General features: G+C 67.8%; 51 protein-coding genes and 1 pseudogene (2 of these 52 cut by a window edge). 30 read left to right on the top strand and 22 right to left on the bottom strand.

Annotated elements, in window-relative coordinates; translation table 11 throughout:
* From AAYO93_RS01060 to AAYO93_RS01090, 7 genes are all read left to right on the top strand, one after another.
* A protein-coding gene (locus AAYO93_RS01060) for a potassium-transporting ATPase subunit F (RefSeq protein WP_345763179.1) crosses the window boundary here: on the top strand, positions 1 to 48 show its 3' portion. 42 nt of this gene lie to the left of the window's left edge; only the last 48 of its 90 coding nucleotides appear in the window; its start codon lies off the left edge, out of view; it ends in the stop codon at positions 46 to 48.
* Positions 49 to 1,722, top strand: coding sequence for a potassium-transporting ATPase subunit KdpA (gene kdpA / locus AAYO93_RS01065; protein WP_345763180.1), 1,674 nt, complete (start codon positions 49 to 51; stop codon positions 1,720 to 1,722).
* Positions 1,723 to 1,727: 5 nt separating this feature from the next.
* Positions 1,728 to 3,878 carry a potassium-transporting ATPase subunit KdpB gene (gene kdpB / locus AAYO93_RS01070; RefSeq protein WP_345763181.1) on the top strand — a complete coding sequence of 717 codons (2,151 nt, stop codon included), beginning with the start codon at positions 1,728 to 1,730 and terminating at the stop codon, positions 3,876 to 3,878.
* Between the two features lie 23 nt (positions 3,879 to 3,901).
* Positions 3,902 to 4,525 (top strand): K(+)-transporting ATPase subunit C, encoded by a 624-nt coding sequence (gene kdpC / locus AAYO93_RS01075; protein ID WP_345763182.1) that lies wholly within the window; start codon positions 3,902 to 3,904, stop codon positions 4,523 to 4,525.
* Positions 4,526 to 4,593: 68 nt separating this feature from the next.
* The gene (locus AAYO93_RS01080) at positions 4,594 to 7,032 is read left to right on the top strand and encodes an ATP-binding protein (RefSeq protein ID WP_345764932.1); all 2,439 of its coding nucleotides are present in this window, start codon (positions 4,594 to 4,596) and stop codon (positions 7,030 to 7,032) included.
* 1 nt (position 7,033) lies between these two features.
* Positions 7,034 to 7,741 (top strand): response regulator transcription factor, encoded by a 708-nt coding sequence (locus AAYO93_RS01085; protein WP_345764933.1) that lies wholly within the window; start codon positions 7,034 to 7,036, stop codon positions 7,739 to 7,741.
* 148 nt (positions 7,742 to 7,889) lie between these two features.
* Positions 7,890 to 9,869 (top strand): DUF6777 domain-containing protein, encoded by a 1,980-nt coding sequence (locus AAYO93_RS01090; protein WP_345763183.1) that lies wholly within the window; start codon positions 7,890 to 7,892, stop codon positions 9,867 to 9,869.
* A gap of 89 nt (positions 9,870 to 9,958) precedes the next feature.
* On the opposite strand, the gene AAYO93_RS01095 is transcribed toward AAYO93_RS01090, so the two are convergent.
* Positions 9,959 to 12,310, bottom strand: a complete 2,352-nt coding sequence (locus AAYO93_RS01095) for an excinuclease ABC subunit UvrA (RefSeq protein ID WP_345763184.1) — start codon at positions 12,308 to 12,310, stop codon at positions 9,959 to 9,961.
* A 137-nt stretch (positions 12,311 to 12,447) separates the two neighbouring features.
* Here AAYO93_RS01095 and AAYO93_RS01100 point away from each other — a divergent pair, with 137 nt between their 5' ends.
* Positions 12,448 to 13,551, top strand: a complete 1,104-nt coding sequence (locus AAYO93_RS01100; protein WP_345763185.1) for a winged helix-turn-helix domain-containing protein — start codon at positions 12,448 to 12,450, stop codon at positions 13,549 to 13,551.
* A gap of 158 nt (positions 13,552 to 13,709) precedes the next feature.
* Here the strand turns inward: AAYO93_RS01100 and AAYO93_RS01105 are convergent, their stop codons facing one another.
* Together AAYO93_RS01105 and AAYO93_RS01110 are read right to left on the bottom strand one after the other, a co-directional pair.
* Positions 13,710 to 15,377: an FAD-dependent oxidoreductase gene (locus AAYO93_RS01105; protein WP_345763186.1), complete on the bottom strand. Its 1,668-nt coding sequence runs from the start codon at positions 15,375 to 15,377 to the stop codon at positions 13,710 to 13,712.
* A gap of 39 nt (positions 15,378 to 15,416) precedes the next feature.
* Positions 15,417 to 15,905 (bottom strand): DNA alkylation repair protein, encoded by a 489-nt coding sequence (locus AAYO93_RS01110; protein ID WP_345763187.1) that lies wholly within the window; start codon positions 15,903 to 15,905, stop codon positions 15,417 to 15,419.
* A 166-nt stretch (positions 15,906 to 16,071) separates the two neighbouring features.
* Between AAYO93_RS01110 and AAYO93_RS01115 the strand changes: the two genes are divergently transcribed.
* A complete protein-coding gene (locus tag AAYO93_RS01115) occupies positions 16,072 to 16,965 on the top strand; it encodes a hypothetical protein (protein WP_345763188.1) in 894 nt (297 codons plus the stop codon).
* Between the two features lie 11 nt (positions 16,966 to 16,976).
* Here the strand turns inward: AAYO93_RS01115 and AAYO93_RS01120 are convergent, their stop codons facing one another.
* Entirely contained in the window at positions 16,977 to 18,446 is a 1,470-nt protein-coding gene (locus AAYO93_RS01120) for a PQQ-binding-like beta-propeller repeat protein (RefSeq protein ID WP_345763189.1), read from the bottom strand.
* On the bottom strand, positions 18,443 to 19,024 hold the full coding sequence (locus tag AAYO93_RS01125; protein WP_345763190.1) for a TetR/AcrR family transcriptional regulator: 582 nt from the start codon (positions 19,022 to 19,024) through the stop codon (positions 18,443 to 18,445). Before AAYO93_RS01125 ends, AAYO93_RS01120 begins: the two co-directional genes overlap by 4 nt.
* A 72-nt stretch (positions 19,025 to 19,096) precedes the next feature.
* Here AAYO93_RS01125 and AAYO93_RS01130 point away from each other — a divergent pair, with 72 nt between their 5' ends.
* A complete protein-coding gene (locus AAYO93_RS01130) occupies positions 19,097 to 21,424 on the top strand; it encodes an MMPL family transporter (protein ID WP_345763191.1) in 2,328 nt (775 codons plus the stop codon).
* A 90-nt stretch (positions 21,425 to 21,514) separates the two neighbouring features.
* On the opposite strand, the gene AAYO93_RS01135 is transcribed toward AAYO93_RS01130, so the two are convergent.
* Positions 21,515 to 21,832 carry a hypothetical protein gene (locus AAYO93_RS01135; protein WP_345763192.1) on the bottom strand — a complete coding sequence of 106 codons (318 nt, stop codon included), beginning with the start codon at positions 21,830 to 21,832 and terminating at the stop codon, positions 21,515 to 21,517.
* A gap of 81 nt (positions 21,833 to 21,913) precedes the next feature.
* On the opposite strand from AAYO93_RS01135, the gene AAYO93_RS01140 reads away from it, so the two are divergent.
* Entirely contained in the window at positions 21,914 to 22,219 is a 306-nt protein-coding gene (locus AAYO93_RS01140; protein WP_345763193.1) for a DUF1905 domain-containing protein, read from the top strand.
* Positions 22,220 to 22,278: 59 nt separating this feature from the next.
* Here AAYO93_RS01140 and AAYO93_RS01145 read toward each other — a convergent pair whose 3' ends face one another.
* Positions 22,279 to 23,310 (bottom strand): LacI family DNA-binding transcriptional regulator, encoded by a 1,032-nt coding sequence (locus AAYO93_RS01145; protein WP_345763194.1) that lies wholly within the window; start codon positions 23,308 to 23,310, stop codon positions 22,279 to 22,281.
* Positions 23,311 to 23,483: 173 nt separating this feature from the next.
* Between AAYO93_RS01145 and AAYO93_RS01150 the strand changes: the two genes are divergently transcribed.
* The 4 genes from AAYO93_RS01150 (at position 23,484) to AAYO93_RS01165 (ending at position 28,634) form a co-directional block, all read left to right on the top strand.
* The gene (locus tag AAYO93_RS01150; protein ID WP_345763195.1) at positions 23,484 to 24,776 is read left to right on the top strand and encodes an ABC transporter substrate-binding protein; all 1,293 of its coding nucleotides are present in this window, start codon (positions 23,484 to 23,486) and stop codon (positions 24,774 to 24,776) included.
* Between the two features lie 71 nt (positions 24,777 to 24,847).
* The gene (locus AAYO93_RS01155; RefSeq protein ID WP_345763196.1) at positions 24,848 to 25,768 is read left to right on the top strand and encodes a carbohydrate ABC transporter permease; all 921 of its coding nucleotides are present in this window, start codon (positions 24,848 to 24,850) and stop codon (positions 25,766 to 25,768) included.
* Complete coding sequence (locus AAYO93_RS01160; protein WP_434056661.1) at positions 25,765 to 26,673, top strand: carbohydrate ABC transporter permease; 909 nt, start codon at positions 25,765 to 25,767, stop codon at positions 26,671 to 26,673. The genes AAYO93_RS01155 and AAYO93_RS01160 overlap by 4 nt, the downstream gene beginning before the upstream one ends.
* 2 nt (positions 26,674 to 26,675) lie before the next feature.
* Positions 26,676 to 28,634 carry a glycoside hydrolase family 127 protein gene (locus AAYO93_RS01165; protein WP_345763197.1) on the top strand — a complete coding sequence of 653 codons (1,959 nt, stop codon included), beginning with the start codon at positions 26,676 to 26,678 and terminating at the stop codon, positions 28,632 to 28,634.
* A gap of 3 nt (positions 28,635 to 28,637) precedes the next feature.
* On the opposite strand, the gene AAYO93_RS01170 is transcribed toward AAYO93_RS01165, so the two are convergent.
* Positions 28,638 to 29,672, bottom strand: coding sequence for a LacI family DNA-binding transcriptional regulator (locus AAYO93_RS01170; protein WP_345763198.1), 1,035 nt, complete (start codon positions 29,670 to 29,672; stop codon positions 28,638 to 28,640).
* A 99-nt stretch (positions 29,673 to 29,771) separates the two neighbouring features.
* Between AAYO93_RS01170 and AAYO93_RS01175 the strand changes: the two genes are divergently transcribed.
* The 3 genes and pseudogenes from AAYO93_RS01175 (at position 29,772) to AAYO93_RS01185 (ending at position 31,442) form a co-directional block, all read left to right on the top strand.
* Positions 29,772 to 30,350 (top strand): GIY-YIG nuclease family protein, encoded by a 579-nt coding sequence (locus AAYO93_RS01175; protein WP_345763199.1) that lies wholly within the window; start codon positions 29,772 to 29,774, stop codon positions 30,348 to 30,350.
* 50 nt (positions 30,351 to 30,400) lie between these two features.
* Positions 30,401 to 30,835, top strand: coding sequence for a hypothetical protein (locus tag AAYO93_RS01180; RefSeq protein ID WP_345763200.1), 435 nt, complete (start codon positions 30,401 to 30,403; stop codon positions 30,833 to 30,835).
* A gap of 26 nt (positions 30,836 to 30,861) precedes the next feature.
* Positions 30,862 to 31,442: pseudogene (locus tag AAYO93_RS01185) on the top strand (mismatch-specific DNA-glycosylase).
* Between the two features lie 4 nt (positions 31,443 to 31,446).
* On the opposite strand, the gene AAYO93_RS01190 reads toward AAYO93_RS01185, so the two are convergent.
* Positions 31,447 to 31,788 carry a DUF4234 domain-containing protein gene (locus AAYO93_RS01190; protein WP_345763202.1) on the bottom strand — a complete coding sequence of 114 codons (342 nt, stop codon included), beginning with the start codon at positions 31,786 to 31,788 and terminating at the stop codon, positions 31,447 to 31,449.
* 155 nt (positions 31,789 to 31,943) lie between these two features.
* On the opposite strand from AAYO93_RS01190, the gene AAYO93_RS01195 reads away from it, so the two are divergent.
* On the top strand, positions 31,944 to 32,633 hold the full coding sequence (locus AAYO93_RS01195; RefSeq protein WP_345763203.1) for a hypothetical protein: 690 nt from the start codon (positions 31,944 to 31,946) through the stop codon (positions 32,631 to 32,633).
* Positions 32,634 to 32,717: 84 nt separating this feature from the next.
* On the opposite strand, the gene AAYO93_RS01200 is transcribed toward AAYO93_RS01195, so the two are convergent.
* Positions 32,718 to 33,542 (bottom strand): COG4705 family protein, encoded by an 825-nt coding sequence (locus tag AAYO93_RS01200; RefSeq protein WP_345763204.1) that lies wholly within the window; start codon positions 33,540 to 33,542, stop codon positions 32,718 to 32,720.
* Positions 33,543 to 33,654: 112 nt separating this feature from the next.
* Positions 33,655 to 34,203, bottom strand: a complete 549-nt coding sequence (locus AAYO93_RS01205; RefSeq protein ID WP_345763205.1) for a DUF1003 domain-containing protein — start codon at positions 34,201 to 34,203, stop codon at positions 33,655 to 33,657.
* 192 nt (positions 34,204 to 34,395) lie between these two features.
* Here AAYO93_RS01205 and AAYO93_RS01210 point away from each other — a divergent pair, with 192 nt between their 5' ends.
* Both AAYO93_RS01210 and AAYO93_RS01215 read left to right on the top strand, forming a co-directional pair.
* Complete coding sequence (locus AAYO93_RS01210; protein WP_345763206.1) at positions 34,396 to 35,403, top strand: endonuclease/exonuclease/phosphatase family protein; 1,008 nt, start codon at positions 34,396 to 34,398, stop codon at positions 35,401 to 35,403.
* A 40-nt stretch (positions 35,404 to 35,443) separates the two neighbouring features.
* Entirely contained in the window at positions 35,444 to 36,358 is a 915-nt protein-coding gene (locus AAYO93_RS01215) for a hypothetical protein (protein ID WP_345763207.1), read from the top strand.
* A 167-nt stretch (positions 36,359 to 36,525) separates the two neighbouring features.
* On the opposite strand, the gene AAYO93_RS01220 is transcribed toward AAYO93_RS01215, so the two are convergent.
* Together AAYO93_RS01220 and AAYO93_RS01225 are read right to left on the bottom strand one after the other, a co-directional pair.
* Positions 36,526 to 37,314 (bottom strand): DedA family protein, encoded by a 789-nt coding sequence (locus tag AAYO93_RS01220; protein WP_345763208.1) that lies wholly within the window; start codon positions 37,312 to 37,314, stop codon positions 36,526 to 36,528.
* Between the two features lie 52 nt (positions 37,315 to 37,366).
* Positions 37,367 to 38,911 (bottom strand): glycosyltransferase family 39 protein, encoded by a 1,545-nt coding sequence (locus AAYO93_RS01225; protein ID WP_345763209.1) that lies wholly within the window; start codon positions 38,909 to 38,911, stop codon positions 37,367 to 37,369.
* Positions 38,912 to 39,073: 162 nt separating this feature from the next.
* On the opposite strand from AAYO93_RS01225, the gene AAYO93_RS01230 reads away from it, so the two are divergent.
* Complete coding sequence (locus AAYO93_RS01230; RefSeq protein WP_345763210.1) at positions 39,074 to 39,244, top strand: hypothetical protein; 171 nt, start codon at positions 39,074 to 39,076, stop codon at positions 39,242 to 39,244.
* 22 nt (positions 39,245 to 39,266) lie between these two features.
* On the opposite strand, the gene AAYO93_RS01235 is transcribed toward AAYO93_RS01230, so the two are convergent.
* Positions 39,267 to 40,277 (bottom strand): sensor histidine kinase, encoded by a 1,011-nt coding sequence (locus AAYO93_RS01235; RefSeq protein WP_345763211.1) that lies wholly within the window; start codon positions 40,275 to 40,277, stop codon positions 39,267 to 39,269.
* Positions 40,274 to 40,939, bottom strand: a complete 666-nt coding sequence (locus AAYO93_RS01240) for a response regulator transcription factor (protein ID WP_345763212.1) — start codon at positions 40,937 to 40,939, stop codon at positions 40,274 to 40,276. Before AAYO93_RS01240 ends, AAYO93_RS01235 begins: the two co-directional genes overlap by 4 nt.
* Before the next feature lie 56 nt (positions 40,940 to 40,995).
* Between AAYO93_RS01240 and AAYO93_RS01245 the strand changes: the two genes are divergently transcribed.
* Both AAYO93_RS01245 and AAYO93_RS01250 read left to right on the top strand, forming a co-directional pair.
* Positions 40,996 to 41,760 (top strand): COG4705 family protein, encoded by a 765-nt coding sequence (locus AAYO93_RS01245; protein ID WP_345763213.1) that lies wholly within the window; start codon positions 40,996 to 40,998, stop codon positions 41,758 to 41,760.
* Positions 41,761 to 42,022: 262 nt separating this feature from the next.
* Complete coding sequence (locus AAYO93_RS01250) at positions 42,023 to 42,145, top strand: hypothetical protein (protein WP_345763214.1); 123 nt, start codon at positions 42,023 to 42,025, stop codon at positions 42,143 to 42,145.
* Positions 42,146 to 42,494: 349 nt separating this feature from the next.
* On the opposite strand, the gene AAYO93_RS01255 is transcribed toward AAYO93_RS01250, so the two are convergent.
* Positions 42,495 to 43,328 (bottom strand): ZIP family metal transporter, encoded by an 834-nt coding sequence (locus tag AAYO93_RS01255; protein WP_345763215.1) that lies wholly within the window; start codon positions 43,326 to 43,328, stop codon positions 42,495 to 42,497.
* A 400-nt stretch (positions 43,329 to 43,728) separates the two neighbouring features.
* Here AAYO93_RS01255 and AAYO93_RS01260 point away from each other — a divergent pair, with 400 nt between their 5' ends.
* On the top strand, positions 43,729 to 44,268 hold the full coding sequence (locus AAYO93_RS01260) for an HNH endonuclease family protein (RefSeq protein WP_345763216.1): 540 nt from the start codon (positions 43,729 to 43,731) through the stop codon (positions 44,266 to 44,268).
* A 115-nt stretch (positions 44,269 to 44,383) separates the two neighbouring features.
* Here AAYO93_RS01260 and AAYO93_RS01265 read toward each other — a convergent pair whose 3' ends face one another.
* Entirely contained in the window at positions 44,384 to 45,145 is a 762-nt protein-coding gene (locus AAYO93_RS01265) for an SDR family NAD(P)-dependent oxidoreductase (RefSeq protein ID WP_345763217.1), read from the bottom strand.
* Between the two features lie 64 nt (positions 45,146 to 45,209).
* Between AAYO93_RS01265 and AAYO93_RS01270 the strand changes: the two genes are divergently transcribed.
* Entirely contained in the window at positions 45,210 to 45,821 is a 612-nt protein-coding gene (locus AAYO93_RS01270; protein ID WP_345763218.1) for a hypothetical protein, read from the top strand.
* 121 nt (positions 45,822 to 45,942) lie between these two features.
* Here AAYO93_RS01270 and AAYO93_RS01275 read toward each other — a convergent pair whose 3' ends face one another.
* Entirely contained in the window at positions 45,943 to 46,398 is a 456-nt protein-coding gene (locus AAYO93_RS01275; protein WP_345763219.1) for a VOC family protein, read from the bottom strand.
* A gap of 174 nt (positions 46,399 to 46,572) precedes the next feature.
* Between AAYO93_RS01275 and AAYO93_RS01280 the strand changes: the two genes are divergently transcribed.
* A complete protein-coding gene (locus AAYO93_RS01280) occupies positions 46,573 to 47,733 on the top strand; it encodes a DUF998 domain-containing protein (RefSeq protein WP_345763220.1) in 1,161 nt (386 codons plus the stop codon).
* 84 nt (positions 47,734 to 47,817) lie between these two features.
* On the opposite strand, the gene AAYO93_RS01285 is transcribed toward AAYO93_RS01280, so the two are convergent.
* Together AAYO93_RS01285 and AAYO93_RS01290 are read right to left on the bottom strand one after the other, a co-directional pair.
* Positions 47,818 to 49,158: a serine/threonine-protein kinase gene (locus tag AAYO93_RS01285; protein WP_345763221.1), complete on the bottom strand. Its 1,341-nt coding sequence runs from the start codon at positions 49,156 to 49,158 to the stop codon at positions 47,818 to 47,820.
* 100 nt (positions 49,159 to 49,258) lie between these two features.
* Positions 49,259 to 50,236, bottom strand: a complete 978-nt coding sequence (locus tag AAYO93_RS01290) for an EamA family transporter (RefSeq protein WP_345763222.1) — start codon at positions 50,234 to 50,236, stop codon at positions 49,259 to 49,261.
* A gap of 71 nt (positions 50,237 to 50,307) precedes the next feature.
* Between AAYO93_RS01290 and AAYO93_RS01295 the strand changes: the two genes are divergently transcribed.
* The 3 genes from AAYO93_RS01295 to AAYO93_RS01305 all read left to right on the top strand — a co-directional run bounded on the left by AAYO93_RS01295 (position 50,308) and on the right by AAYO93_RS01305 (position 53,515).
* A complete protein-coding gene (locus AAYO93_RS01295; protein ID WP_345763223.1) occupies positions 50,308 to 50,901 on the top strand; it encodes a CGNR zinc finger domain-containing protein in 594 nt (197 codons plus the stop codon).
* A gap of 171 nt (positions 50,902 to 51,072) precedes the next feature.
* Positions 51,073 to 52,083 (top strand): M24 family metallopeptidase, encoded by a 1,011-nt coding sequence (locus AAYO93_RS01300; protein WP_345763224.1) that lies wholly within the window; start codon positions 51,073 to 51,075, stop codon positions 52,081 to 52,083.
* 31 nt (positions 52,084 to 52,114) lie between these two features.
* Positions 52,115 to 53,515, top strand: coding sequence for a glycoside hydrolase family 5 protein (locus tag AAYO93_RS01305; RefSeq protein ID WP_345763225.1), 1,401 nt, complete (start codon positions 52,115 to 52,117; stop codon positions 53,513 to 53,515).
* A 28-nt stretch (positions 53,516 to 53,543) separates the two neighbouring features.
* Here AAYO93_RS01305 and AAYO93_RS01310 read toward each other — a convergent pair whose 3' ends face one another.
* Both AAYO93_RS01310 and AAYO93_RS01315 read right to left on the bottom strand, forming a co-directional pair.
* Positions 53,544 to 55,619: a hypothetical protein gene (locus AAYO93_RS01310; protein ID WP_345763226.1), complete on the bottom strand. Its 2,076-nt coding sequence runs from the start codon at positions 55,617 to 55,619 to the stop codon at positions 53,544 to 53,546.
* Between the two features lie 67 nt (positions 55,620 to 55,686).
* Positions 55,687 to 56,566: the 3' portion of an ABC transporter substrate-binding protein gene (locus AAYO93_RS01315; RefSeq protein WP_345763227.1), read on the bottom strand. It continues 443 nt past the right edge of the window; 880 of the gene's 1,323 nt are visible here — the last part of the coding sequence; the start codon falls outside the window, past its right edge; it ends in the stop codon at positions 55,687 to 55,689.

A 56,566-nucleotide genomic window follows, 5' to 3' on the forward strand; every position in this document is an offset into this window, starting at 1 on the left:
TCGCTCGCGTACCTCGTGTACGCCCTGCTGAAGCCGGAGAAGTTCTAGATGCCCTTCTGGCTTTTCGTGGCCCAGCTGGCCACGCTCGTCCTGCTGCTCGGGCTGAGTTATCGCCCGCTCGGCGACTACATGGCAGCGACCTTCACCTCGAAGAAGGACCTGAAGATCGAGCGCGGGTTCTACCGGCTCATCGGCGTGGACTCCCGCGTCGAGCAGAGCTGGCCCGTCTACCTCCGCAGCGTCCTCATCTTCTCGGTGCTCGGCGTGCTGTTCCTCTACGCCCTGCAGCGCGCCCAGGCGATCCTGCCTTACTCACTCGGGCTCCCTGCGATTCCTGAGGGGCTCTCGTTCAACACGGCGATCTCGTTCGTGACCAACACCAACTGGCAGTCCTACTCGCCTGAAGTGACGATGGGCTACACGGTGCAGATCGCCGGCCTCGCGGTGCAGAACTTCCTTTCTGCAGCAGTCGGCATCGCTGTGGCGATGACCCTGGTGCGCGGTTTTGCTTCGCACCGCTCGGGCACCATCGGCAACCTGTGGGTGGATGTGACCCGCGCGACCCTGCGCATCTTGCTGCCGCTCTCGGTGGTCTTTGCGATCATCCTGGTCATCGGCGGCGCCGTGCAGAACTTCAACGGCTTCGAGCATGTGACGAGCGTGACCGGTGCGACCGCCACGATCCCGGGCGGGCCCGTTGCTTCGCAGGAGGCGATCAAGGAACTCGGAACGAACGGTGGTGGCTTCTTCAACGTCAACTCTGCGCATCCGTTCGAGAACCCGACGGCGTGGACCAACCTCGTCGAGATCTTCCTGCTCCTGCTGATCCCGTTCTCGCTTCCGCGCACGTTCGGCAGGATGGTCCGCGACAACCGACAGGGATACGCCATCCTCGGCGCGATGTCGACCATCTTCCTGATCACGCTGATCTCGATCACGCTGTTCGAGTTGCAGGCGGGCGGAAGCGCGACGCAGGCTGCCGGTGCAGCGATGGAAGGCAAGGAGCAGCGATTCGGAATCCTCGGATCCACGCTGTTCGCAAATGCCACGACACTGACCTCGACCGGTGCAGTCGACTCGATGCACGACAGCTTCACACCGCTCGGCGGCATGATCACCATGCTGAACATGATGACCGGTGAGCTGGCGCCCGGTGGTGTCGGGTCCGGTCTCTACGGCATCCTGATCATCGCCGTCATCGCGGTGTTCCTCGCCGGCCTCATGGTCGGACGCACCCCGGAGTACCTCGGCAAGAAGATCGGGTCTCGCGAGATCAAGCTGGCGAGCCTGTACATCCTGATGACACCCACCCTTGTTCTTCTGGGCACGGGCCTCAGCTTCGCGATTCCTGCCGTCGAGCAGAGCATCACAAAGGTCTCGATCTGGAATCCCGGACCGCACGGCTTCTCGGAAGTGCTGTACGCGTTCACGTCGGCCGCGAACAACAACGGTTCGGCATTCGCAGGACTCACGGCGAACACTCCGTGGCTGAACGCAGCACTCGGCGCCGTCATGTTCCTCGGGCGCTTCATCCCGATCGTCTTCGTGGTCGCGCTGGCCGGTTCGCTGGCCGCACAGGACAAGGTGCCCGCCACGGCCGGCACGTTGCCGACGCATCGTCCACTGTTCGTCACGTTCGTGGTGGGCACGGTCGTCATCGTCGCAGCACTCACGTACTTCCCCGTTCTCGCGCTGGGTCCCCTGGCAGAAGGGCTTCACTAACCACAATGTCCACACTCACTGACACCTCTTCACCGACGGGTCGCTCGTCGGGACAGAAGGCGCCGCAGGGCGCATTCAATGCCCGGCAGCTGATCGCCGGCCTCCCGGGAGCGTTCCGCAAGCTCAACCCGAAGGACATGTGGCACAACCCCGTCATGTTCATCGTGGAGATCGGCGCGGCGCTCACGACGATCCTTGCGATCGCCCAGCCGTTCCTCGGCCCGCAGACCTCGGGCGGATCGCCGGTCACGCTCGCCTTCACCTGGGCGATCGCGATCTGGCTGTGGCTGACCGTGCTCTTCGCCACCCTCGCCGAGTCGGTCGCCGAAGGCCGCGGCAAGGCCCAGGCGGCCAGCCTGCGCAAGACGCGCACGACCACGGTCGCCAACCGAGTCGCCGACTACGACGAGAAGACGGATGCGTCGGCGACCGGCGCGCAGGTCGCCCAGGTCGCGTCCGCTGATCTCCGCCTGAACGATGTCGTCATCGTGACGGCAGGGGAACTCATCCCGGGCGACGGCGACATCATCTGGGGCATCGCCTCGGTCGACGAGTCGGCGATCACCGGCGAGTCTGCTCCGGTCGTCCGCGAGTCCGGCGGTGACCGCAGCGCCGTCACCGGAGGCACCCGCGTGCTCTCCGACCGCATCGTCGTGCGGATCACGAGCAAGCCCGGCGAGACCTTCGTCGACCGCATGATCAAGCTGGTCGAGGGGGCGTCGCGCCAGAAGACGCCGAACGAGATCGCACTGAACATCCTGCTGGCCGCGCTCACGATCATCTTCGTGGTCGTCGTGCTCGTGCTCGGTCCGACTGCCGGCTTCGCTAATGCGGCACCGGGCGTGACCGTGCTCGTCGCCCTGCTGGTCTGCCTCATCCCGACCACCATCGGCGCGCTCCTCTCGGCGATCGGCATCGCGGGAATGGATCGGCTCGTTCAGCACAACGTGCTCGCGATGTCGGGCCGTGCGGTCGAAGCGGCAGGCGACGTGACCACGCTCCTCCTCGACAAGACGGGCACGATCACCTACGGCAACCGTCAGGCAGCCGAGTTCACGCCGGTCTACGGTGTCGAGCAGCTCGACCTCGTCAAGGCGGCCGCGCAGGCCTCGCTCAGCGACCCGACACCCGAGGGCTCCTCGGTCGTCGCGCTCGCCGAGAAGCAGGGCTTCGTGCAGGTCGGCGAGCTGGACGGCGAGGTCGTGCCGTTCACGGCCCAGACGCGGATGAGCGGAGTCGACTTCGCCGACGGCAGCCAGGTGCGCAAAGGCGCTGCGTCGATGCTCATCGCGTGGGCGCAGGAATCGGGGCCGATCGCCTCGTCCATCCTCAGCGACCTCGACGAGAAGGTGGACGCGATCTCGCGAGCCGGTGGCACACCGCTGGCCGTCGCGACGAAGTCCCCGACCGGTGCCGCGACCATCCTCGGGGTCATCTACCTCAAGGACATCGTCAAGACCGGACTCGCCGACCGCTTCGCGGACATGCGCAGGATGGGCATCCGCACCGTCATGATCACCGGTGACAACCCGATCACGGCCCAGGCGATCGCCGCCGAGGCCGGCGTCGACGACTTCCTCGCCGAGGCCACCCCCGAAGACAAGCTGGCTCTGATCCGCAAAGAACAGGAGGGCGGAAACCTGGTCGCGATGACCGGTGACGGCACGAACGACGCTCCGGCGCTCGCTCAGGCCGACGTCGGCGTCGCGATGAACACGGGGACGTCGGCGGCGAAAGAGGCCGGCAACATGGTCGACCTCGACTCCGACCCGACCAAGCTGATCGACATCGTCAGCATCGGCAAGCAGCTGCTGATCACCCGCGGGGCGCTCACCACGTTCTCGATCGCCAACGACGTCGCGAAGTACTTCGCGATCATCCCGGCGATGTTCGTCGGAGTGTTCCCCGGGCTTCACGCGATCAACATCATGCAGCTGCACTCGCCGTCGTCGGCCATCCTGTCGGCGATCATCTTCAACGCACTCATCATCGTGATTCTGATCCCGCTCGCCCTCCGCGGCGTGCGCTACCGGCCGTCATCCGCATCCCTGCTGCTGCGCAGCAACCTGCTGATCTACGGACTCGGCGGAATCATCGCCCCCTTCATCGGAATCAAGCTGATCGACCTCATCGTCAGCCTGATCCCCGGATTCTAGAAAATCGGAAACGGACACACATCATGAACGCGTCAGTACGCGGAACGGGTCGTCAATTCTGGGTCGCGGTGCGGGCCTTGGCTCTCTTCACCGTCGTGCTCGGAGTCGTCTACCCGCTCGTCATCACCGGCATCGGGCAGCTCGCGATTCCGGCACAGGCGAACGGGTCCGCGATCAGCTACCAGGGCACGGTCGTGGGCTCCAGCCTCATCGGCCAGTCGTTCACCGACAAGAAGGGCGACCCACTGCCGCAGTGGTTCCAGTCCCGACCGTCGGCGGCGGGCACGGGTTACGACGCCGGCGCCTCCAGCGGAAGCAACTGGGGACCGGACAACCCTGACCTGCTGAAAGCCATCAATCAGCGCAAGTCGCTGATCGAGAAGACGGATGGCGTCGTCGCGAGCCAGATCCCGGCGGATGCGGTCACCGCATCCGGTTCGGGGCTCGACCCGCACATCTCGCCGGCGTACGCCCTCCTCCAGGTCGACGCCGTCGCGCAGGCGCGCGGCATCAGCGCAGACAGTGTGAAGAAGCTCGTCGAGTCGCACACCCAGCAGCGCGACCTCGGCTATCTCGGCGAGCCCACGGTCAACGTGCTGCAGCTCAACCTCGCGCTGGCCCAGCTGGACCCGGCCGGAAACGAGTAGGGCTCGTGGGGACTCGCGGACGACTCCGGGTGCTTCTCGGCGCAGCACCCGGCGTCGGCAAGACGTACATGATGCTCGAAGAGGGACACCGGCTGCGGGACACGGGCAAGGATGTCGCCGTCGCGGTCGTGGAAACCCACGACCGCGCGGCGACGGCCGCCATTCTGGACGGGCTCGAGCTCATCCCCAGGAAGACCGTCGAGCATCGCGGCATCACCCTCACCGAGATGGACCTGGATGCGGTGATCGCGCGCCACCCCGACATCGCGCTGGTCGACGAGCTCGCCCACACGAACGCGCCGGGCTCGCTGAACGAGAAGCGCTGGCAGGACGTCGAGACGATCCTGGCCGCAGGAATCGACGTGATCTCGACCGTCAACGTGCAGCACATCGAATCGCTGAACGATGTGGTCGAACAGATCACGGGGGTTCCGCAGCGGGAGACCATCCCCGATTCGATCGTGCGGAGCGCCACCCAGATCGAGGTCGTCGATCTCACCCCGCAGTCCCTGCGCGACCGCCTGGCGGAAGGTCAGGTGTACCCAGCCAGCCGCATCGACGCCGCGCTCTCGAACTACTTCCGCCTGGGCAACCTGACGGCGCTGCGCGAACTCACCCTGCTGTGGCTCGCCGACGAGGTCGACAGCTCACTCCAGCGCTATCGCGCCGAGCACGGCATCGAAGAGAAATGGGAGGCGCGGGAACGCGTCGTCGTGGCGCTCACCGGAGGCCCGGAGGGGGAGACCCTCCTGCGTCGAGGCGCACGCGTGGCCGCGCGGTCGGGCAGCGGGGAGCTCCTCGCCGTGCACGTCGCGAGCCAGGACGGACTGCGGGTGACGGATCCGGCAGCCCTGGCCGTGCAGCGCAAACTGGTCGAAGAGCTCGGCGGGACATTCCATCAGGTGGTCGGGACGGACATCCCGGAGGCGCTGGTCGCCTTCGCCCGGGCCAGCAACGCCACCCAGCTGGTCATCGGCGTCTCCCGGCGCAGCCGCCTGACCGCGCTCCTCACCGGGTCGGGAGTCGGGGCCACGGTCGTCCGCGAGTCCGGCGACATCGACGTCCACATCGTCACGCACGGGGCGGCGGGCGGACGGAACCTGCCGAAGTTCAGGCGAAGCGGTGCCCTGAGCGTGCGGCGCCGTGTCTACGGGTTCGCTCTCGCGCTCATCGCGGGACCGCTCCTGACCCTCCTGCTGCTGCCGATCCGCAGCCCCGACTCGCTCACCGCCGCGGCCCTCGCCTACCAGCTGCTGGTCGTCGTCGTGGCCCTCGTCGGCGGCATCTGGCCCGCCCTCTTCGCGGCGATCCTGTCGGGGCTCACGCTCGACTACGTCTTCGTCGCACCGTATTACACGCTGACGATCGGCCGGCCGACCCACCTTCTCGCGCTCGCCCTCTATGTCGTCATCGCCGTGCTCGTCAGCGTGGTCGTCGACCAGGCCGCGAGGCGCACCCGCTCGGCCGCGCGAGCATCCGCCGAGTCCGAGCTGCTGGCCACCATCGCAGGCGGCGTGATCCGCGGAGGCGACGCGGTGCAAGCGCTGGTGTCCCGCACCCGCGAGGCGTTCGGGCTCACGGGGGTGCGGCTGATCGCCGCCGACACTGTGACCACCGATGGAACGGTCGACGAGAACGAGCATCCGACCATGGTTCCGGTTGGATCGCGAGGCACCCTGGAACTGTTCGGCGAGGACCTCCGTGCCGAGGACCGGCGGCTCCTCACTGTCATCGTCACGCAACTGGATGCCGCGCTCGAGCATCTCGACCTCAGTACGGCCGCGAAAGAGGTCGGACCCCTCGAAGCGACCGACCGGGTGCGGACGGCGCTCCTCGCGGCGGTCGGACACGACCTCCGACGTCCGCTCGCGGCTGCGACCGCCGCGGTGACCAGCCTGCGATCGGCAGACGGCAGGCTCTCGGAACGGGACAAAGAGGAACTGCTCGAAACCGCCGAGCAGAGTCTCCAGGGCTTGTCGGACCTCCTCACCAACCTGCTCGATGTCAGCCGGGTGCAGGCGGGCGTGCTGGCGATCTCCCTCGGCGCGGTGGACCTCGAAGACATCCTCCCTCCCGTTCTGGACGAACTCTTCGTCAGACCGGGCGACGTCGTCGTCGACGTTCCGTCCGACCTCCCCGAGGTGCGGGCCGACGCGATCCTGCTGCAGCGGGCGATCGTCAACCTGCTCACCAATGCATTGCGCTACTCGCCGAAGGGCGAGCCGCCGCGTATCAGCGCCAGCGCGTTCAGCGGCATGGTGGAGATCCGTGTGGCCGACTCCGGGCCGGGCGTGCCCGACGAGCGCAAGGAGGAGATCTTCCACCCGTTCCAGCGGATGGGCGACACCGACAACACGGCGGGAATCGGGCTCGGGCTGGCGCTCACGAAAGGGTTCGTTGAAGGCATGGGCGGCGTCCTCGAACCGGAGGACACGCCGGGCGGAGGACTCACCATGGTGCTGTCGCTGCCCATCGAGCAGGGTTCGGACGCGGATGGGGATGCGTGACGTGAAGATCGTGGTCGCGGACGACGACCCCCAGATGCTGAGCGCTCTGCGCATCATCCTGAGCGCGCACGGCTACGACGTGACTCTCGCGCGCAACGGGAAGGCCGCGCTCGCCGCGGTGGTCGACACCCGGCCCGACCTGGTCGTCCTCGACCTGGGCATGCCGCAGCTCAGCGGGCGGGAGGTGATCGAGGCGATCCGCGGGTGGAACGCTGTGCCGATCCTCGTCGTCTCGGGCCGCACCGACTCGGCCGACAAGGTGGGCGCGCTGGATGCCGGCGCCGACGACTACGTCATCAAGCCGTTTGCGGCGGACGAACTGCTCGCCCGTATCCGCGCCCTCACCCGCAGGGGAGGCGGGACGGGTGAGGATGCACCGATCGTGCGCTTCGGCGAGGTTTCGGTCGATCTCAGCGCGAAGATCGTCTCGATCGGGAGCGGTGACACGGCTAAATCGGTCAGGCTGACGCCCACCGAATGGCAGATCCTCGAGGTGCTGCTGCGCAATCCGCGAAAGCTGGTCACGCAGCGCAGCATCCTGACCGACATCCGCGGCCCGCAGCACGTCGGCGACAGCGGGTATCTCCGTCTCTATATCGCCCAGTTGCGCAAGAAGCTCGAGCCCGATCCGGCGCGGCCGCGGTACATCCTCACGGAGCCGGGCATGGGGTACCGGTTCCAGCCCGACGCGGAGGAGTCCGGCGACTGATGCCACCGCACTCGCTCTGTCCGAGCGCACGTCGAGGTACGAGTGCGCGCGCGCTCACCAAGTGCGAATCGCCCGCCGACACCTAAAGTGAGCTATTATCAGTTTGTGCTGATCGGGTGGATGCCACCGGAACGGCCGCGACGCTGAGATGTCAGAGCCGACGGCTCCATCGAAGCGACGCGTGTGGTGGTGGATCGCAGGCGCGATCGTCGCCGTGATCGTGATCGCCGCGCTGTCCGTCACTGCGATCGCCGTCGGCAACAGCTCGGCCGGCACGGCGGTGACGCTGGTTCCGTCGTCGACCCCGGGCGCGAATCCGTTCACCGACACTGTCGCCGGTGCCTCTCTCCCGTCGGCATCCGACTCGGTCGTGAAGAAGAGCGCCGAGCTCCGCACCACCCTGCCGACGGCGAAGAGCACGAAGATACCCGTCGCGACCGGCACCGCACCCGGACTCTACGGAGGAAGTGGCAACGCCACGATCTGCGATCCGCAGAAGCTGGTCGACTTCCTCGCTGCGAACCCGAAGAAGGCGGCCGCCTGGGCTCACGTCCTCGGGATCTCGGTCGCGAGCATCCCGAAATACGTCGCGTCCCTGACGCCTGTGCTGCTGAACAGCGACACGCTGGTCGGCAACCACGGCTACCGGAACGGTGTTGCGACGTCACTCCTTTCGGTGCTTCAGGCCGGCACCGCGGTCATGGTCGACGCGACCGGAACGCCGCGGGTGAAATGCAACTGCGGCAACCCGCTCACACCGCCGCAGCTCATCGCCCTGCCCTCTGCTCACCTGATCGGACCCACGTGGAAGGGCTACGCGCCCTCCTCGGTGATCGCGGTCCAGCCGGGCAAGAGGGTCGACTCGCTCTCGCTGGTGGATGTGGGCACCGGCACCGTCTATGCGCAGCCCGTCGGGTCGGGTGCGAACGCGTGGGTCGCCGCATCCTGGGCGTCCAGCGACGGAACGGGCATCGTGGGCCAGACGAAGATCCAGACGAGCGCAGACGGAGTGACCTGGAATGCCGTCGGGCTGATCCCTCAGCAGATCGTGACCGGGCTCGCGTGGGGCGGCGGGCTGTGGGTCGCCGTCGGGCTCCCGCCGTCCATCCAGTCACCGCAGTCGACCATCCTCACCAGCCGGGACCTCCGAACCTGGACGACGGTGGCCAGCGTGCCCGGCCGCCTGACCGGCGTCGCCTACGGTGACGGACAGTGGGTGGCCGTGGGCACCCCGACCCCGCATCTAGGCGACGCCGGCTTCGTCTATGACAGCGCCGGCCTCGTGTACTCGAGCGCGGACGGGAGCCAGTGGCATCCGATGACGACGATCACCGGTGCCATCCAGACTGCCGGGCTCGACGGGTTCGAGTCGGTCGGCTTCGGGGGCGGAAAATGGATTGCGGTCGCCGGTGGCATGCAGAAGGCGGGACTTCTCACCTACGAGAGTGCTGACGGTTCTGCGTGGACGGTGCAGAACGACGACCCGCTCGGCACCCAGACGAATCCGCACGTCGCATACAGCCCGGCCGACTGGCTGATCACGGCCAGTCCCGTGGGGCCCCAATTCGGGGGAGCGCCGACGGATGGCGTGATCGCCGTCAGCACGGACAGCACGCACTGGCAGGTCGCGCCCGCAACCGGGCTCACCCAGAAGTCGGTCGAGTCCGTCGGGTTCGGGGCGGGGCGCTGGCTGGCGACCACGGAGGAGTCGGACCTGCCGAACCCTTCGCACGCGCTCGTCGTGTCGCAGGTGCTGACGAGCACCGACGGGACCGCATGGACGCGGATCGGCAGCATCGGCGGCCCGATGGGAGCGATCGCCTACGGCGGCACGCCGTCCGGTACGCCTGCTCCCACCCCGACGCCGGTGCCGACGGCAGGAGCCGCGCCGGACTGCAGCGCGGCTGCGCTTCAGGCAGCGCTCACGGCGGCCGGGCGGGACGGGAAGGTCGGCGAACACGACTGCTCCGGTGTGTGGGGGGTGGCCGGCGTCGGCCTGACAGACGCCGAGATCACCCAGCTCTTCAAGTGGGTGGATGGCACATGGGTTCTGCAGGACCGCTCGGTCATCTGCGCGCAGAACATCCTGCCTGCCGAGCTGGCGAATCCCGTCTGCCACAGCAACTGAGGCCGCGCGGCCACCATCGCACTAGTTCTGTCTCACCGCACTACGTAGACCTGGTGCGGTGAGACAGAACTAGTGCGAAACGCGGGCGGTCACGCCCCGACGTACGCCGCGAGGTGCTGGCCGGTCAGCGTCGATCGCGCAGCCACCAGGTCCGCGGGCGTCCCCTCGAAGACGATGCGCCCGCCGTCGTGCCCGGCACCCGGCCCGAGGTCGATGATCCAGTCGGCGTGCGCCATCACCGCCTGGTGATGCTCGACCACGATGACCGACTTGCCCGAATCCACGAGACGGTCGAGCAGCCCGAGAAGCTGTTCGACGTCGGCGAGGTGGAGCCCGGTGGTCGGCTCGTCGAGGATGTAGACGCCGCCCTTCTCCGACAGGTGCGTCGCGAGCTTGAGCCGCTGCCGCTCGCCGCCGGACAGCGTGGTGAGCGGCTGGCCGAGGCTGACGTAGCCGAGGCCGACGTCGGCGAGCCGGTTCAGGATGGTGTGGGCGGCCGGAGTGCGCGCGTCGCCCGAGCCGAAGAACTCCGCGGCTTCGGTCACCGGCATCGCGAGCACCTCGCTGATGTCGCGGCCGCCGAGGTGATATTCGAGCACCGACGAATCGAAGCGCTTGCCCTCGCAGACCTCGCAGGTGGTCTCGACGCCGGCCATGATTCCGAGGTCGGTGTAGATGACACCCGCACCGTTGCAATTGGGGCACGCGCCTTCGGAGTTCGAACTGAACAGCGCCGGCTTCACGCCGTTCGCCTTCGCGAATGCGGTGCGGATGGGGTCGAGCAGCCCCGTGTAGGTCGCCGGGTTGCTCCGCCTCGACCCGCGGATCGCAGCCTGATCGATCGACACCACGCCTTCGTCTTCGCGGATCGACCCGTGCACGAGTGAACTCTTGCCCGAGCCGGCGACTCCCGTCACGACGACGAGCACGCCGAGCGGGATGTCGACGTCGACGTTCTGGAGGTTGTGGGCCGTCGCGCCGCGGATCGGCATGGTTCCCTTCGGCGCGCGCACCGCATCCTTGAGCGCGGCCCGGTCGTCGAGATGGTGACCGGTGAGGGTGCCGCTCGACCGCAGCCCGTCGAGTGTCCCCTCGAAGCAGATGGTGCCGCCGGCCGAACCCGCGCCCGGGCCGAGGTCGACAACGTGGTCGGCGATCGCGATCATCTCCGGCTTGTGCTCCACGACGAGCACCGTGTTGCCTTTGTCGCGCAGCCGCAGCAGGAGTTCGTTCATCCGCTGGATGTCGTGCGGATGCAGTCCGATGGACGGTTCGTCGAACACATAGGTGACGTCGGTGAGCGACGACCCGAGGTGGCGGATGATCTTGGTGCGCTGCGCCTCGCCGCCCGAGAGCGTGCCTGCCGGACGGTCGAGGGAGAGATAGCCGAGCCCGATCTCGACGAACGAGTCCAGTGCCTGCTGGAGGCCCGCGAGCAGGGGTGCGACAGACGGCTCGTCGAGGCCGCGCACCCATTCGGCCAGGTCGCTGATCTGCATCGCGCACGCGTCCGCGATGTTGAGACCGGCGATGCGCGACGACCGTGCGCCCTCGTTGAGCCGGGTGCCGCCGCAGTCCGGGCAGGCGCTGAAGGTGACCGCGCGATCCACGAAGGCCCGGATGTGCGGCTGCATCGACTCCTTGTCTTTGGCGAGCATCGACTTCTGGATGCGCGGGACGAGCCCTTCGTACGTCATGTTGATGCCCGCGATCTTCATCCGGATCGGCTCGTGATAGAGGAAGTCGTGCAGCTCGGTCTCCGTGTAGTCGTGGATCGGCTTGCTCGGGTCGACGAAGCCCGACTCCTTGTAGAGCCTGCTGTTCCAGCCGGCCGCGGTGTACCCGGGCACGGTGATCGCGCCTTCGTCGAGCGACTTGCTGCCGTCGAAGAGCTCGGCCAGGTCGATGTCGTTGACCACGCCCATCCCTTCGCAACGCGGGCACATGCCGCCGAGGAGGGTGAAATCGCGCCGCTCCTTGGTCGTCCCCGCACCCTTCTCGATGGTGATCGCGCCCGATCCGGTCGCCGAGGCGACGTTGAACGAGAACGCCTGTGGAGAGCCGATGTGCGGCTGGCCGAGCCGGCTGAAGAGGATGCGCAGCATCGCGTTGGCATCGGTCGCGGTGCCGACCGTGGAGCGCACGTTGGCGCCCATCCGCTCCTGGTCGACGATGATCGCGGTCGTGAGCCCGGCGAGCACGTCCACATCCGGCCGCCCCAGCGTCGGCATGAAACCCTGCACGAACGCGCTGTACGTCTCGTTGATCATGCGCTGCGATTCCGCGGCGATCGTGCCGAACACGAGGGAGCTCTTGCCCGAACCGGAGACGCCGGTGAACACGGTCAGGCGGCGCTTCGGCAGCTCCACACTGATGTCTTTGAGGTTGTTGACGCGGGCGCCCTGCACGCGGATTCGGTCGTGGCTGTCGGCGATTTCCATGGCGTTCAGCCTATTGCGGGCCTCCGACGGGACGCTTCTCGAATCCTGACCCGTATGGCCTGTCGCCTTCGGCCGAGGGGTCGCCGATCTGGCGCCGGGCCCTGTCGCTTTGCTGCCGGACCGGGAAATATGGTGACGTGACCGAACCGCACCGGCTGACCAGGCAGGAGGCGCGTCGCATCGCTGTGCGTGCCCAGCTCCTCGACGCGGCGCGTCCGGTCGACCTCCTCGACACCGTGCGCCGGCTCACGCTCCTGCAGTACGAACCGACCGCGGCCGTCGCGCCGAGTGCCGATCTGGTGCTCTGGAGCCGCCTCGGCCGGCTCTACCGTCCCGAGCAGCTCCAGCGGGCGCTCGGGGAGCACGTCGTGGTCGAGCTCCAGAGCATGATCCGCGCGGCGCACGACATCGCGCTCTACCGGGCAGGGATGCAGGCGTGGCCCGGGTCGGATGCGCGACCGTGGAAGCAGCATCGCGGCGCGTGGCTGCGTGCGAACGACGGATGTCGCCGTGACATCCTTGGGCGGCTCCGCCACGGCGGCCCGATGCTGTCGCGCGACCTGCCGGACACCTGCGTCGAGCCGTGGGAGTCGACGGGCTGGAACGACGGCCGCAATGTCGCGATGATGCTCGAGCTCATGGAGGCAGCAGGGGATGTCGCCGTGGCCGGTCGGCTCGGCCGGGAACGCCAGTGGGATCTCGCCGAGCGGATCTACCCCCACGATCCGGCGGTTCCGGAATCGGACGCGACCCGCGAGCGTGATGCGCGCCGGCTGCGGTCGCTCGGCATCGCCCGCGGTCGCGGCCCTGATGCGCAGGTCGAACCGCTGGTCGTCGCGGAAGCGGGGGAGCCGGCCGTGATCGAGGGTGTCCGTGGTGTGTGGCGGGTCGATCCGGCGCAGCTCGATCGCGATTTCGAAGGTCGGGTCGCGATCCTGTCCCCGTTCGACCGTCTTCTGTTCGAGCGCAAGCGCATGGTCGACCTGTTCGCGTTCGACTACCAGCTGGGTATGTACAAGCCGGCTCCGCAGCGCCGGTTCGGCTTCTACGCGCTGCCCATCCTCGACGGGGACCGGCTCGTCGGAAAAGTGGACGCGACGACCGACCTGCCGGCGACCCTGCTGCGGGTGCACCGCATCCACGAGGACGAGCCGTTCGCGCCTGCGCTCCGCGACGGCGTGCGGGCGGAGCTCGAAAGCCTCGCCGGGATGCTGCGCGTGCAGCTCGAGTTCGAGGCGTGAGCGCCCTCTCGCCGCACTACTTCGGTCTCGCCGCACTAAGTAGACGTAGTGCGGCGGGACAGAAGACGTGCGGCGACATACCCGCCGGCTTCGTGCACGGGTTTTGAACGTGTGCCCACGTTGCACCGCGTGCACCCGTTCCGAACGCCTGCGCGACGTCAGCCGGGCGCGAGCGCTCGATGCACCGACGCCACCGCGCTCGCGCCCTCGCCGACCGCCGCGGCGATCCGCTTCATGGAGCCGTGACGCACATCCCCTGCCGCGAACACGCGCGGGATGCTCGTCTCGAACGCCAGTGGTCGACGACCCAGCGCTGCCCAGGCCGCGTCGTCCCCGTGCACGGGCAGGTCGACATCGGTGAGCAGGAATCCGCTCGCATCGAGTTGGATGCCGCTCAGCCACGACGTGCCGGGCACGGCTCCGACGAAGCAGAACAGCGCGACCGCTTCGACGTCCGTGCTCTCACCTGTCGCCGACGAGGTGACAGTGATCGACGCGAGGTGGCTGTCGCCGTGGAGCGCAGTCACGTCGCTCGCGGAGTGGACGCGGATGCGCGGATGCGCCGTCACGCGGTCCGCGAGGTACGAGGACATCTTCGAGCCGATGGAGGGTCCACGCACGATCAGGCTGACCGAACAGCCGAGGTCGGCCAGGTAGATGGCGGCTTGCCCGGCCGAGTTCGCCCCGCCGACCACTGCGACGGGTCTTCCGGCGCAGGTGCGCGCCTCGAGCTCGGTGGCGGCGAAGAAGATGCTCCCGCCCTCGAAATCGTTCCAGCGGTCGAGGGGAAGCCTGCGATAGCGGGCTCCGGTGGCCACGATGATCGCCCGCGTGGTGATGCTTTCGCCATCGGCCATCGTGATCTCCGTGTGGTCGGAGTGGGAGACGAGGTCGGCCACCTCCGACGGCGCGGAGAGCCGCACGCCGAACTTGAGAGCCTGGACGATGCCGAGCTCGGTGATCTCGGCGCCGGAGACACCCGATGGAAAGCCGAGATAGTTCTCGATCCGTGAGCTTGCGGCCGCCTGGCCGCCCGGGGCGATCGCGTCGAGGAGCAGCGTCGAGAGCCCCTCGGATGCTCCGTAGATGCCGGCGGCCAGGCCGGCGGGACCTGCGCCGACGACCACCAGGTCGAAATGGTCGCCGGTCGTGCTGCGGTAGGACAGCCCGACTGCTTCTGACAGCAGGCGTGGCGTCGCGTTGGTGAGCACCCCTCCGCGGGTGACGACGACGGGCAGATCGGATACCGACTTTCCGGATGCCTCGAGCGACGCCCGGCCCGCCTCCGTCGAAACGTCACGCCAGCGATGCGGCAGCTCCATCCGCGACGCATATGTGCGCAGCGCCATGGCCTGTGCCGATCCTTCGAAGCCGAGGATCTCGGTCGTCTTGTCGGCTGCCGCCATGAGCAGGGCGCGCCGCGCACGGAAGGTTGCGAGGAGCAGCGCCGAGAGGGAGCCGTCGCTCGACATGAGCTGCTTGAAGGTGGCGTTGGTGATGCGGCAGACGCGCCCGGATTCGACGACGAGCGCGGTCAGCAGCGACGACTGGCCGGTCAGCATGGCCAGTTCGCCGAGGAATTCGCCCGCCTGCCATTGGGCCATCACGCGCGCGGGCGAGGAGACGGTGGCCTCGCGGATGATGTTGACCCGGCCCGACTCGACGACGAACATGTCCGGGTTGGAGTCGCCGACGCTGAAGAGGTGGGTTCCCTGCTCGACGTCCTCGGCGACGCCCAGTGCGACCAGCCGCTCGAAGGTCTCGTGGTCGAGCACCGGGTTCGCTGCCGTCCCGACGGGCACGCGGAAGGCGGGCTTGTCGCTCACCGAAGGCCTCGCACTGTGGCAGTGGACACAGGACTGATCCTACTGAATGTGAGGAATAATCGTTTCGGCGGCGCGACGCAGCCAGGGGTTCTCGTCGTGCGACCAGCGGGCGATGACGGCGAGCGCCCGCTGTCGGGCGACCCCATCGAGGCGGTCGAGCAGGGGGCGGATGACATCCTGGGTGAGCGGGTCGGCGAGCGCGGTGAGCGGGGCATCGCGCACGAATCCCTCGATGCGTGTGAGGTCGGAATTGTCGAGCAGGGAGACGTTCGACTGCAACAGGACGACGGCTGCGAGACGGCGCTCGAACACCGGCTCGGCCCACAGTTCGGAACTGAGGGCGGTGACCTCGTCGTGAGTCAGGTGGCGATACCGCTGACGCATGTCCCGAATCGTGCCACGCACCGCGCCGACCGATGCGCCATAGAAGCGGAGCTCGCTGCCCAGTCTTGTCTTCGCATCCTCGGCCCGGTACCCGTCGCCCTCGCGCTGAAGGGCTGCGTCGACGAATTCTGCGGCAGCACTCACCCCTCCATTCTCGCTGTCGGGACCGGACCCCCAGTGCGGGGGCGACCGCCGGGATTCCGTACAGGCACGGATCAGCGCAGCCGACGCGGCTCGATACGATCACGACACGCGGTTGGCCGCGGATCCATGCACGAAACGGCATATACGTCTTTCGAAAGGACGAATGATGACAACCGAGACCGCGCCTCGCGAGTACGCCTGGGTGCGCCACCTGCTTCCCCGCATCGTCGTCGGTGCGCTCATCGCGGGCGCGCTCGTCGCGGTGTATGCGGTCATCATCGGCCGCTTCGACGAAACGTGCTGGCGGCTCATCGGCACGATCTGCCTGTTCGTCTTCTTCTCGCTGGTGTCCTGGTACGACGCGGACGTCTCCGCGCGCCGCGCACCCTGGTTCGGCGCGGTCAGCGTCGTGACCTCCGCATATCTGCTACTCGTCGGGCTCGCCAAGATCTGGATCCCCACGACCTATGATCAGACCGCCCCGGTGTGGGCGCCGGTCGCGTGGTTCCTGCTCGTCGCCGTCACGCGGCTGGGCCTCCTGCACATCCATCTGGTGCTCAACACGCAGCGGCGTTTCACCGGGCCGATCATGTCGAAGGTCACTGTCAGCACCCTCGTCCTCGTCGGGCTCCTCACGGTCGGCCTGTCGCTGCCGCTCATCTTCACGCGCACCGACTTCGGCGAGGCCTACTGGCGTCTCATGGGCGTCATCGCGATTCTCGACGCGCTCGGCACCATCCTCATCCCGCTCACCTACTCGCTGTTCGGACCGAAGGGCGCCAAGCCTGTGCCGACCGCGACCGCCTCGCGTCAGGTCGCCAACCCGCTCTACGCTCCTCCCGAGCAGTGGAGCGGATCGGTGGCAGCCCCCGCCGCTCCCGCATCCACCCCGTCCGCGCCCACGACGACCCACCGTCGCGTGCCGGTGGCCGCCTATCCCACATTGTTCCCGGAGGCGGGCCTCCGCCTCGAGTGGCCGCGCTACATCAACGGCGCCCCACTTCCTGCGAAGCCGGACGGCACTCCTGACTTCACGGGCGTCGTCGGTTTCGGCGCCTGAGCAGGCGGCTCTCAGCGATACGCCACGACGCCTGACGACGTCCCGAGGAACAGCAGCCCGAGGCCGGTGCTCGGGGTCGCGAAGTTCGGTACGGATGTTCCGACCCCGATCGTCTGGATGAGGGCTCCGGTCCGCGCGTCGTACTCGCTGAGCGTCCCGTCCGGATACTGGGCCGCCCACAGAGTGGACCCGACCAGTGTCGGCGAGCTGTTCGCCCCGCTCATGAGCGGACCCACCGTGCTGTTCGCGAGGTCGACGGGCTGGATGCCACCGCCCCGGCACGGCACGAAGATCCGGTTGGTGGCGGCGTCGTAGGCCGGCCCGCCGTCGGGGTCGCTTCCGCAGATGCCGTGGATGGCCGCGACCGGCGCGAGGGTTGACTGCGTGAGGACGAACCCGATGTCGGTCTTGCCGACCGAGAAGACCGTCCCGCCGCGCAGCAGCACCGGATTGCTGGTCCCCAGGTCTTCGTCGCCGCCCGCCGTCTGGTCTTTGTACGCGGCCAGCGGCTGCAGCGTGGGTGACAGCTTCACCACGCTCTCGGCGAACCGGATGGGGTCAGGGCCTCCCTGGGGCGGGTCCGGATTCGCGTTCCCGGTTCCGACATAGAGGTTCCCGCTCGCGTCGATCGCGGGCGCGCCGCCGCCCTGCCAGATCGCGCCGCCCTCGCCATCCGGTGCAACCTCGAATGAGACGAGGTTCGGCGGGCCCGACTCGTTCACGCCCACCACCCAGCCGTGGTAGTGGCCGCAGTCCCCGTAGTTGCCGCCGTAGCTGATGTAGACGCGGCCGTTGGCGAGCGCGAGGGATGCGCGCTGCAGCAGGTTGACGGGGCTCTCGCCGGGTGGGAGGGGCGGGTCGACGGGCTCCGAGAGCACGACCTTCCCGGTGGCGACGCTGAAGCCTTCGAGCTGGTGGTGCACGGTTCCGCCGGCGCTCACCTCGCCGACGACGAACACCGTGCCGGTGGTCGCATCCACGACCGGCGTGCTCGTGATTCCGAGGGGGTCGATGTTGCCGCAGCCCGCGACCGCCCCGACGTTGGTCAGCGGGCTGCCCAGCGAGGCCGACCAGGCGAGCTGCCCGTTCGCCGGGTTCAGGGCGACGACCTGGTTCGTCTCGGTCGCCGCGATCACCCGTCCGGCTGCGACGACCGGCTGGCCGTAGACCGCGCCTCCAAGGTTCGCGCGCCACGCGAGGGTCGCGGGGGAGTGCGGCGCGGGCGCTGACACCGCCCCGGTCCGTGACTGGTCGGCGTGGTAACCCAGCCAGCTGTTGACTCCCGGTATCGCGACGGTCACCGGAGGCTGGATGCTCGTCGCACCGGGCGTGGGACGGGACGTCGCCGAGTGGCCGGTGGTGTGCGGACCGACGGGTGCGGTCGGCGCGCATCCCGCCAGCAGGAGAGCCGCGAGCACGCCCGCGCCGGTGCCGAGCGCGAGCCATCCCCGCTGTCCGAGCGTGTCCCGCCCGCTGATCATGGCGTCAGCGTAGACCCGAGCACAGCCTCGACCACGCGCGCCGCGTCGCCCGGTTCGAACGGTACCCGGCTGATCACGCGGAGGATCACCACACCCACGAGGGCTTCGCCGATCTCCCGCAGGGGAGCGTCGGGGCCGAGCTGCGCATCGTCGACGGCGGCCTGGAGGCGGATGAGCAGCGTGGAGCTCGCACCGAGGCTTTCGTTCAACAGCCGCCCGGTGTCGGCGTTCTCTGCCGCCGCGGAGACGAGCGAGCGCATGAGCGCGTCGCCACTCGGGTGATCCCGGAGCGCGAAGATGCGGCCGAGCCAGGTTGCGAGGTCGGCGCGGATGTCGCCCGTGTTCGGCGTGTTCAGGTCGTCGGGTAGCAGGAGGCCTTCGATCAGGCAGTCTGCGACGAGCGCACCCTTGGACGACCACCACCGGTAGATCGTCTGCTTGCCGACTTTCGCATCCGCCGCAATGCCTTCCATCGTGAGGTGGTCGTAGCCGCGTTCGGCGAACTGGCGGGCCGTCGCCTCGAGGATGGCCATCCGCGCCAGCTCGCTTCTCGCGGGCCCGCGTCGATGCTCAGTCATGCTCTCATCGTATCCGCAGAATACGAGACGATCCGTATCGTATTATCTATCGAGTGATCGAGAGGACCCTCCATGGCTGAACTGCTCTACCGTCTCGGCGCCTTCGCTGCGAAGCGCGCCTGGGTGGTTATCACCGCCTGGTTGCTGATCCTGGCGGTCGCTGTCGGTGGCTTCCTCCTCGGCTCCAAGGCGCTCACGAACAGCTTCGACATCCCGGGCACCGCCTCCGGCGCGGTGACGGATGCTCTGGCCAGGAAACTCCCGGACTTCAGCGGTGCGGCCGGCACCGTGGTGTTCACCACGAAAGACGGTTCGCCGCTGACGGCCGCACAGAAGCAGGGCATCAGCGCGCTCGTCGCCGACGCGTCGAACCTGCCCGACGTCTCGCAGGTGACCGACCCCTTCGCGACCGAGCAGCAGCGTGCCGCCCAGGCGAAGCAGGTGACCGACGGCACGGCGAAGATCGCCGCCGCGCGGGCGCAGCTCGACGCCGGCAGCAAGAAGCTCGACGCGCAGGCCCACAAACTCGCGCTCGGTGCCCAGCTGCTGACGCTCGCGTCGGACATCCGCTTCGTCTCGACCGACGGTTCGACCGCCAGCGTGAATGTCGCGTTCACCCAGCCGCGTCTCGAACTGTCGGAGAGCTCGAAGCAGGCGGTCGTCGACCACTTCGAGTCGAAGAAGATCGACGGGGTCGAGGTTGGATTCTCCACCGAGATCTCGCAGGGCGTTCCTGCACTCTTCGGTGTCGGTGAACTCGCCGGTGTCGTCTTCGCGGCCGTCGTGCTCCTCGTCATGCTCGGCAGTATCCTCGCCGCCGCGATGCCGATCGTCACGGCGCTCGTCGGGGTCGCCATCGGTGTGACCGGGTCGCTCGCGTTCTCGGGCATGATCCAGATGGCGTCGGTCACGCCCGTCCTCGGCGTGATGCTGGGGCTGGCGGTCGGCATCGACTACTCGCTCTTCATCATCAACCGGCATCGCAAACAGCTTCTGCAGGGGGCCGAGGTGCGCGAGTCCGTCGGCCTGGCGAACGGCACGGCCGGCAACGCGGTCGTCTTCGCGGGCTCGACGGTCATCGTCGCGCTCCTCGCGCTCAACGTCACAGGCGTCCCCTTCCTGGGCCTGATGGGAACGGTCGGCGCGATCTGCGTCGCCGTCGCGGTGCTGATCGCGATCAGCCTCACCCCGGCGCTCCTCGGACTGTTCGGGATGCGCATCCTCAGCCGTCGTGCCCGGGCTCGCGTCCGGCGCCACGAGCCCGGCTCCGAGATCCTGGACCAGGCGACCGCGAAGCCGGCGCGCCCGATGTCTACGCTGCGCGCGATCGTGACCGTCGTGGTCGGCGTCGTGGCGCTGCTCACGCTCGCGATCCCCGCGCTCTCGATGCGTGTCGGGCTGCCCGACGGCTCGACCGAGCCGGTCGGCTCGGCGTCATACCGCGCGTTCACGGTGACGGCGGACAAGTTCGGTCCCGGCGCGAACAGCACTCTCCTCGTCACGGCGGACCTGCCCGCCGGGCTGACCGACGACCAGGTGCTCGAGAAGCAGGTCCTGGTCGCCCAGAAGCTCGCAGACCAGAAGGATGTCGTCGCCGTCGCTCCGATCGCGGTGTCCGACGACCACAAGCTCGCCGCCTTCCAGGTCGTCCCGAAGGACGGACCGAACAGCGTCTCGACCGAGAAGCTCGTGCGCGACCTGCGGGGACTCGGCGACATCGACGGCGACATCTCACTGGGCGTCGCGGGTCAGGCCGCGATCAACATCGACATCTCGGAGAGCCTGGCGGCGGTCCTGCCCCTCTATCTGACGGTGGTCGTCGGCCTCTCGCTGATCATCATGATCATGGTGTTCCGCTCGCTGCTCGTGCCGCTGATCGCGACCGGAGGCTTCATCCTCTCGCTCTTCGCCACCTACGGCGCGATCGTCGCCGTGTTCCAGTGGGGATGGATGGGCGGAGCGTTCGGCGTCACCAGTACGGGCCCGATCCTCAGCTTCCTTCCCGTCATCCTGATCGGGATCCTCTTCGGCCTGGCGATGGACTACCAGCTGTTCCTGGCGTCCGGGATGCGCGAAGCCTACGTTCACGGGGCGGATGCGCGACTGGCGGTCATGAAGGGCTTCCGCGCCGGCAGATCGGTCGTGATCGCCGCTGGTCTCATCATGGTGTCGGTCTTCGGAGGGTTCATCTTCTCCGAGTCCACGATGATCCGCTCCATCGGGTTCGGGCTGGCCTTCGGTGTGCTCATCGACGCCTTCCTCGTGCGCATGCTCCTCATGCCGGCGCTCATGCACCTGCTCGGCCGTGGCGCGTGGTGGCTGCCGCGCTGGCTGGACCGCATCATCCCGAACGTCGACATCGAGGGCGCGGCCCTCGAGCGCCGCCACCACGTGATCTAGTCGCCCGCGCGATCGTCCTTCGCGAGCACAGGGTTGTTCCCGTTATCGGGCTCACATAACGGGAACAACCCTGTGCTCGGCGCTCGCCCCTCAGCGATGCGCGAACCGAAACGCCTCGTGCGCGAGGTCCGACCAGGACGCCTCGCTGTCGGGGCCTAGGGAAAGCCACTCCTTCAGGGGGCGACCCTTGCCGGCGTCGAAGCGCACGCCCTCGCCGTCGTCGACGAGAGATGTTACCCGCGCGGCCGGGAGTTTGACGACCAGGCGGTCGTGGGCGAGCATCGCGAAGATCCGACCCTGGAACCGCAGCGCCGACGACCCGAAACCGGCGGTCGCGCCGGGCGGAATCACCCCGTCGAGCGACGCGAACTCCTCGACGAGCAGCGCGAACCGGTCGGACGGATTCATGGGCCAATCCTTTCGCCTGCGGTCCCGCCGCACAACGGTCGAGCCCTGTCGACGCGGCCCCCGGCCCGTTATCCTCGACACATGGACCTGCGATTCCAGGGCGAAGTCTGGTACTGGCGCGGCCCTGCCCCGTTTCATTTCGTCACGGTGCCCCCTGAGGAGAGCGCCACGATCGCAGACGTCGCTCCGCTGGTCACCTACGGGTGGGGGATGATCCCCGTCGCGCTCATGATCGGCGGCACGGAGACGACGACCTCGCTCTGGCCGAAGGACGGCGGGTACATCGTTCCGGTGAAGAAGCGCGTGCAGGATGCTGAAGGAATCGAGGTCGGGGATCTCGTCGAGGTGCGCCTCAGTATCGACCTCCGCACGCCGCAGTTCCGTTAGCCCGCGGTTCTGTCAGCCCGCTGTTCCGTCGGCCCGCAATTCGTCAGCCCGCAGTTCCGTCAGCGCAGCGCGATGGTCGACCCGCGCACGACGAGGCGCACCGGGAGGTTTTCGACCGTCCCCTCGAGCGGCTCGCCGTCGATAGCGTCGAAGATGCGGCGTGCGGCCCGCCGTCCGAGCTCCTCGAGATTGTTGTCGATGGTCGTGAGCTCCGGCCGCGCGTTCGTCGCGAGCACCTGCCAGTTGTCGTAGCCGATCACCGCGACGTCGTCGGGCACGCTGCGCCCGAGGTCGCGGAGGGTGTCGAGCACACCCCGGGCGATCTGGTCGGATGCGCACACGATTCCGTCGATCTCCGGATGTTGGCGCAGCAGCAGCATCGCGGCGTTGCGTCCCCAGCCTTCCGTCCAACTCGAGAACAGCGTTTCGCCGACTGGGGAGAGACCGGCGTCGCGCATCGCGTCGCGGAATCCGAGCGCACGGTCCTGGGCGGCGGCGAAGGTCGGGTCGCCGCTGATGTGCGCGATCCGTGTCCGTCCGCACGTGAGCAGGTGTTCGACGGCGAGCCTGCCGCCCAGCCGGTTGTCTGGCGTGATCGAGTGGTCGGCGGGGTCGTCGCTGGGCGCGTAGGCGTACACCACCGGCAGCGGGAGGTCGTGGCCGAGGGAGGGGCGCGGGTCGGTCTGGCGGCCGACCACGATGATCCCGTCGACGCGGCGGTTGAGAAGTGCTTTCAGGTGGTACTGCTCGCGGATGGTGTCCCCGCGTGCGTCGCAGAGGAATACGTTCACCTGGCCGGCGCCGAATGCATCCTCAGCACCCATCAGGATGGGGATCACGAAGCGGCCTTCGAGGTCGCTGGTGAGGAGTCCGACCGTTCCGGTGCGACCGGCTGTGAGGCTCTGGGCGAGTGCGTTCGGTGTGAAACCGACTTCGTCCGCGGCGGCGATCACGCGTGCCCGCGTGCGTTCGCTGACGTCGCCGCGACCGTTGAGCGCTTTGGACGCAGTCGAGGTGGACACCCCGGCAAGCCGGGCGACGTCGCTGAGCGTCGCGGCCCGTGACGTGCCGGTTGAAATGAGGTTCGACATCCGTTTTCCTAGTTTCGCGATGTTTCGCAAACCTTATCGCACGAATGTCCTTGACACGCCAAAACATTACCGCTTTACTGGCCGAAAGCCATTTCGGAAACTTTCACTGAAGAGGCTTGCCACGGCGGGGCTTGGCGGCAGCCGGGCTCAATGATGAGCTAAGAGGAGATGCAATGAAGATTTTCCACCGCCGCTCGCGACGATTCGTCGCAGCAGCACTTGCGGGAGCGCTGGCAATCAGCCTCGCCGCATGTTCGGGCAGTTCCGGCGGGTCGCAGCCTGCGGCTTCCATCAGCAAGAACGGAACCGACGACGGCACCAAGATGACGCTGTGGACCCGGGCTCCCCTGGAGAAGCAGGCGAAGCTGCTGGTCGACGCGTACAACTCGAGCCACAAGAACCACGTCGACCTCACGGTCGTGCCGAACGACGACTATGTTGCGAAAGTCGGCGCAGCCGCCGGCTCGAACAGCCTGCCCGACCTGTTCGCGGCAGACATCGTCTACGTGCCCAACTGGGTGAAGCAGGGCCTCTTCCAGGACATCTCGGCGCAGATCGACGGACTGTCCTACAAGAGCGCGATCAACCAGGGCCACCTGAAGGCCGGCACCATGGACGGCAAGGAGCACGTGCTTCCGTTCGTGCTCGACCTGTCGATGATGTTCTGGAACAAGAAACTCTTCCAGGAGGCCGGCCTCGACCCGAACAAGGCGCCCGCGAACCTGCAGGAGTACGCCGACGCGGCCAAGAAGATCCAGGCTCTGAAGCAGCCGGGCGTCTACGGCACCGCGACAGGCCTCAACTGCGGTGGCTGCCTCGTCTTCACCTGGTTCCCCACGGTGTGGGCCGACGGCCAGCAGGTGATGAACTCCGACGGGACGAAGTCCCTTCTCGACAGCGACACGGCGAAGAAGACCTACAGCACGTGGGCGGATCTCTGGAAGTCCGGGGATGTGCTCCCCTCGTCCAAGGATGAATCGGGTCCGACCTGGACCGCAGGCTTCACCCAGGGCAAGGTCGGCCTGATGTTCTACCCGGCGACCCTTCTCTCATCGACGCCGTTCGACGTCGGTGTGGCGGGCATCCCCAGTGCGAACGGAGGAGCCTCGACCTTTGTCGGCGGTGACGGCATCGGCATCTCGAAGGACTCGAAGAAGGCCGCGCAGGCGTGGAACTTCCTGAGCTGGATGATGTCGGAGGACGCGCAGGTCGGCGTGCTCGCGAAGGACAAGGACGTCGTCTCCCGCAGCGACCTGGCAGAGAACCAGTACTCCAGCCAGGACCCGCGTCTCGTGACGATCAACCAGGTCGCAGGCAAGGGCGACACCCCGATCGCTCTCAACTTCCAGCAGGCCTTCAACGCGCCGAACAGCCCCTGGCTGACAATGGTGCGGAACGCAGTCCTGAAGGGAACGGATTCGGTCGACACCGACAACAAGCAGATCACGTCGGTTCTCTCGCAATAGAAATCGCCTCACGGTGGCGGGCGCTTTCGGGGCGCCCGCCACCCCTCTCTCCGCACGAAAGGCTCAACACCATGACTGCCAGCTCGATGGTGGGCAAGCGGCCCCTGCGCCAGGGCCTGAAAAGGCGCCGGAACGGCGAACGCTGGAAGGGCTGGGGCTACGCAGCGCCGACCGCGATCTTCGTCGTGCTCCTGTTCGTCCTCCCGCTTCTCCTGGTCTTCCAGATGTCGGCGTCGAACTGGCCTCTTCTCGGAGGCAACCAGGGATGGAACTTCCCCAAGAACTACGTCGACGCCTTCAACAACCGGTTCTTCGTCGACTCCGTGACTTTCACGCTCACGTACACCGTGGTCACGACGATCATCCTTCTCGGACTGGCTCTGGGAATCGCGTTGCTCGTGCAGGAGTCGACGCGCTGGAAGGGTTTCCTCCGCACGGCCATCCTGATCCCGAGCGCACTCGGGCTGGCATCCGCATCCCTTCTCTTCTACGTCCTCTACTCGCCGATCGCGGGTCCCTTCGCCGATCTCATGAACGCGCGGGGCATCAGCTTCCTGGGCACGCCGGCCGGCGCGCTCTGGTCGACGGTCTTCCTGATCGTCTGGCGGTACGCCGGCTTCTACATGCTCCTCATGCTGGTGGGGCTGCAGTCGATCCCCGACGAGGTGTATGAGGCGGCACGCATCGACGGCGGCAATCCCTGGCAGATCTTCCGCACGATCACCCTGCCGCTTCTGCGCCCGACGCTCGCTCTGACGACGGTGCTGTGCGTGACCGGCTCGCTGCTCGCCTTCGAGCAGTTCTACATCCTGACCAAAGGCGGACCCGACAACAGCACGATCACCGTCGTGCAGCTGATCTACAGCGTCGCGTTCCAGGGACCGAACAACCTCGGCGTCGCCGGTGCGCTGTCGGTGGTCGTGCTGATCGCTCTCGTCATCATCAACTTCGCGCAGATCCGCGCGTTCGGCCAGAAGGAGGATGCCCTGTGAGCGCCGACACGTATTCGAGCGCTGCGACGACCGAGAGCGCTCCGGCGGCTCGCACGACCTCGCGCAACCGTTCGCGCCCGACCCGGTTCTGGGGTGTGGCGGCGCGCACGCCGTACTGGGTCCTCACCGGCGGGCTCGCACTGATCTTCCTCTACCCGCTGCTGTGGACGACAGTCTCGTCGTTTTCGCCGCGCGCCGGAACGAACCAGGTGCACGGCTGGGGCTTCGGGAATTACACGACGCTGGCAAACTACCAGGCCGGCATCTGGGTGTATCTCGCGAACTCGCTGTTCGTGTCGTTGCTGACCGTGGCGCTCACGCTCGCGATCTCCCTGCTCGGCGGCTACGCATTCGCGCGCTTCCGTTTCCCGGGTCGCAACGTGCTCTTCATGGCGACTCTCGCCATCCTCATGGTGCCGTACGCGACCGTCCTGATCCCGCTCTACGTGATCCTGAACTCGGTCGGACTGTCCAATTCCCTGGTCGGCGTGGCCCTGGTGCTCACGATGTTCCAGCTGCCGTTCGCCACGTTCATGATGCGCATCTCGTTCGAGTCGGTGCCTCGCGAACTCGACGAGGCGGCGATGGTCGACGGATGCTCCACCTTCGGGTCGCTCTGGCGGGTCCTGATCCCCGCGGTCAAGCCCGGACTGATCACCGTCGGTCTGTTCGCCTTCCTCGCGGCGTGGAACGACTTCTTCGCACCTCTGATCCTGATCAACGACTCCAATCGGATGACACTTCCGCTTGCGGTCTCGAACCTGCGCGGGCAGGTGCAGGGCGTCGTCGACTACGGCGCGACCGAGGCGGGGGTCGTCGTCCTGGCGGTCCCATGCATCCTGCTGTTCCTTCTCCTGCAACGACACTATGTGCGCGGCTTCATGTCGGGCGCCTTCAAGGGGTGACCATGACCATCATCGACACCGAACGAGGCGGAGCAGCAGAGCCTGCCGTCCGAGCAGCGATCGCGCCGGCCGTGCCTTCCGGGGGTGCGCTCCGGCCGCTTGGGATCGGCGAGGTCCGGATCACCGGCGGCTACTGGGCGGAACGGCAGGCCGTCAACGCCGGCGCCACTCTCGCGCACATCGCCCACTGGCTCGAGCGGGAAGGATGGCTCGCCAACTTCGACCGCGCCGCAACCGGAACTCTTCCGGACGGTCGGCGGGGACGCGAATTCTCCGACTCCGAGGTCTACAAGTACCTGGAGGCGGTGGCCTGGGAGATCGGCCGCACCGACGACGGGCACCTCGAGGAACGGTTCCGCCAGGTCGTCTCGCGGGTGGTGGCGGCCCAGGAGGCCGACGGCTACCTCAACACGAATTTCGGCCGTGCCGGACAGCGGCCGCGGTGGTCGGATCTCGAGTGGGGCCACGAACTGTATTGCGCGGGCCATCTGATGCAGGCGGCGGTCGCGCGCGAGCGGACACGGCCGGGCGCCGACGACGGGCTGCTCGCGGCGACGGTTCGTGTCGCCGACCTGATCTGCGACGTGTTCGGAGCGGACGGTATCCAGTCGGTGTGCGGACATGCCGAGGTCGAGACGGCGCTCGTCGAGCTCGGCCGGGTCACAGGCGATGCACGGTACATCGAGCAGGCGAGGCTGTTCATCGAACGGCGCGGCACCGGGGTGCTCCGCGACATCGAGTGGGGACGCTCGTACTACCAGGACGACATTCCGGTGCGTGACGCGGAGGTGCTGCGCGGCCACGCGGTCAGGGCGAACTACCTGGCGTCGGGCGCCGTCGACGTGGCTGTCGAGACCGGCGACGCCGGCCTTCTCGCGAGCCTCGAACGCCAGTGGGCGCGCACCGTCGCGCGACGCACCTACATCACAGGGGGCCAGGGCTCGCACCACCAGGACGAGGCGTTTGGCGACGACTTCGAGCTTCCGCCCGACCGTGCATACTCCGAGACCTGCGCGAGCATCGCGTCGATCCAGTTCAGCTGGCGGATGCTCCTGGCGAAGAACGACCACAGCTACGCCGACCTCGTCGAGCGCACGCTGTACAACGTCGTCGCGACCTCGCCTTCGCACGACGGCACCGCCTTCTATTACGCGAACACATTGCACCGCCGCGTACCTGGGGCGGCTGCCGACGAGAACGTGGCATCGCCCCGGGCCGAAGCGTCCCTCCGTGCACCGTGGTTCGAGGTGTCGTGCTGCCCGCCCAACGTGGCGCGCACGCTCGCGAGCCTCGACTCGTACATCGCGACCGCAGGCGACTCGGCACTGCAGCTCCAGCAGTTCGCTCCGGCGCACATCCGCACGACCCTCGGGAACGGCGAATCCGTCGAACTCGACGTGGAGACCAGCTATCCCGACGACGGCCTCGTGCGGGTGCGGATCGGCCGCGACGCGAAGGAGCCGTGGTCGCTCGAACTGCGCGTGCCCGGGTGGGCGGGAAGCGCGACCATCCGGGTCGACTCGACTGACAGGGAGGGTGACGAACAGGTCGTCGGCACCGGCTATGCGACTGTGGAGCGCCGGTTCCGAGCCGGGGATGTCGTGAGCCTGAGTCTGCCGATCGCACCGCATTTCCTCGAGCCGGATCCGCGGATCGACGCGGTGCGCGGGTGTGTCGCGATCCAGCGCGGCCCGGTCGTCTATGCGCTCGAGTCGGTCGACCTGCCGAACGGATGGAACGACGTGGCGGATGTGGCGGTCGACACTACCGTCGCCCCCCGCGATTCCGGCGGCCGGGTCGTCGTGCAGCTGTCACGACGGCTCACAGCCGATCGGGCGTGGCCCTACAACGGCGACGGCCAGGCGCCCGCCGAAGCGTCCGTTCCAGTTGCGCTCGTCCCGTACCACGACTGGGCGGAACGGGGGCCGTCGACGATGCGGATCTGGATTCCCGCCGTCTGACCGTCAGCCGACGATCGTGGTCCCGCGCGCGACGAGTTTGCAGGCGATCGGATGGACGCCCGGGCTGTCGTGACCGTCGATCGCCTCGAACAACAGGTTCGCGGCGACGCGGCCGACCTCCTGCAGGTTCATGTCGATCGTCGACAGGGGCGGGCGGGACTGGGTCGCGATCTGCTCCCAGTTGTCGTGACCCATCACCGAGATGTCGGTCGGCACGCTGCGGCCGGCCTCGCGGAGGGCGTCGATGACCCCGCGCGCGATCTGGTCGGAGCCGCACAGCACGCCGTCGACCTCCGGGAAACGTGACAGGATGGTGCGGGTCGCGCCCCGCCCCCAGGTCTCGCTCCACGCGCCGTAATACGCCTCGCCGCCGAGCAGCTCCAGTCCCGCCGCACGGAGCGCTGCGGTAGCGCCCTCGACGCGGTCGCGCGCCGCTGAATAGGTCACGTCGCCTGAGACGTACGCGATACGGGAACGGCCGCACGCGATCAGGTGCTCGGCCGCCATCCGTCCGGCGCTCACGTTGTCGCTGATCACCGAGACGTCCGCCGGATCGGACGAGGGCGCGTACGCGTAGACGACGGGAACCGGCAGGTCGTGGCCCAGGGAGGCCCTCGGGTTGGTCGTGTCGCCGACGATGATCAGGCCGTCGACCCGGCGCGAGAGCAGCGCCTTCAGGTGATGCTGTTCGCGGATCGCATCGCCGCGCGCGTCGCAGAGGAAGACGGAGGTGCTGCCCGCGCCGAACGCGTCTTCAGCGCCCATCAGCACGGGAATCGAGAAGCGGCCCTCGAGGTCGTTGGTGAGGAGCCCGACGGTTCCGGTGCGACCGGCCAGGAGGCCCTGGGCCAGCGTGTTCGGATAGAACTGCAGCTTGTCGGCCGCACGCTGCACGCGTTCGCGCGTCTCCTGGCGCACATGCTCCCGCCCGTTCAGCGCCTTCGAGACGGTGGCGATCGAAACACCGGCGAGAGCGGCGACATCTTTCAGGGTGGCGGGCCGGTCCCTCTCGTCGGACGCGCGCTCGTTGGTCACCATCGGATGCGACTTCCCCTTCGGCTGGAGCGGATAGCAACACTGTACGGCAAAGCTTTTCCGAAACGGTCGAGCGTCGGATGCGGAGGGTACTGTGCCCGCATGGGACCAGAACGCGAAGCCGGCGGATGCGCGATCACGCTGCGCGACGGACGCGCCTGCCCAGAGCCGGTCGATCCCGGCGCGCCCCTCGCCCTGTGCCCGAATCACCTGCTCGCAGCCTACGACTGGGTGGCCAGGGAGGTGGGCGTCACCGACCTCCTGCCGTCGCCGTGCCTCGCCTGTGGCCGCCGGGTCGGCATCCGGTATCCGTCGGGCTGGATCTGCGCCGCGTGCGAGTGGCGTGTCGGCGACCTTCCCGACCAGGGCGTCATCGACGTGCGCGTCGACGTCGTCTACTACCTGCGGTTCGCCGACCGCATCAAGATCGGCACGTCGAACAATCCGCGGCAGCGGTTCGCCGCGCTCCCGCACCACGAGGTTCTCGCGTTCGAGCCCGGAGGGCGGATGCTCGAACAGCGCCGCCATGCCCAGTTCGCCGAGCTGCGCATCCCCCGCACCGAGTGGTTCGAGACCGGTCCCGCCCTCAGCGAGCATGTCGCGGCACTCCAGGCCGGGGTCGACGATCCGTGGGCGCAGTACGCGTCGTGGCGGAGCCGGCGGATAGCGCTCGGCGGCTAGCGTCGCGTCCGCGGGCTGCGAGCGCGCCCCAGCCTTGCGAGAATAGGGGGATGACGCCCCCGAGAAACCGCGCCAACGAAGAAGCCTTCCCGAAGAACGATCGAGGGACCGGCTCGCTCAACGACTACAAATTCGACATGATCCCGCGATCGGCGAAGCTGCGCGTCCAGCTCGCAGGCAGCGATCCGTATCAGGACGAGCTGCGCACAGTGCTCGAAGAGAGCGGCACCGACGTGTTCACGGCGGGCGGGCAACGCACCATCGAAGAGGAGCGCACCGACGCTCCGATGGAGCTGCGACTCTTCACCGGCCGACGCGTCAGCGGAATCGTCGGAACCGTGCCGCGCGGGCTGGAGCCGGCGTTCGTGGAGGCGCTGGTGCGGCTGGAGCGGGCCAACAAGCCGCCGCGCATCCCGGCCGAGATCGTCAAGACGCGTAACGGGCTCCGCCTCGAAGTGCTCATCGGGCAGACGCGGGACGTCTGATCCGGGCCTCCCCCTAGGCTGATCGCGTGACGATCTCGCGCGCGGAACTGCTCACCTATCGTGGTGCAACGCTGCCCGATCTGGTCGGCCCGGGCACGCGGCTCCTCTTCGTCGGGATCAACCCCGGACTGCTGACCGTCGCCGTGCAAGCGCATTTCGCCAAACGCGGCAACCGGTTCTACCCGGCGCTCTACCGGGCCGGCATCACCGATCGCGTCATCGACGCCGCAGACGGCTTCCGCCCCGAAGACCGCGCCTACCTGCTCGAGCGCGGTCTCGGCATCACGAGCATCGTGCCGACGGCGACGGCACGCGCCGACGAGCTCACTCCCGACGAGCTGATCGCCGGCGGCGTGGCGCTCCGGGAACGGGTGGCGCGCATCCACCCGTCCGTCGTCGCCGTGCTCGGCATCACTGCGTACCGGGTCGCGTTCGATCGGCCGGATGCGCGGGTCGGCAGACAGGACGACGCCTGGGGGGCACGAACGTCTGGGTCGCACCGAACCCGAGCGGTCTGAACGCACACGAGTCGCTGGCGAGCCTCGCCGACGCCTATCGGGCCATCGGCGCTGCGGCCGGCCTGGAGCTGTACCCGGAGCCGGTCTGAGCGGTCAGGCGATCACTGAGCTGTAGTGCAGGTCGCCGATCGCCGGAAAATACGGTTCCTTGACGCCGTTGAGGCCCGCCTGGACGAACGTCGCGCCGATGTTGCCGAGCAGGAAGAGCAGCGCGAACGGCGCGAGGGTGCTCCTGCCGGTGATGTGCGCGATGCCGGCCGAGAACTTCCAGAGCCACCAAATGTTGACGATCGGCAGGATGTAGAACCAGGTCGTCGGGATGCGCGCATCCCGTGTCGTCAGTTCGCCACGGGTTGTGGCGAGCCAGACGATCCAGTAGATGCCAAGGGTGAGAAAGGGTAAGAAAAAGACGGCCGCGGGGGAACGACGCTTCACGGAACTCCTCGTCGAGTTGAATGATCGCGTTATCTTATCTTTCTGAGAGAAGTCGCAGAAAGCCCGCATAGGGGGCACATTTCGGCGCCGTCGTCGGGCCTGGAACGGTCACTCGAATACCGCTATCCGCCGTGGTTTGTTAGCCTCGGACGGGTATGCAGACCCGACTTCGCACCCCGACGCACGGCCGCCGCTCGGCGCGCCGCCCGGTCGCGGTGTCGAAGGCGATCGTCACGCGGGCCATCCACCATCGCATCGGCGTCGGTGTCACTGCCCTCGCGCTCGTGGCCGGACTGTCGATCTCACCGACTGTGCCGGCCCAGGCGACAACCGTGTCGTCGGGCCCGCGCGGACCCGTCCAGGTGTTCTACGTGGATGCCCACGTGGCAGCCCCGCCGGTGAAGCGCGACGAGATCCACGCCACCGACGGCGTGCAGACGCTGACCACGAATGCGACGAACGCAGACTGGGCGAAACTCGTCATGATGTTCGGCGGCTGGCCTCAGAGCGACAACAACGTCACCGTGATGCTGCGCTGGATGCGCCAGGAGAACGGTCCGCCCGACTGGTATAACCGCAACAACCCGCTGAACAACGGTTACGGTTCGGGCGGTGGCGCCGGCCTCGGAAGCTACCCCGACCTGGTGACGGCCGCGAAGTATGCTGCGCAGAACCTGCAGCGCGGCTATCCGGGGATCGTCGCGGGCTTTGCAGCGAGCGCGTCCCCTGACGTCACCGCTGCAGCGATCTGGGCGTCCCCGTGGTCGACGAGCCACTATGCGAACGGCTCCCACTGGAGCACGCGCCCGGTCGAGATCGTGCAGGCGCCCGCTTCCGCCTGGTGATCGCCGTCGGCTAGTCGCCGCCGAGAACAGGGTTGTTCCCGAAAAGACGCGGTCTTAACGGGGACAACCCTGTCTCGCTGGGTGTCAGTCCGCGTCGACGGCGTCGGGATGCGCGAGCTGGGACTCGCGCGTCGAGGTGGCGACGCGCAGCTTGCGCCGCTCAGTGACGGTCAGGAAGGTGACCAGAGCGACGATCGCGGCGAGGAAGATCGCGCTCGTACCGACCGTCCCGAGTCCCAGGCCTCCGTCGGCCTTCGGCTGCGACAGCAGGTCGCCGAGGGATGCGCCGAGCGGCCGGGTGAGCACGTATGCGATCCAGAACGCCGCGATCGCGTTGAGCTTGAAAGCGAAGTGGGCCAGAGCGACGAGTCCGATGGCGGCGGCGAAGACCCCGACCGATGCCAGGTAGCCGAGGTTCAGCTGCTCGGCCAGCAGGTCACCGGCGGCGGTGCCCAGCGCGAACGTGAACAGGATGGCCAGCCAGTAGAAGCCTTCGCGCGAGGTCGAGTCGATCTGGTGGATGGAGAGGGTGCGCTCGCGGGCGTACCAGACGATGAACGTCGCGGCCAGCGCGATCGTGAAGACGACTGTCGTGACGACGAGGCTGATTCCGAGGTTGTCGGTCAGGTTGTCGGTGATCAGGGTCCCGAAAATGCTGATCAGGACGACGGCGACCCAATACAGGGACGGCGTGTACGCCCGGGACCGGAACTGGAACACGAGAGCGACGACGAGCAGGGCGCCCATCACGATGGTCGTGTTCGTCAGCCCGAGATTGAGCGTCGTGCTCAGGAAGTCGGCGGCCGTCTCACCGACCGTGGTCGCGAGGACTTTGATGACCCAGAATGCCCAGGTCGGATCGGGAACCTTGTTGAAAGTAACGCGGTTGTGCGGGCGGGTGGTGCTCATCGGCGGTTTCCTGTCGGTTGGGCGCATCCGTGGCGCGACGCGAAGTCGAGCTTCCGAAATTACGGGAGCGCCGGCAAGAACCGTCTAAGAATGCGCCCGAAGCCGGCGTCCGCTATCGCGAAGTGTCGGGGCCGCCGGCCGGCGCGCCGTCTCCGAGCATCCGTTCGTGCATCTCGCGCGTCAGCGTGTGGATGGTCCGGGTGAGTTCCGTGTTCTCCTGCAGCAGTTTCTCCTGCGCGACGTAGTCGTGGTCGGCCTTCGCCTGCTGGAACGCCGCCTGCCGGTTCTGGCCGATCATGACGAAGGTCGAGAGGAAGATCGCCTCGAGCGACACGATCAGGGTCAGGGTCGGCCACGGGCTCTTCTCGAACACGAGCATCCAGACGGCGAACAGCAGGATGTGCAGGTAGACGAACATCATCGACCCGGCGAAGGCGGTGATCGCATCTGCGATCCGCAGCTGAAGGCTGGCGGCCCGGCGCTCCGCCTCGGAGAGTACCGCGGGATGCATCTTCTCGTGCGGCGCGTTGGCGAGCAGGCGGCTCGGTCTCAGGAACGGTCGTCGGTGCGTCGAGCTCGGGGGTGTCCCGGTGGCGGTGCCGCCGGCTTTTTGCGGGGTCGGTGATCCGGATGCTCCGGTCGGGGATGTGGGCTGCGACATCGCTCTGCTCCAGGCTCACGGCGGGTCCCTCCCGCCAGTGAGGCGAGCGTACTGCCCAGGCTTGACGTTGGCTGGGAAGCGGGCGCTCACCGTCACCCGGACTGGCGTTTTCGCTTGGGCGATTCCGCAGGTAGTGTTCCCTCACGGTCTCGATTCGCGACCGGACGACCATCCGGATCCTGGAGTCGAATCGTGCGCAGAAATGAGGGCGTGGCCGGTGAGCGTCCGCGCCGTTCGGCCCGGTCCGGATGGTGGTGGGCGGCGGGGATCGTCGTTGTGGTCGCGGTCGTGCTCGGGTTCGCAGACATCCTGGGGATTGCGCGCGCGCCGATCGTTGCCGGTGTGCTCGCCCCGCGGAATGCGGTGACCGTTGCGACGGGGGTTGGTGCTCTGATCGCGCTTGTCGTGACGAGCGTCCCTTCGGTGCGGCGGATCGCCCTTCCGTTCGCCGCCGCGCTCGCCGTAGCAACCGCGATCAGTGCGCCGATCGTTCTCGCTCGCGGGGTCGTCGAGGGTCGACCCGCGGCGCTCGCCGGCGCACAGGTGCGCATGCTCTCGTGGAACATCAACGGCGACCTCGTATCCGCGGAGACCATCGCCGCGGAAGCCGCTTCGGTTCACGCAAATGTGGTCGTCCTGCCCGACATCTCTACCGCCGAGCGGCCTTCGCTCGTGGAGGCGTTTGCGCGCCACCACATCACCATGGCCCCCGAAAAGGTTCGTGGGGATGAGGTGATGGTTCTGACGGATGCGGCGCTTCGCAGGAGCGACGTGACCAGCGTCGGAAGTCCGGCCCACTCAGCCACGCTGGCACTTCATCCGTCCGACCCCGGTCAGCCCACGTTGCTCGCCCTCCACGCCCCGCAGCCGACGCTGCGCGGGAACGCCGACTGGCGTGCCGAGCTCGCCTGGGTCACCGATCAATGCTCGAAAGGCGACACCATCGTTGCGGGCGATTTCAACGCGACGTTGGACGAGCTGGGCGAATCCGGCCTCGGAGGCTGCCGCGACGCCGCGGCGTCAGCTCATGCTGCGAGCGTCGGAAGCTGGCCGACCGCCGTGCCGACCTGGCTCGCGATGCCGATCGACCACATCTTCGTCACGCCCGACTGGAAAGTCGACAGCTTCACCGTGCTGACCGACCAGGACTCGTCTGGTGCGCGGCACCGTCCCGTTCTGGCCGTGCTCACGCGACGGTGAACGGCGATCGGCAAACCGTTGGTCCCGACAGAATGAGCACATGGACCTGACGAGTGACATCAGCCGTGGCGCCTGGATCAGGCGGCGGCTCGAGGGATGGGGCGTGGTCGGCGGCGTCGTGCCTCGGGGATTCGACGCGTACGTGCGAATCCTCCATCCATTCGACGCGACGCTCTTCGACCTCGACGAGTCGCATTCCGACGAGTGGGGAAACCCAGCGGTTCTCGAAGACGCGGAATGGACCTGGGCGCGTGTCGCCGAGCGCACGGGTCGAACAATGCATCCGCTGGTTCAGTCGCGGAACCTGGAGGATGAGAGTCACACCCGGTTCAGCGACGGATGGCGCCTCGGCCAGACGAGCGAAGGCACCTTCGATCCGGCGTCCCTCGCCCGACTCGTCGGCGCATTCCGGGCGGCGACGGCCACGCCACTCGACATCACCGTTGCGGTATGGATCGGCTGGGGTTTCCAGAACGACGGTCCAGGAGCCGCCGTCGCCTACATCGCGTTCACTGCAGACGGAGACGAGTCGGCGGACGATGAGCGCATCCGGATCGATTCATTCCTCCAAGGCCAGCGTGTCGCGGTCTCGGGGGCTGTCCGATCGGCTGTTGGCGCGGCTCCGCAAGGTACGCTCCAGCTGCCCGGCAGGGAGTACCTGCTCTTCGAAACGACCCTCGACGAACTCGCGGACCCCTCGTGGACACAGCATGCGGGTATCGGCGGGAACGGTCTTCCGGCCGGTGCCGGGCATACCCCGCAGCTTCTGTGGCCGGCCGACCACGCCTGGTGCCTGGCATCGGAGATCGACTTCGATTCGACGCTGGTCGGCGGCTCGCGCACGCTGATCGATTCGATCCTCGCCGACGATGCGCTCGAAACGTATGAGGTCGGGCCGGACGATGACCTCACCTGGCTGGGCGACACGATCAACCCCGCGCCACCCCTTCCCTGACGCGTGGTTCTGTGAACGGATGCACGTCCGCGTCTGAAGTCAATCCCTCCCGCAAAAGCATCCGCTGGCTTAGCGTCAGACATGACGCAGGGCGCACCCCGAAGCGTCACTGTGAGAGTCCCGGTTCTCCCGCACCGGCACCCCTCAGGCCGGGAGGGCCGGGGCACTCACGAAGCGGACGCATCCCTGTCGGAGGCTGCAGCCGTGGCCGCGCGGGCTCGCGCATCCGCTGCATCCGTGCCGCCGGCGGCCGCTGCCAGGGCCGCCCCATCAGCAGCGTCCGCTGCATCCACTCCCGCGTCATCGCCGGCCGAACGGCGTCGCGATTTCCGCGACGCCAGCAGCCGGATGAGCAGCGGCACGATCGAGATCACGACGATGCCGATCAGGATGAAGTCGAGGTATTTCGAGACGAAGTCCGCGACGCCGGGGATGTGGCCCAGCCAGTACCCGAGCAGCACCACGACGGTCGTCCAGACCACCGCACCGACCACGTTGAACAGCGTGAAGACGCGGCGCCGCATGTGCCCGACTCCGGCGGCGACGGGGGCGATGGTCCGCACGACCGGAACGAACCGGGCGACCGTGACCGCAGCCGGGCCGAACCGGTCGAAGAAGTGCTGCGTTCGCTCCACGCTCGCCCTGCTGAACAGTCCGGCCTCGCGTCGCTCGAACACCGCGGGTCCTGTGCGTCTCCCGATCAGGAAGCCGAGTTGGTCGCCGAGGATCGCCGCCACGGCGATCGCGAGAATGGTGACCCAGAGCGGCTGCGTGATGTGCCCGGTGAAGGTGAGCACGCCGGTGAAGAAGAGCAGCGTATCGCCGGGCAGGAAGAAGCCGATGAGCAGCCCGGTCTCGCAGAAGACGATCCCGCAGATCACGAGCAGTGCCCAGCCTCCTGAGCCGTCGATCAGGGCTTGCGGGTCGAGAAGGCCTGCATGAAGTCCGTGGAGCATAGGTGAAGGTATCCGTTCGTTCGGTCGGTCGGTCGGTCGGTCGTGAAAAGGGTCAGCGGGTGAATTCGACGATCAGGCTGCGATGCGTGTGGATGACTGCCCCGCGCTCTTCGAAGCCGATGCGCTCGAGATCGCCCGTCCCGTAGGTGTCGGGCTTGCCAAGGGCGTATTCGATCAGCCACACCCGGCGGATGCCGTCGAAACGCCCGAGGGACGCCGCCTTCGCGACGGTGTAGGCGCGATCCGCCCATCCGTTGTTCGCCGTGTACGGCACGTCGAGCGTGGCGTCGCGCGTGTTCGCGAAACCGGCCGGGTAGGCGTGCATCGCGAGTCGCGGCTTCTTCGACGGATGCGCGGACTCGTCGAAGACGACCGCGTCCCCGGCGACGGCGTGCGATCCGATCACGCTGCTGATGACGGCCCAGTCGCTGTCGTTCTTCGCATACGGCGTGCGCTGGGCGAACCAGATGGGCGCGGCGAGCCCGGCCAGGGCGACGAGTGCGACCACGTCGATCCAGCGCCGGCCCCGCGAGAGCGCGTCGATCCCGCACGCGATCAGGAGCGCCGCCGCCGGCGCGCAGAACGACACGTAGCGGGCTGTGAATGCCGGGATGGCGGCGCTCCCGAGCACGAGCACGAGCGTCGGCAGGAAGAGCCAGGCGGACGCGACCGATACCAGTGACGGAGCGCGCGTCGTCTCGTTGAGCCCGGCATCCACGCTCGCAGTGGTCTGTCGCGCGCGCCTGCGGAACGCATCCACCAGTGCCACGACGATGAGCGCCCACGCGGCCGCCGCGAACCAGGGCGCGCCGAACCACAGCGAACTGAACACCGTGTCCGGACTGAGCTGGTCGTGCGTCGCCAGGTAGGAGATCTGTCTGCGTTCCAGGATGGCGAACACCACGATCGGCACGGCGGCGACGGCCGCTACCCCGACAGTGGTCGCCCAGCGCACGAGAGTGGCTCGCGGAGCCCGAGCGTTGACCAGGATCACCGCGTGCACGAGCGCGAACAGCGCGACGTACAGGAACACGTAGATCCCGGCCGCGAACAGAACGCCGTAGGCGACCCAGAGCCGGGTCGGCGCCTGCTCGCGCCGCAGCAACTCGAGCAGCAGCACCGTCAGCCACGACACGATCGCCGCGCTCAATGCGAACGACCGCGCCTCTTCGCCCATGTAGGTGACGCGGGGGAGCAGGCAGCACACGATCCCCGCGATCACGCCGAGCCTCGCAGACCCCAGGCGGGTCGCGACGACCACGACCGCAGCGACCGTGAGGCCGACGGCGATCGCACTCGGGAACCGGATCGAGAACGGCGAGGGACCGAACACGGCAACCCACCAGTGCAGGAGGAAATAGTAGGTGCCGTGCACGGCGTCGACATGCCGGAGCATCGTGAACAGTGAGGGCAGCGGGCGCTCAGCCGACATCAGGCTGGTTGCCTCGTCGCCCCACAGTGACGGCGTCCACGAACCCCACGCGGCGACGACCACTCCGACCAGGCCGAAGAGCGCAGCACGGTAGCGCAGCGGCACGGATGCGCTAACTGCGGTGACGGGTGCGGGCTTCGTTGTCCGATCGATGGTCTTCGACATGCGGGACCTCCAGCCGGCATATACCTCTCGGTCGACCCCTCCAGTCCAGCCCTGCCGCTCCCAGAAAGGTCCAAGAACCCGCCTGATCTGTGAACGCCCACAGTTTCTTGGAGGCATCTGGGAGGTGGGTGCGGATGCTGGGGTGCGGGAGGGGATGAACGGATGCGAACGGAGAGACGGATGCGCTGGACGTCGGTTCTGGGGCTGTCGGTGGCAGTCGCGATCGCGACGGTCCTCTACTCGGTCGCGCTCCTGGTCTCGGACGACCCCGATGAGGATGTTGACGCGGACGCCGACGCGTTCGAGGGCGACCAGCTCAGCGAGTTCGACTGACCGCCAGCCGTGCGCAGCCCGGCTAGTGGGCGAGCGGCAGCGTGAGCACGAGGGTGGTTCCCTCGGGCGAGGTCTCCGCGACGTCGACCGTGCCGCCGTGCCGGGTGGCGATGTCGCGCACGAGCGCCAGCCCGATCCCGAAGCTCGTCCTCGGAAGGGCGGGCGCGCTCGTCGGGGCCGCGTGGGCGAACCGGTCGAAGATGCGACGCGGCTCGATGCCCTGGATGCCCGTGCCCTCGTCGGCGACGGAGATCGCCACTTCACGCCGGTCGGCGTCCACCCGCACTCGGATGGTCGTGTCATTGGGCGAATGTGCGACGGCGTTGTCGAGCAGCGCGGTCAGGCATCGCTGGAGGCTCGTCTCGGGCACGCGGGTCGCCGGCTTCGTCCCTTCCGCGACCGTGAGCGCGATCTCGATCCCGCGCGGGCGGGCGAGGACGGCCATCGCGTCGACGGCGCTCCGGACCGCGGGCTCGACGGCGACCGGTGCGGATGCGCTGCTGTTCTCATCCGCGTCGGCTGCGAGCAGCAGGTCGTTGACGATCTCGATCAGGGTCCGCGTGTCCTCGCGAAGCTGCTCGACCGTCTCCCGCGAAGGGTCGTGCTCGTCGAGGCTTCGCTGCAGGATCTGGAGTCGAGCATCCAGCACCGCGAGCGGCGTACGGAGCTCGTGGCTCGCATCCTGCACGAACGTCCGCTGGATGCGCAACGCGCGACCCAGCGGAAGCACCGCTCGGCGCGTGATCACGAGACTGAGCACACCGGCGATCGCGACGGCCAGGATCCCGACGATGACGAACGCGATGAGCGCCCCCGTCGTGTCGATGTAGATCTTGTGTTCGCCGGGCAGCGGCTTCTCGCTGAGTTCCGAGGGCCGCAGCTGGTCGAGGATGAAGAAGAACGCAGCGCCGATGGCGGCGATGACGAGGGCGCCGGATGCGATCGTGATCCAGAGCCCCACGAACCGGGATGCGCGGCGGACCGCACGCGTGTCGCTGTCGACCACTGCATCCCTCCCGTTCTTCCGGTTCACAGCTGCCCCAGCCGGTAGCCTTCGCCACGCACGGTGGCGATGATGTCCTTGTCCGTCTTGCGTCGCACATAGTGCACGTACGTGTCGACGGTTCCAGGCTGCTCGTCGCTTTCGAAGACGGCTCGAAGAATTCCGTTGCGACTGAACGTGCGCAGCGGATTCTCGGCCAGCAGCCTCAGCAACGCGCTCTCGCGGACGGTCAGCTGGATGCGCCCGTCATACGGCGAATAGATGCAGCGGCTCTCCGGATAGAACTCCCAGGCGCCGATCGACAGCGACGGCCCTTCGCCCGTGAAAGTTCGGAGCAGGGCGCGGAGGCGGGCGAGGAGTTCGTCGAACTCGAACGGCTTCACCAGGTAGTCGTTGGCGCCGGCGTCGAGTCCGTTCACCCGGTCGGCGACCGTGCCGAGGGCGGTCAGCATCAGGATGGGCGTGACCACCCGGCGCGCCCGCAACGACTCGACGACCTCAACCCCATTGCGACCGGGAAGCCGGCGATCGACGACCATCACGTCGAACTCCTCGGTCAGGCCAGCGTTCAGCCCGGCCTCGCCGTCGACGACGCGCAGCACGTCGTAATGCTCAGTGAGGACCTGCTCGATGAGGGGCCCGAGTTGCGGGTCGTCCTCGATCAGCAGGAGGCGGGGTCGGTTCTCGTCCATCGCTGCTCAATCTAACGCTTGGCCGATTCTTAGAGAATCACTGGCAGGGTGGGCGGGTGCTGCGAAACAAAGTCCCCGAAGTGACGGCGATCTTCTGGATCACCAAAGTGCTGACCACCGCCATGGGCGAGACGACCTCCGACTTCATGGTGCACCAGATCGACCCGCCGGTTGCCGTCGCGATCGCGTTCGTCGTGCTGGCCGCATCCCTCGTGCTGCAGTTCGCGGCGAAACGGTACCTGCCGTGGGTGTACTGGTTCGCCGTCGTGATGGTGAGTGTGTTCGGCACGATGGTGGCCGACGTCATCCATGTGCAGTTCGGGGTGCCGTATGCGGTGTCGACCACCTGCTTCATCGTTGCCCTGGCTGCGATCTTCGCGCTCTGGTACGCGACGCAGAAGACATTGTCCATCCACAGCATCGACACGCGTGCCCGGGAGATCTACTACTGGGCGGCGGTCATGGCGACCTTCGCGCTGGGCACGGCCGCCGGCGACCTGACGGCGACGACCTTCCACCTGGGTTACCTCGCCTCCGGGATCCTGTTCGCGGTGATCATCGCCGTCCCTGCGATCGGGTTCCGGTTCTGGGGCTGGAACGGGGTGTTCTCGTTCTGGTTCGCCTACATCATCACGCGCCCGCTGGGTGCGTCGTTCTCCGACTGGCTCGGTCTTCCGCCGGAGCGCGGCGGCGTCGGTCTCGGGACGGGACTCGTGAGCGCCGTACTGACAGTCGCGATCATCGTCTGCGTGGCGATCATGGACCGCGACCACAACCGCGCGACGCGGATGCCCGCGCTCGCGGTCAACGCTGCGGAGTAGCGCGCGGCGCGCGCGGTCTCTGCCGCCGCCGGGCCGCGGTCGCGCCGAAAGGTGCGAAAAGTGGCCTAAAAGTGGTCCGGCGGGCGTTGTCAAACTCAGTGGAGTCGTTTAGGTGCGGAGCTCGGAGGTCGCGACACTGCGGGTCGCTGTCGATTGTCGCCATTGATTGTTCTTCCGTCGACGGGTTTCAGGGCCGGGTGGCGGTTTGCTCATTCACCAAATGCGAGTACCGTCGCACGATCACCGACGAACAGGAGTGGCGATGACTGACAAAGAGAACAAGCGTTCCGACGCCGAAGAACTTCCCGACGGTTCAGGGTCGGACGCGAGTGCACCAGAAGAGGGCGAAGATACGGCTTCAGGCGGCGGACCCGATGACAAGTAAGCCGCGACCAGAGAACACGCCTCACCCCGATGAGGTCGACCCACGGGAAGGAACCGCCCCGGACGACACCCCAGTGGAGAACCCTTCCGGATGAGGCCTCAGACGCGTTGCTGGACGGGCGCCCTTCCAGCAACGCGTCGTCATGCTGCGTCGACCATCGGGCGCACGGTTCCCTTGGCCGGAACGTTGATTCCGACGAACGAGCACCCCCACGACTCCTCGCAGCTTGACACAGCCCGCGAACACCACTTTTGGCACCTTACGTCGGGTGGGCCGGCTAGTCCATCGGCAGGCGGCCGACCGGTAGCGGCAGGCTAGACGCCGGCGCCCGCCGACCGGCAGCGGCAGGCTAGACGCCAGCCGCCGTCACGATGAAGTCCGTGGCGAAGCCTGCGGCGAGGCCGATCAGGATGCCCCAGTACAGCGTGTAGCCGCGACCGAGCTTGAGAGCGACCCCCAGCAGCTGGATGATCACATAGATTATCGAGCCGGCGGCGAGGGCGAGGAACGTGATCGCGAGCGCGTCGTTCACGAAGATGCCGCCGAGGATGGAGCCGACGACGGTCGGCCCTCCGCCGATCAGGCCGAGGAGCGCGAGCTGGCCCCAGCCGGGGCGGCGGCTTCCGCCTGCGAGGGGTGCGGTGATGCCGAAGCCCTCCGTGGCGTTGTGGAGGGCGAAGCCGACCACGAGTACGACGGCCAGGCTGATCTCGCCGCTCGCAGCCGACTGACCGATGGCAAGTCCTTCGGAGAAGTTGTGGAGACCGATGCCGACGGCGATGAGGAACGCCAGGCGGCTGGCCGGCTCGTGCAGGTGCAGCACTCCGCGGCCGGAGTCCGCGATCGTGGGGTCGATCGCCTTGGCGCGGGCGGCGATCCACCGGTCGTATCCGGCGAGACCCATCAGCCCCACGATGATGCCGCCGAGGAAGAGCGAGCCGAGCCCGATGAACGGCCACCAGGAATCGGTGTGGTCGAGTGCTGCCTTCGTGAGGGCGGCTTCGACCGGCTCGACGGCGTGGGTGAGCACATCCCACAGAAGGAACAGCAGCACACCGATCGTGATCGCGTTGAGGAGCGAGCGCACGCCGACGGCGCGAGGACCGAGCCGGCCGATAGGGAGGCCGAGGAAGATCGTCACTCCGGCGATACCGCCGAGAATGGCAGCGTTGGTCAGGTTCATCGAGGGGGCTCTCCAGCGGAAGGATGAGGGGGTGCGGTGGCTTAGGTTACCCTAGCCTAACTTCAAAGATGCAGCGTATTGGCGTGTCGATGTCGCACCCCTGATGCAGACTTGAGGCATCGACACCACAGCACGCCGTGCCGTCCTTGCGACGGCCGCCCTCACTCTCGTTCTCACCGTCACCGGATGCTCGGCCGGCACTTTCACCGCGATCTTCCCGTCGCCGAGCGACGATGCCTCCGCACACGCCGGTTCGACGGCTGCGACGCCGGCGGCTTCCGCGCCGCATCCCTCCGCGCCCGAGGCTCCCGCGACCGCGGTCCCGAAATCCCCGGCGCCCCCCGCGGGCGTCCCCGGCGCGTCGACCGCGGATGCGCGTGCTCTGCTGGCCACGATTCCGGTGAAGGGCAAGGCGCCCCTCACCGGATACGACCGCGTCGGTGACTTCGGCCCTGCCTGGAAGGACATGGACCACAACGGCTGCGACACCCGCAACGACATCCTGAACCGCGACCTGGTGGACGAGACGAAATCCGGCATTTGCAGAGTGCTCACCGGTATCCTGCACGACCCGTACACCGGCAAGACCATCGACTTCGTGCGCGGCCCGCACTCCGCCGACGTGCAGATCGACCACCGGGTGCCGCTCGCGAACGCCTGGCAGACCGGCGCGCAGCAGCTGACCCTGCTCCAGCGCGAGCAACTGGCCAACGACCCGCTCAATCTCGTCGCTGTGGACGGACCGACCAACGAGCGCAAATCCGACGGGGATGCGGCGACCTGGCTTCCACCGCAGACCTCCTACCGATGCCAGTACGTCGCATCGCAGGTGGCTGTCAAGGCGAGATACCACCTGTGGGTGGCGCCGGCCGAGCACGACGCGATCGCGAGGGTCCTCGCAAGCTGCCCGGTCATCCGCGTGCCCACCCCAGGCCACTGAGGCGGCGCCTCGGCCCTCTCATCGGTGGGCCCCATCCGCACTCGTTTCGCTCCCGCGCACTCGTACGTACGCGTGCGCGCGCCACGAAGTAGTGCGGCTGGCGCAACGGATGCGCTCAGTCGGCGACGGCGCCGGCCGTGATGTTGATCGCTGCGGCGGTGATCGCCCCGGCCTTGTCCGAGGCGAGGAACACCGCGACGTCGCCCACGTCCTCGAGGGTCGCCGCGCGTCCGAGCATGGTGGGTTCCACGATCGACGCGGCGATGTCATCGCGGCCCGGGAAATCGCGCGGCAGTGTCTCCAATACGCCGCCGGTGTGGATGGTGACGACCCGGATGCCGTACTCGCCGAGTTCCGCGGCCAGCTGGCGGCGCATCGCATCCACTGTCTGAAGCGCGACCTGGAACCCGCCGATGCTGTAGTGCCGGATCGGATTGTTGCCGCCGTCGCCGCCGAACGCCAGGATCACGCCCGCGCCCTGCTGCCGCATCCGTCGGGCCGCCGCCTTCGACGTGATGAAGAACGAACGCACCGACGTGACGATGGGGCGCTCGTAGTCCTCGAGCGACATCTCGATCATCGGCGTGCCCTGCACATCGCCGACAGAGATCAGGTCGAAGGCGATGTCGACGCTCCCGAATCCGGCCGCCACCCGCTCGACGTGGTCGGCGACCTGGGTCTCGTCGAGTGCATCCACGATCGCGGTCTCGGCATGGCCGCCGGACGCGCGGATGTTTCCGGCCACCGCATCCAGTGGCTCCTGCGTGCGCCCGCACAGGTGCACGCGCGCGCCCTCACGCGCGAACGCCCGACCGACTGCGCCGCCGATCGCTCCGCCTCCGCCCCAGATGATGGCGTTCTTCCCGTCGAGCAGCATCCTGCACCTCCCGGTTCCGGGTCGGCGTCGACCCGCCTCGCGGACAGTGTGAACACTGGCACGGATGCAGTCACGCCTCAAGGGCGAGGCGCGTACTAGGCTCCCGGATGTGGATGGCGCGACGGGCGACGATCAGGTGGTCGCCGCAATCCGCGCGAGCCTCGAGGTGGCGCGTGCCCGGCTGTCGGAGGCGGATGCCCGGGATGAGGCACTCGCTGAGTTCGTCCCCGAGCGACGCGTGATGCTCATCACCCGCGAAGCCAGAATGGTTCCAGTCGCGCGGGTCTGGCGACTCGGGGTGCTTCTCCTCGGCGCCTCTGCGGGCTCAGGCACGACAGGCGCAGCCTCCGCGGGTCTCTGGGCGACCGGCTCCATCACACGTGTGCTCGAACCCGGCCGGCCGGCGTACCAGTCCGAATCAGCCGAGCGGAGGCGGGCCTATCGGGCGGCAGCCCTCCGCGGACATTTCCCGAAGGGCGAGACGGTCAACTTCGACGCATCGCCCATCGATCTTGACGCGACAGCGCTCGCCGCATCCGCCGGCCCGCTCCTGCTGCACGACGGGCGAGCGCTCGTGCTCTGGAACGCCACCCTCGGTCCCAAGTCGGCCACGCCCCTCGACGCGTACCTCGACGACCGGGTCGACCTGCTCATCCACCCGCCCGAGGGCGCGTAGCCGACCTGCGCGGCACCGAGCGCGCCCCACACAACGAGCGCGCCCCTTTGTGCGGGGCGCGCTCGTCCGGAAGTGTCGCACTCGCCGCCCTCACCTGTCTCGCCGAGCGGCTCGCCGCGCCTCAGCCGCGGGCTGCAGCTTCGAGGTCGGCCACCACGATCTTCGACATCTGCATCATGGCCGCCATGGCGCGCCCGGCCTTCTCGGGGTCCGGGTCGCTGAGCAGCCGGCCCATCGCCTCCGGGACTATCTGCCATGACAGCCCGAACCTGTCGGTCAGCCACCCGCACGGGCCGGGTGCGCCGCCGTCGGCTGTGAGCGCATCCCAGTAACGGTCGACCTCTGCCTGGTCGGCGCAGCTGACGAAAAGGGAGATCGCGTCGGTGAACGGATGCCCGGGTCCCGCGTTCAGGAAGTGGATCCGCTGCCCCGCGGCCTCGATGGTGGCCGTGAAGAGCTTGCCGTCCGGTCCCAGTTGACGCTCGGTCACCCTGGTGTCGGGGAAGACACTCGAATAGAGGTCGATCGCATCCTGTGCGTTGTCGTCGAACCACAGGAATGGCGTGATGCTGGTCATGATCGGTCCTTTCGTCTGACGGCCGCTGCCGGAGCGGTTCCGGTCTGCCGTGCTTCATGAGGGGGTCGGAACCGGGCCGCGATTCTCGACATCGCGGAAGGAAATTCATTTCGCTCGTGCGACGCATCCGATATGTTCTGGACAGTAGCAGGGTCGATCGAACAGGGGAACCTGATGAGCCAGCCATCATCGATTGCACGAATGCTGCGCCGTCCGGTCGAGAACGCCGAGTCGGTCGAGTCCGTCGCACTCGTCGCCGGGGCCGGGGTGTTCGTGCTCGGCGGACTGGTCGGCACGGTCTTCTTCTGGGGTCGAAACGCACCGATCTCGGGTCCCGATTCGCTGGGCGCGTTCGTCGCGATCGGCGCAGCTTTCGTGTCGGTCGTCGCGTTCATCGCCGGTCGGATGCTGCTGCGAAACGCCACGCCCAAACGCGAGCACGCACAGCTTCTCGGCGACCTCCGTGCGGGCCTCCACGTGCGCAACCGGCTCGACGTGCCCGGTGCTCGACTCCACTGGTTCGACAACGCTGCACTGGCCCTCGCGCACGCGTTCATCGCCCTGCTCGGCTGGATCGGCTTCGCCGACCTCCTGGAGCGCAGCTTCATCGGGGCTGTCGTCTACACGTTGCCTGCCGCGGTGCTCGCGGGCGTCGCGCTCGCGGTGACCGGCTACGTCGTGTTCCTGTCGGCCGTGAACCTCACCCCGATGCTGCTCTCGCTGGTGCTCGCGCTGTTCCTCGTCGTCGGCGCACTCGCGAGCATGCTGAGCTCCTCCGACCCGCACTGGTGGAAGAAGAACCTGAGCGCGCTGGGGATGACGGATGACGTGTCCGCTCTCGCCTTCAATGTCACCCTGATCATCGCGGGCGTCATCGTCACCACCATCGCCCACTATGCGACAGCGACCGTGCCCGTCCGCACGCCCGCAGAGGTCAGGGGCCGCAACCGGGTGCGGGTCGCGCTCATCCTGATCGGTCTCTGCCTCACCTGCGTCGGGATCTTCCCGGTGGACCGGTTCTTCGTGCTCCACAACACGGTGGCTACCGGAATGACCGTCATCTACGCGGTGATGGTCGTCGGCATCCGCTGGCTGATCCCGGCGATGCCGAGGGTGTTCATCCTGCTCGGCTACGCCTTCGTGGGTGTGATCGTCGTGCTCGCCGTCTTCTTCGCGATCGGCTACTACAACCTGACTGCGGTCGAGTTGGTCGCAGCGGTGCTGATCTTCAGCTGGATCATCGTCTTCCTTCGGAACACGAGCGCGATGCGTCCCCCCGCCACCGTCACAGACCAGACCGGCGCGACGGACCTGCCGGAGCTGGCCAGCGCCTAGCCGGCCGCGTGACGGGGCCGGGAAAACATATTGGGCCAAGTCACCTGGGCGGCTGGCGGATGGGCGGCTGGGCGGATGGGCCGGTCAGTCGCCGCCGTCGCCGTTGCCATTGCCGTTCCCGTTCCCGTTCCCGTTCCCTTTGTCTTTGCCTTTGCCTTTGCCGGGTCCCTTGTTGCTCTTGTTCGCGGGGGCGGTCGTCGGAGCCACGGAAGGGGTGGGCGTCACGGAGGCGGGCGCCGGCGACGTCGGTGACGGGGTGTTGGTCGGAGGTGCGACGGACTGCGGCGCGTTGAGCAGCATGCTCGCACCGAGGACGAGCGCGACAAGGACGGCGCCGGCCCCGGCGACGATCGCGGCCAGCCTGCCGTGTGTGCGCCGTTCGGTGCCGGGCGGCGTCGCGCTTGCGACCGTGGATGCGCTGGCCACGCCGGATGCGCCGGACGCGGCGGATGCGCTGGGCGCGGCGGATGCGCCCGGCTGGGCGTGAGCCCCTGGCTCCGCGATTGCGGGCATCACCAGTGTCGGTGGCAGCATCGCCACCGTCGCATCAGTGACGGCCGCAGCGGCGCCCGCGGCACCCCATCCGTTCAGTTCCTCCGCGATCTCTCGCGTCGTGACGGCGACCTCCAGCGAGTTCGGTCGCATCGCCGGGTCGCGCGCGGTCATCTGGCTGAGGAGCGACGCCCAGGCGACGGGGAGCGTATCGGGTATGGCCGGGTCGCACGCGAGACGTGCGCTGACGGCCTCGACAGCGTTGCCCGGATAGGCCTTCTTGCCGGTCAGGCATTCGAGCACGACGAGTCCGAGCGCGTAGACATCCGAGGCCGCACCGGGTTTCTCGCCGGTGGACTGCTCCGGGCTCAGATAGCCGGCGGTTCCGATGACGACACCTGCGGTCGTGATCCGCTCTTCGCCGAGCAGATGGGCGATGCCGAAATCGGCCAGCTTCCCGTGGTAGGCGGGCGCCGGTAGGCCGGTCGGCGCGAGCAGGATGTTCGCCGGCTTGAGGTCACGATGCACGATGCCGAGCGAATGCACGGCGACGAGAGCTTCGGCGATCTCGCAGGCGACCTGGGCCGAGGTCTCGCCGGTGAGTGGTCCGCGTTCCAGTTCGGAACGAAGGTCGGGGCCTTCGACGAGTTCCATGACGAGGAAGCTCGGCGCTGTCGACATGACCGGCGCGAGATGGGCGTCGTGAAGGGTGACCAGGTTGGGATGGTTCAGGCGAGCGAGCAGGCCCACCTCGGCTCGGCGACGCTCGTCGTCGCCGGCCGTGCCGGGTGCGAAGACTTTGATCGCGACGAAGCGCTCGAGGCGGGTGTCCCAGGCGCGGAACACCGAACCCATGCCGCCGCGGCCGATGACCTCGTTGAGTTCGTACCGGTCGGCGAGCACCTGTCCGATGCGCTGATCAGCGTCGTCCATCGATCCCTTCCGTGCGTCGTGCGGCTTCCCGCATCGACATTAGGCGCATGTCGCTGGGGATTCCAGCGGAACGACCGGTCCGCGGTGGCCGCCGCGCGGGTCAGTCGACAGGGATGCGCGCGGGGACGCGAGCAGTCGCGGCGCCGGCCGTTGACGCGGGCTCGAGGGGCGCATCCGCCTTCTCCGACCGAACGAAGCCGATGCCGACCAGGATGAGCACACCGCCGATCAGCTGAGGGACCGTGAGACGTTCACCGAGCAGCAGCCACGCGTAGAAGGTGGCCGCCACGACTTCGAGGAGTCCGGCGAACGACGCAAGACGCGACCCGAGCATCTCGCTTGCGGTGATGCTCGCGGCGTAGGCGATCGCCGTTGCAACGACGCCGACGATGAGGAGCGGGATCCACCAGGCGACCTCGTCGCCGAACATGTGCACCGTGCCGAAGGTCGCCGTGAACGGCACCAGGCGCGTCGCCCCGACGAGTGCGAGCACAGCCCCGCCGATGAGAAGCCCGAAACCGGCGAGGGCGACCGGCGGCAGGCCGTCGTTCGGACGGGCAGCGATCACGTAGTAGCCGGCGCAGCCGACCATCGCGGCGATCGCGAACGCGAGGCCGAGCGCATCGAAGCTGCCGGAGCCGCCGGGGGAGACCACCAGCACGAGCCCGACGAGGGCGACGACGGATCCGATGAGGACGACCGCTTTCGGCACGCGTCTGGTGCTCACCCAGGCGACGGCGACGAGCAGGAGCGGCGCCATGTATTCGATCAGGATGCTCGTACCGACCGGGATGCGCTGGATGGCCGCGAAGTAGACGAGCTGCGTCCCGGCGACGCCGACGAGGGCCATTCCGAGGATGCGCCAGCGCGACCGCCAGATCACGCCCCAGTTGCCGCGCACCGACAGGATGGCGAACGGAGCGAGCACGATTCCGCCGGTCAGGGCGCGAACGGTGACCGCCGCGGCGGGACTCCAGCCGGCTTCGAGCAGCGGCTTGATGAATGCTCCCGACATGCCGAAGGTGGCCGCGGAGATCACGGCGATCACGAGACCGACGGAGGTCGATGAGCGTTTCATGAGCTGTCCCTGCTGGGCGTGTTGAAGGGGTGTGACTTCGACGCTAGTCTTGTCGGAAGTAAGGAGTCAAATTGCATTTTGCCCCTGACACCGAGGACACGCTGGACTTCACCGTGGCACTCGTGAACACGCATCCCGGCGCCAGCAGAAGCGGCGCGGATGAGCTCGAAACGCCCGATCAGCTCGGCGCGTTCCTGCTCGCCCAACAGTTCTCCGGCCGCATCGACCACGACGACGCAGAACTCGCGGAAGTGCGCGAGACCAGAGAGCGACTGCGCCGGCTCTGGACACTCGAGCGCGACGCTGCCGCCGTCGAGGTCAACACGATGCTCCGCGCCGCACGGGCTCTGCCGTACCTGATGCGCCACGACGGTTTCGACTGGCACCTGCACGCGACCGAACCCGACGCTCCCGTGGCCGAGCGCATCAGAGTCGAGGTCGCGCTCGCCATCGTCGACGTCATCCGCACCGGCGAGACCGGCCGCCTCCGGGAGTGCGCCGCAGACGATTGCACCGGCATCCTCGTCGACCTCTCGCGCAACGGATCGAAACGGTTCTGCAGCGTCCGCTGCGGGAATCGGATGAACATGGTCGCGTTCCGCGAGCGCGCCGCGGCCGCGGCTGCACAGGGGGCGACTTTCGTCAGTACGCCTTCTCCCCACTAGCAGAAGTCGTCCCTTTCGCGGGTCGGGTCCGGTGGAGACGATTATCGGTGAAACCGCTTTCTTGCTAGTGTTTAAGCGAGGAATGCAGTCGACCGAGGGAGTGTTGTGCACGGGCATCAAGCCGACCGCGCAGCGGCAGATGGCAGCGAATTCGAGCTCAAACTGGAGCGGGTGAGACGTCTTCTCGGCCGGCACGGCTCTCGGGCGCTGGTGCTCACGAGCCGGGAGAGCCTGGCCTGGCTGCTCTGCGGCGCCAGGGTGACCGTTCCGACGAACGGCGACCCGGTGGTGAGTGTCGTGGTCTCTGCCGACGACGTGACGCTGCATGTCTTCACGAACGAGCGCGACCGGATGCTCGCAGAAGAACTCGTGGGCCTCCCATTCTCGTCAGTGGTGGAGCACCCGTGGTTCCAGCCGCTGCCCGGCATCGGAGAGGGCCTCGAGGGCGCGCTGGCCGAGAGCGCTGTCTCAGCCGAGCTGCGCGCCTTGCGTGCCCCGCTCCTCCCTTCCGAAGTCACGCGCTATCGCTCGCTCGGCGCGGAGGTGGCCGCGGCGGTCACACGCATCGCACGCAGCGCGAGGTCCGAAGACACCGAGCGAACGATCGCTGCTGAGCTCGCACGAGAGGTCGTAGCGATGGGAGCGGAGCCCGTCGTCACGCTCGTGGCCGGTCAGAGCCGGCTGGAGCTGCGGCATCCTCTTCCCACCTCTGCGCCTCTGGGCACGAGATCCATGCTCGTCCTGGGTGCGCGACGAGGGGGTCTGATCGTGAATCTCACCCGCTGGATCGGCGAGGAGCGCGGATCCGGAGAGCTGGCCGCCCGGCTGTTCGAGGTCGAGGCAGACGCATTCGAAGCCACCAGGCCGGGTCGCCCACTGTCGGACGTGCTGGCCGACGTCGTCCGTTCCTACGCGACCCAGGGGTTCAACAGTGCAGAGTGGCTGCGTCACCACCAGGGTGGCCCGACCGGGTACGCCGGGCGTGACCCCCGCGCGACGCCCGCCGCACAGGATGTCGTTCAGGGCGGCCAGGCCTTCGCGTGGAACCCGAGCGCGCCGCGCGGCAAGGTCGAGGACACCGTCGTGATCACCGGCGGCCGGCCCGACGTCCTCACTTGCGATCCCGAATGGCCGACGGTCTCGGTCCGCGGTGTCGCACGACCCCTCGCCCTCCTCTCCTGATGACCGGCTCCACCCCCAGAACGGACCTTCCATGACAGACCTCACCTTCCTCCGTGTGAACGGCGACAAGCTCGTCGACGAATCGGGCTGCGCCGTCCGCCTGGCCGGAGTCGGACTCGGCGGGTGGATGAACATGGAGAACTTCATCAGCGGATATCCGGGCAACGAGGAGGCGATCCGTCGTCTGATGCTCGATCGCATGGGCGAAGAGGCCTACACCGCGTTCTTCGACGAATACCTCGACGGGTTCTTCGACGAGCCGGATGCGGCGTTCCTCGCATCCGTCGGAATCGACAGTGTGCGTATCCCCTTCAACTACCGTCACTTCGAAAGCGATGCGCGACCGTTCGAGCTGAAAGAGGAAGGCTTCGCGCATTTGGACAGGGTCGTCTCCCTGCTCGGCCGCCACGGCATCCGCTCGATCCTCGACCTGCACGCGTTGCCCGGCCGCCAGAACCAGCACTGGCACAGTGACAATCCGACGCACGTCGCCGAGTTCTGGAATCATCCGCATTTCCAGGATCGGGTCGTCCACCTGTGGGAGGCGATCGCCGATCGCTTCAAAGACCGCCCCGAGGTCGCCGGGTACAACCCGATCAATGAGCCCGCCGATCCGAGCGGCGAGGTTCTGTTGCCGTTCTACGAGCGCCTCGAGAAGGCGGTTCGGGCGATCGATCCGCGACACATCCTCTTCCTCGACGGCAATCGGTACTCGACCGATTTCAGCGCGTTCGATCGTCGTGCCGAGCCGCTCCCGAATGCGGTCTACACCGCCCACGACTATGCGTTGCCCGGCATAACCAGCGCCGCAGGCTACCCGGGCGTCACGCGCGGTGAATACTTCGATCGCAGTGTGGTCGAGCAGACGTTCCTTCGTCGCACCGAATACATGCGCCGCACCGGCACTCCGATCTGGATCGGCGAGTTCGGCCCGGTCTACACGCCGGACCGTTCGCAGGATCCCTGGCGCCTCCAGCTCCTGCGCGACCAGCTCGAGATCTACCGGGAGCATGGCGCGAGCTGGGCGTTGTGGACCTACAAAGACATCGGGCTGCAGGGCCTCGTCCATGCGGCTCCCGACAGCGACTATCTCGAGCTCATCCGGCCGGAGCTCGCGACGAAGCAGCGCCTTGGTGTCGATTCATGGGGCGGCTCGGACGCAGGTGTTCGCGACATCCTCGACCCCATCGAGCAGGTGTTCAATGACGAGTTCCCTGATTTCGCGCCGTATCCCTGGGGCCGCCAGCCGCACATCGCCGTGCTCGTCAGGCACATCCTGCTGGCCGAGCCGCTCGCGCAGCGCTTCGCCGATCGCTTCCGCGGTGCGACGCCGGAACGTGCGCGTCAGCTGGCGAGCGCGTTCCGCTTCGGCAACGCCGTTAAGCGTGGCCCGCTGATCGATCTGCTCCGCGCTCACCTCGTCGAAAGCTGAGCCCGGCGCCACGCCGACCCTCGGGCCGTCACGGCAGGGGCGAGATCCCGTCGTGGCGAACGCGCCAGCCCGTTCCGAACCCGGGGGTCGGCGACGAACCGTCGAAGCCTGCAGCCATGAGTCCGGTCGCCAGCAGCAGGCCGCCGTTGCCGGGCAGGTAGATCGGCAGAGAGGCGTTCTGGCGGTTGTGACCATTGGCGAGATACGTGTTCTTCGGTCGCTCCATGAGCAGGCAGTCGACCGCCAGGGCGGGTTCGCCGAGCCGTGTCGCCGTCATCGCTGCCATCGGAAAGTCCCAACCCCACGCCGAATCCCAGTCCCAGTCGCGCAGCACGTCGTCGAGCGTGCGCCGCATGGTCGCTGGGTCGACGAGAGGAGTCCTGGGCACGACACCGAGGGCGGCCAGCATGCTCGGATGGTCGTCGCGGACGAGATAGGGCGGCGTCGAGAGAGCGGCGTAGCACCCGTCGCGCACGGGAAGGGGCGCGAGCTTCGAAGCCACATCGCGCCAGCGATCGGGCACGGTCAGGCCGAGTCGCGTCCGCCACCGTGCGGCGACGTCGAGCGCCCACGACCAGTAGACCAGTTCGAAAGTGGGATCGGACGCCGTCGCGCGGGTGTCGGCGTACGACTCCTGCGCGGGAACGAGAGGGGGGCCAAGGCTGAAGCGGGGAGATTGCCCCGCGGCATCGACGGCGGCATACGCCGCCATGAATTCGGCGGTGTCGAAAACGATGGCGGCCCACCGATCGAGGGTCTCCCGGTTGGGGCGAGCGCGATACAGCAATTCGGCGAGATGGATGGGATGCGGCTGCTGCCAGATCAGGAACGGCCCGATCGGGCTCGGCGCCTCGATTCCTTCGGGCCCGACCTGTTTAGGCCAGCGGGCACCGGGCAGACCCTGACCGCGAGCCGTCTCCCGAGCACGATCCAGGATCGTCTCATACCAGGGCAACGACCGTTCGAGCAGTTGGGGCCGTCCCCAGGGTGCGAGCCACCCGTGATGCCAGAGGTGCATTTCGAGGTGGAACTTGCCGCGCCACGAATTCACCATCAGCCCGGTTTCGGCGGGAGGAAGGCTACCAGCGGTCAGCGCCGTCGCGTACTGGGACAGCACGATCCGGCGTTCGAGTTCGCCCGCGCGTGGATCGTCGCTGTCGGCGAGTTCGATCGCGCCGCCGTCCTCCCAGAACCGCGTCCAATGCCTGTCGCTCGCCGAGAACACGGAGTTGGTCGTGAGTGGTGACGTGACCGTGGCGGCGACGGGAACCGCCGGCAAGAACTCCACCACGACATCCCATGCCCCGGTGTCGTTGGGTGCCTCGAGAACGTACTCGTGCGGGGCGACGCCGGCCAGCTCTGCGCCCGGCGCCGTAATGGACAGAGTGTAGGCGGCCTCATCCAGGCGGCGTTCTATGAGCCAGCCGTCGCTCGTGCGTTGAACCTCGCTGCGGTGGGCATCGGGCCGGGTCCAGTCCGCCGCGTTTCCCCACGCTTCAGATCCGTAGGGGAAAGCGAACCTCAGCCCGCGCACGCCCGAGCCCTCGATCCGGATTCCGATGGCGTCCCGTGCTGGATGGGCGGCGGTCTGCACGCGGAAGGGCCGGTCCTGCAGGCGGAACGCGCTCGTGATCAGCCCCCGCGCAAGGTCCAGCTGCTGATCGATCTCCGTCAATGACGAAACGGTCGGCGTTGTGCCGCCCAGCCACAGGCCGATGCGACCGAGGTCGAGGCGATGCGGGTTGTTCCTCAGCCATTCCTCTTGACGGCTCTGCCCGGATGCTGCGTCTGCGCTGAGCGATCCGCCGAGGTCTGCGTAGAGGGCGGGGCCGTGCGGACTCGCGTATTCGCGCATCGTCGACTCGAGTTCCACCCGGCCCGGGGAGGAGTGCCAGCCCCACTGGCTCATCGTGCCGAGAAGGGTGCCCGCAGGCTCGCCGTACCGCGATTCGACCGGATAGGCGTCCGGAAAGGTCTGCAGCCCGGTCGGGTCGACCGTGAAGCAGAAGTCGCCGTTCCCGACGGTGAGCGGCGACTCGGGTTCCAGCCGGCCGAGCCGTACGCCGTGCCGGGCGACGAGTCGCGAGCGATCAACGGAAGTCATGGGATTCATCCTTGCGAAAAGAGAAAGTGGGCGACCCCTGAGGGGCCGCCCACTGCGAACCTGCTGGTCAGCCGTCCGTCGCCAGCGACTGCTGCAACTGGCTGATCCAACTCTCGGAGCCCTTCTGGGAGGACGTCTTGCCGAACAGGATGTCCGACTCCGTGCGCTGGGAGAGGTCGTTGAGGATCGCGCCACCCGCCGGCTGCGGGGGTGAGACGACGCCGACCTTCAGAGCATCCTCGAGATACTTGGCGGATGCCGCATCCGTCTCGTTCAGCAGCGGCTTGACCACCGACAGGATCTCGGGGTTGAACGGGAGGCCGCGGTCCGCGAGGATCACCTTCGCCGAGTCCTTGTTGTTCAGCAGGAAGTTCACCAGCAGGGCCGACTGTGCCGGGTACTTGGTGCCGGCCGCGATCGCCCAGAACTGTGACGGAAGCACCGAGACCCCTGTGCTCGACGTGTCGGTCGGCGGTTGGACGATCTCGATCTTCGCGCCGTTCGTCCCCGCGCTGTATGCCGCCAGCTGGTTGCTGTAGGCGAAGCTCATCGCAGCCTTGCCGGTTCCGAAGAGTGAACGGTCGGGCGTCACGTTCCAGTGCTGCACGATGACCGACGGATCGGGTAGGCCGCCACCCTTGATGAGCTTCTTCTCCAGGTCGTACCACTTCTGGATGGTCGGAGCCTTGACCGCGAGCTTGCCCTTGGCGGTGTAGATGCCGAGCTTGTTGCCCTGAGCGACATACGTCCCGAGGACGTCCTGCACGCGCAGGTCGAGTCCGACCACGCCGTTGCCGGCATTCTGTGAGATGTCGTCGGCAGCGGAGACGAAGTCGTCCCAGGTCCACGACGACGTGGGCAGGGGGACTCCTGCCTTCGTGAAGAGATCCTCGTTGATCAGGAGCCCGATCGCGTTGCCACCGGTGGGCAGGCCGTAGAGCTTGCCG

Origin of the sequence: Diaminobutyricibacter sp. McL0608, assembly GCF_039613825.1 — a bacterium.
GTDB lineage: Bacteria > Actinomycetota > Actinomycetes > Actinomycetales > Microbacteriaceae > Diaminobutyricibacter.

Bases quoted from the DNA above. Each gene is read 5' to 3' on its own strand.
- kdpA (WP_345763180.1), top strand. From the start codon at position 49: ATGCCCTTCTGGCTTTTCGTGGCCCAGCTGGCCACGCTCGTCCTGCTG.
- kdpB (WP_345763181.1), top strand. From the start codon at position 1,728: ATGTCCACACTCACTGACACCTCTTCACCGACGGGTCGCTCGTCGGGA.
- kdpC (WP_345763182.1), top strand. From the start codon at position 3,902: ATGAACGCGTCAGTACGCGGAACGGGTCGTCAATTCTGGGTCGCGGTG.
- AAYO93_RS01080 (WP_345764932.1), top strand. From the start codon at position 4,594: ATGATGCTCGAAGAGGGACACCGGCTGCGGGACACGGGCAAGGATGTC.
- AAYO93_RS01090 (WP_345763183.1), top strand. From the start codon at position 7,890: ATGTCAGAGCCGACGGCTCCATCGAAGCGACGCGTGTGGTGGTGGATC.
- AAYO93_RS01095 (WP_345763184.1), bottom strand. From the start codon at position 12,310: ATGGAAATCGCCGACAGCCACGACCGAATCCGCGTGCAGGGCGCCCGC.
- AAYO93_RS01115 (WP_345763188.1), top strand. From the start codon at position 16,072: ATGACAACCGAGACCGCGCCTCGCGAGTACGCCTGGGTGCGCCACCTG.
- AAYO93_RS01120 (WP_345763189.1), bottom strand. From the start codon at position 18,446: ATGATCAGCGGGCGGGACACGCTCGGACAGCGGGGATGGCTCGCGCTC.
- AAYO93_RS01125 (WP_345763190.1), bottom strand. From the start codon at position 19,024: ATGACTGAGCATCGACGCGGGCCCGCGAGAAGCGAGCTGGCGCGGATG.
- AAYO93_RS01130 (WP_345763191.1), top strand. From the start codon at position 19,097: ATGGCTGAACTGCTCTACCGTCTCGGCGCCTTCGCTGCGAAGCGCGCC.
- AAYO93_RS01135 (WP_345763192.1), bottom strand. From the start codon at position 21,832: ATGAATCCGTCCGACCGGTTCGCGCTGCTCGTCGAGGAGTTCGCGTCG.
- AAYO93_RS01140 (WP_345763193.1), top strand. From the start codon at position 21,914: ATGGACCTGCGATTCCAGGGCGAAGTCTGGTACTGGCGCGGCCCTGCC.
- AAYO93_RS01145 (WP_345763194.1), bottom strand. From the start codon at position 23,310: ATGTCGAACCTCATTTCAACCGGCACGTCACGGGCCGCGACGCTCAGC.
- AAYO93_RS01150 (WP_345763195.1), top strand. From the start codon at position 23,484: ATGAAGATTTTCCACCGCCGCTCGCGACGATTCGTCGCAGCAGCACTT.
- AAYO93_RS01155 (WP_345763196.1), top strand. From the start codon at position 24,848: ATGACTGCCAGCTCGATGGTGGGCAAGCGGCCCCTGCGCCAGGGCCTG.
- AAYO93_RS01165 (WP_345763197.1), top strand. From the start codon at position 26,676: ATGACCATCATCGACACCGAACGAGGCGGAGCAGCAGAGCCTGCCGTC.
- AAYO93_RS01170 (WP_345763198.1), bottom strand. From the start codon at position 29,672: ATGGTGACCAACGAGCGCGCGTCCGACGAGAGGGACCGGCCCGCCACC.
- AAYO93_RS01175 (WP_345763199.1), top strand. From the start codon at position 29,772: ATGGGACCAGAACGCGAAGCCGGCGGATGCGCGATCACGCTGCGCGAC.
- AAYO93_RS01180 (WP_345763200.1), top strand. From the start codon at position 30,401: ATGACGCCCCCGAGAAACCGCGCCAACGAAGAAGCCTTCCCGAAGAAC.
- AAYO93_RS01195 (WP_345763203.1), top strand. From the start codon at position 31,944: ATGCAGACCCGACTTCGCACCCCGACGCACGGCCGCCGCTCGGCGCGC.
- AAYO93_RS01200 (WP_345763204.1), bottom strand. From the start codon at position 33,542: ATGAGCACCACCCGCCCGCACAACCGCGTTACTTTCAACAAGGTTCCC.
- AAYO93_RS01205 (WP_345763205.1), bottom strand. From the start codon at position 34,203: ATGTCGCAGCCCACATCCCCGACCGGAGCATCCGGATCACCGACCCCG.
- AAYO93_RS01215 (WP_345763207.1), top strand. From the start codon at position 35,444: ATGGACCTGACGAGTGACATCAGCCGTGGCGCCTGGATCAGGCGGCGG.
- AAYO93_RS01220 (WP_345763208.1), bottom strand. From the start codon at position 37,314: ATGCTCCACGGACTTCATGCAGGCCTTCTCGACCCGCAAGCCCTGATC.
- AAYO93_RS01225 (WP_345763209.1), bottom strand. From the start codon at position 38,911: ATGTCGAAGACCATCGATCGGACAACGAAGCCCGCACCCGTCACCGCA.
- AAYO93_RS01230 (WP_345763210.1), top strand. From the start codon at position 39,074: ATGCGAACGGAGAGACGGATGCGCTGGACGTCGGTTCTGGGGCTGTCG.
- AAYO93_RS01240 (WP_345763212.1), bottom strand. From the start codon at position 40,939: ATGGACGAGAACCGACCCCGCCTCCTGCTGATCGAGGACGACCCGCAA.
- AAYO93_RS01250 (WP_345763214.1), top strand. From the start codon at position 42,023: ATGACTGACAAAGAGAACAAGCGTTCCGACGCCGAAGAACTTCCCGAC.
- AAYO93_RS01255 (WP_345763215.1), bottom strand. From the start codon at position 43,328: ATGAACCTGACCAACGCTGCCATTCTCGGCGGTATCGCCGGAGTGACG.
- AAYO93_RS01265 (WP_345763217.1), bottom strand. From the start codon at position 45,145: ATGCTGCTCGACGGGAAGAACGCCATCATCTGGGGCGGAGGCGGAGCG.
- AAYO93_RS01270 (WP_345763218.1), top strand. From the start codon at position 45,210: ATGCAGTCACGCCTCAAGGGCGAGGCGCGTACTAGGCTCCCGGATGTG.
- AAYO93_RS01275 (WP_345763219.1), bottom strand. From the start codon at position 46,398: ATGACCAGCATCACGCCATTCCTGTGGTTCGACGACAACGCACAGGAT.
- AAYO93_RS01280 (WP_345763220.1), top strand. From the start codon at position 46,573: ATGAGCCAGCCATCATCGATTGCACGAATGCTGCGCCGTCCGGTCGAG.
- AAYO93_RS01285 (WP_345763221.1), bottom strand. From the start codon at position 49,158: ATGGACGACGCTGATCAGCGCATCGGACAGGTGCTCGCCGACCGGTAC.
- AAYO93_RS01290 (WP_345763222.1), bottom strand. From the start codon at position 50,236: ATGAAACGCTCATCGACCTCCGTCGGTCTCGTGATCGCCGTGATCTCC.
- AAYO93_RS01305 (WP_345763225.1), top strand. From the start codon at position 52,115: ATGACAGACCTCACCTTCCTCCGTGTGAACGGCGACAAGCTCGTCGAC.
- AAYO93_RS01310 (WP_345763226.1), bottom strand. From the start codon at position 55,619: ATGACTTCCGTTGATCGCTCGCGACTCGTCGCCCGGCACGGCGTACGG.